This window comes from Streptomyces sp. NPDC047880 (assembly GCF_040706515.1).
In the GTDB taxonomy this organism is placed as follows: Bacteria; Actinomycetota; Actinomycetes; order Streptomycetales; family Streptomycetaceae; genus Streptomyces.
On record NZ_JBEZOK010000042.1, the window covers coordinates 1 to 44,547 of the forward strand.

The window sequence follows — 44,547 nt, forward strand, 5'->3', positions numbered from 1 at the left end:
GTCCGTGAGTTCGTGTCGCCGCACCATACGGGCATCCTGCCCGGCCCACCACGAGATCCACCCAGCCCACCAAGAGCCATCAGAAACGGCCTAGCGCCGCACCAGACGACAGAGTCCTGGCGTCGAGGTCAGCCCAGGGCAGTGACACCGTCCTCGCCTCGGCCGACCTGGGCTCTCAGACGTAGCCGCGACGTCGGTTCCGAAGTGATCTATCCGACCAAAGCGTAGTAGGCCCCGGCCCTGCGGGATGCGGCAGCACGGCCCGTTCCCCTCCCGCAAGTCGCTGGAGGACTTCGACTTCGACGACTGACCGCCGGTGAGATGCGAGCTCATCGCCTATCTGGGGGACGCTGGACTTCGTCGTCGGGAAGGAGAACGTGATCTTCCTGGGACCGTCCGCCGGTGGCGAGGGGGACTTGCCGGTGCCTCTGCTGCTGGTACACAGCCTGATCCGCTCCTCGGCTGAGTGGCGCGGCACCGGAGGCCCGGACCGTGTGCCCCGTGCTAACGTTCCGCTTTTGCTGTGTCGCTGTGTCGGTGCTCCGTTGGGCGTCTCTGGTCGGCGGCCGCGTCTCTGCCGCGCCTTCCTCGGTACGGTCCCTTCGGAGGAAGGCTCTCTGTGAGCGAATCAACACGTGCCGATGCCCGGCAGCAGGGCGATGTGTCCGAGGCGTCGGGCGCCACTTCGGCAGTGCCCACGGCGGCGTCCTTCGCCCAGCTGGGGTTGCCGGCCGAGGCTCTGCGGGCGCTCGATGAGCAGGGTGTGACTGTGCCCTTCCCCATCCAGGCGGCGGCGCTGCCGAATGCGCTCGCGGGACGGGACGTCCTGGGCCGGGGCCGCACGGGATCCGGCAAGACGCTCGCCTTCGGCCTGGGGATGCTCGCCCGGACAGCCGGGCAGCGCGCGCAGCCGAAAGAGCCGCTGGCGCTCGTTCTGGTGCCCACCAGGGAGCTGGCGCAGCAGATCGCTGAGGAGCTCACCCCGTACGCCGAGGCGCTGCGACTGCGGCTCGCGACCGTGGTGGGCGGCACGTCCATCGGACGGCAGGCCGCCGTGCTGAGGGATGGCGCCGAGATCGTCGTCGCCACGCCCGGTCGGCTGCACGACCTCATCGAGCGCAAGGGCTGCCGACTGGGACGGGTGCGCATCGCGGTCCTGGACGAGGCCGACCAGATGTGTGACATGGGGTTCCTGCCACAGGTCACCGGGATCCTGGACCAGGTGCGTCCCGACGGGCAGCGGATGCTGTTCTCCGCCACCCTCGACAGCGACGTCGACCAGCTGGTGCAGCGCTACCTGCGCGACCCCGCCGTCCACTCGGTGGACCCTTCGTCGAGCGCCGTCTCCGCGATCGAGCACCACGTCTTCGTCGTGCACGGCCCGGACCGTTACGCCGTGACCACGGAGATCGCCGCTCGGGACGGCCGCGTCCTGCTGTTCCTGGACACCAAGCACGGCGTCGACCAGCTCACGCGGCATCTGCGGGCCAGCGGCGTGGCCGCCGCCGCCCTGCACAGCGGGAAGTCCCAGCCGCAGCGCACCCGGACTCTGGCCCAGTTCAAGAACGGGCAGATCACCGCGCTGGTAGCGACGAACGTCGCCGCACGCGGCCTGCACGTCGACGACCTCGACCTCGTGGTCAACGTCGACCCGGCCACCGACCCGAAGGACTATCTGCACCGCGCGGGCCGCACGGCCCGGGCTGGCCGCTCCGGCACCGTCGTGACACTCGTCCTGCCGGGACAGCGCCGCGAGACGAGCCAGGTCATGGCGGACGCCGACGTCGCCCCCAAGGTCACCAAGGTGCGGTCCGGCGAGGCGGAGCTAAGCCGGATCACCGGTGCCAAGGCTCCCTCCGGAAAGCCTCTCGACGGCGGGCCGGCCGTACCGCGCCCCAAGAACCACAACGTCCCGTTCGGCGGCCTGGGCAGCACCAAGGACGCGAAGAGCGGTTCCTCCGGTGGCAGGTCGTCGTCCCGCAAGAGCAGCGAGGCCCGCAAGCTCGCGGAGGCCCGCAAGGCGGCCCGAGTGCGGCGCGGCGGCTGAGAGCGGCTTCCCGGACTGCCGGGCGGTGTCCTCGTCCACGCTGCTGGACCGATACGCGGGACCGGAGATCGGCGGGGGTGCACCGGACGGCGTCACGCCCGGGTGACCGTGCGCCTGGCGCGGCGGGGAGGCGGTCAGCCCGGGAATCCGACCGGAGAAATCCATACGGTAGGGCGGGCGACATCGGTCTGGATCGTCAACCGAACGACTCGGGCCCGGATCTTGGCCTGGGGAGCGGTTTCCGGAAGCGGTGCAGGAACGCCTGTCCGAGCAGCCGACCCGCCGTACAGAGGCACTCCCGGTGCGAAATACTCGCCCGATGAGTTCACGCCCGTTTCCGATCAGCCAGCCGATCACGATACGGAGGGCCCTTGCGCGGGATGCCAAACGGCTCACGCGGCTCGTGCGTGGCTCAGGCGCCTACGAGGGGAAGTACGCAGCCGCAGTCGCGGGCTACCGGGTCGGTCCTGATTACATCGAGGCGCACCGCGTCTTTGTGGCCGTCGGCGCCGACGAGCATGGCGGCCGGGTTCTCGGGTTCTATTCGCTCGTCCTCGCTCCTCCGGAGCTCGACCTGCTGTTCGTCGCCGACGAAGCGCAAGGGCGGGGTATCGGACGGCTGCTCGTGGCCCACATGCAGTCCGAGGCCCGTGCCGCCGGGCTCGACCGTGTCAAGGTCGTGTCGCATCTTCCCGCCGAGGACTTCTACCACCGCGTTGGTGCGGTGCGGACCGGGACCGCGCTCGCGAACCCGCCCGCCGTGCCGTGGGACCGTCCCGAATTCGAGTTTCGCATTCCTTTGGAATGACGCGGTGGGCCGGTTGGCGGGGCACCGGCTTGGCCCGCATGGTGGCCGACATGCAGGATCCGCTGGACGCCGCGCGCTCCGTGTGCCGTCGCCGGCGAAGCCGCGGCTGCGCCGCAGGGGGTTGCCTGGAGCGCAACGACGCCTCCAGGCAACCGACTTCAGGCTCTAGAAGAAGCCAAGCTTCCGAGGGCTGTAGGAGCAAAGAATGTTCTTCGTCTGCTGATAGTGGTCGAGCATCATCTTGTGTGTCTCGCGCCCGATCCCCGACTTCTTGTAGCCGCCGAACGCCGCGTGGGCCGGGTACGCGTGGTAGCAGTTGGTCCAGACGCGGCCCGCCTTGATCTCGCGGCCCAGGCGGTAGGCCGCGTTGCCGTCGCGGGTCCAGACGCCGGCTCCGAGGCCGTACAACGTGTCGTTGGCGATCTTCAGGGCCTCGTCGACCGAGTCGTACGTCGTGACCGAGACGACCGGACCGAAGATCTCCTCCTGGAAGATCCGCATGTCGTTGGTGCCGCGGAAGATGGTCGGCTCGATGTAGTAGCCGCCCTCCAAGCCCGGCACCGCGCGGGTGCTGCCGCCCGTGACGACCTCGGCGCCCTCCTTCCTGCCGATGTCGAGGTAGGAAAGGATCTTCTCGTACTGGTCGTTGCTCGCCTGCGCGCCGATCATGGTCGCCGGGTCCAGCGGGTCGCCTCCGACGATCGCCCGGGTGCGTTCGACGCAGCGGGCCATGAACTCGTCGTAGATGGAGGAGGGGATCAGCGCGCGGGAGGGACAGGTGCAGACCTCGCCCTGGTTGAGGGCGAACATGACGAAGCCCTCGATCGCCTTGTCCAGGAAGTCGTCGTCGGCGGCCATGACGTCGGGCAGGAAAATGTTCGGGCTCTTGCCGCCCAGTTCCAGGGTGACCGGGATGATGTTCTCGCTCGCGTACTGCATGATCAGGCGGCCCGTGGACGTCTCCCCGGTGAAGGCCACCTTCGCCACCCGCGGGCTGGACGCCAGCGGCTTGCCGGCCTCCACCCCGAAGCCGTTGACGACGTTGACCACGCCCGGCGGGAGCAGGTCGGCGATCAGGTCGATGACGTAGAGCAGGCTGACCGGAGTCTGCTCGGCCGGCTTGATGACGACGCAGTTGCCGGCGGCCAGCGCGGGTGCGAGCTTCCACGTGGCCATGAGGATGGGGAAGTTCCACGGGATGATCTGCCCGACCACACCCAGCGGCTCGTGGAAGTGGTACGCGACCGTGTCGGCGTCGATCTCCGCGATGCTGCCCTCCTGCGCGCGGACGACTCCCGCGAAGTACCGGAAGTGGTCCACGGCCAGCGGAATGTCGGCGGCCAGGGTCTCGCGGACCGGCTTGCCGTTCTCCCACGTCTCGGCGACCGCGATCTTCTCCAGGTTCTCCTCGATGCGGTCCGCGATCCTGTTGAGGACGTTCGCGCGTTCCGCCGTGGACGTGCGGCCCCACCGGTCGGCCGCCCGGTGCGCGGCGTCCAGGGCGAGCTCGACGTCGGCCGCGGTCGAACGGGCGACCTCGCAGAAGGCCTTGCCGGTCACCGGTGTCGGGTTCTCGAAGTAGCGGCCCTCGACCGGCGCCGTCCAGTTGCCGTCGATGAAGTTGTCGTAGCGACGGGCGAAGGAGACGATGCTTCCTTCGGTTCCTGGCTGCGCGTACACCATGGCGGCTCTCCTCGGTGAAGGGCGGGGCGGGTTGCGATGTCCCTCACTGTGCTCCCGGGAGGTTGGCGCAAGGTTGGCGCCGCGGGACGCGGATGTCAGTCGCGCAGGGAGGCCGTCAGCCGGCCTCTCGCGATCGCGCGGCGCGTGTCGTCGGGGCCGAGCAGCCGCAGCGCGTGCTCGTGGATCTGCGCGTCGTACGGGGCCCGTTCGCCGTAGCGCAGGGCGTGCTCCGGGCGGGTGCTCGCCAGCACGGCCTCGCGTACCGCCACGTCGAGGCGGGTGCGCCACTCCTCGATGCCGGGGGCCTCGGAGTGCGGCAGGAGCGGGCCGCCGTAGTGGCCCAGGGCGGTGTCCGTGTCGCCCTGCTCCAGCGCGCGCAGGACGTCGGCGGCGTCGCAGGACACCGGTGTGGTGAGGGCGTAGTGGCGGGCCGATATCGCCCCGCCCAGTGCCCGGCGCAGGTGGGAGATCTCCGCTTTGAAGGTGGACGGCGTCACCGGCCGGTCGCCGTACAGGGCTGCGCGCAGCCGTTGCGGTGAGAAGCCCCCGGGTTCGAGGGCGAGGAGGGTGAGGATCTCCAACTGCCGGGGGCGCAGGGGAAGTGGCCGGGTCTCGTGCAGGACCTGCTCGGAGCCCAGGCACGTGATCCGCAGCCGGGCCGGAGGAGACACCTCGGTGGTCAGACGGGCCTCGATCGTCGACACCAGGGAGCGGACGGTGGACATGGCCAGGGGGTGCGAGCGGTCCCAGGTCGTCGACAGGTCCAGTACGCCGAGGACCCGTCCGTCCCCGCCGCGCACGGGTGCGCAGTAGCAGACCCAGCCGTGCAGGGCCGACACCAGGTGCTCGGCCGAGAAGACGGAGCTGGGGCGCCCGGTCCGCAGGGCGAGGGACAGGGCGTTGGTGCCCATGGCCTGCTCGTCCCAGCGGCCGCCCGGCGCGAAGTTGACCCGCTCGGCCCTGCGGCGCATGGTCGCGCCGCCGCAGGTCCACAGGATGGTGCCCGACTCGTCGGTGACGGCCGTGACGAACCCGGCGTCCTCGGCGATGCTGTGCAGCTCCCCGGCGAGCCCGGAGACCGGCCCGTACAGCGGTGAGGACGTCCAGCGCTGGTGGACCCGGCCGCCGTCGGTGACGGGGGCGCTGTCCCGGGCGGGGTCCACGCTGCCCAGTGAACGGGCCCAGGACTCGGTCACCTCGTGGCGCAGCGTCGCGGTGCCGCCGGGCCGCGTGCCCGGCACGCTCAGCCGCGGCACCCAGCGGGACCACTCGTGCTCCAGCACGGCCCTGCGCCGCGTGAGGTCAGGGCGCTGTGACATGGCCTCTCCCTGCCGTCGTACCGGATTCTCGGCGTCAGGTCAGTGTTACCGGAGGTGCCGGTCCCGGTCGAGAATTCCGCCGGACCCGGGTGAGACGTTCTGAACGGGCGAATCCCGACTGGATGTTTGTCCGGTGCGCGGGTTCCGCCGTCCGGGTGACGGGTTCACTCGACCCGACGGACGGGGCCCGGCCCGCGTACCGGCGCCGCGCGGCGCCGCGTTCCCCTGGCATGGACAGCACGGAGACGGCGCGGCGCCTTCCGGGGAACGACGCCGCACCCCGCTCGTACGCCGAACTCACCAGCGGATACGCGGGACATCCGCCGATCTACGCGGCTCTGGTCGCAGAGTGGGAGGCACGGGGCCACACAATCCCGGAACACCGCGACGGCCAGTGGGTTTCCTTCGCCGCGCCGGCCGAGAGCGAGACCTGGACCGCCGTCACCGCATGGACCTCCGGCCGGCACATGGCCCCGGTGACCCCCGCCGCCCCGCATCCGGGCACCGCTTCGCATTCGGCCAGCGGCCCTCACTCCGCCGCCGGCCGCCATCCGGTCACCGGCCCTCACCCGGCCGCCGCCCCGCACCCGCCCGCCGGCCGGCATCCGGGTCCCGCCGCTCCGGCCGGATCCCGCCCGGGCTCCGGCCGCCACCCGGGGACGGCCGCGCCCTCGTCCGCCGCCCGACCCGCCTCCGGCCGGCACTCCGGGGTGGCGGGGTCGTCGTCCGGCGCCCGTCTCACCAGCCGTCCGTCACCACCGGCTCCGCGCTGACCGGCGCCAGCACCGCGAGGGTTCCGCTGGCCTCCCGCAGGGCCGACTCGAGCGTGACGGCCGTGTGCAGGGCACCGGTGCCGTCCGGCGGGACGAGCCACTCCAGCCGTCCGGCGGGCCGGTACGGCGGCGGCACGGCGATCCAGGAGCCCCGGCCCACGTGCCGTACGCCGAAACCGACCCACTCGCTGACCGGGTCGGGCGGCAGGAAGAACCCCACTCTGCGTGCGGCACAGTCCACCAGGGTGGGGCCGGGCACCTTCAGCGGATCACGCCACAGTATGTCCAGCGCGAGCAGGCCGAGCCGGTCGGGGACGCTGAGCACGTCCCAGTAGCGTCCGGCCTCCACGAGCATGGTCCCCGCGCCGTAGTCCCACTCCCGCTTGCACTCCTGGGGGTCCGTGGCGGCCGCTGCCAGCCACTCGACGGCTTGCTTCCACATGACGCTCTGCATGGCCACCCCAGGCACAGTCGGTGGCGCCGCGGTCGGGCGCGCTGGACACGGCCGGTGGCCCGCGGGGGTCCGCGTGCCGCCCGGCCGTAGCCATGCTGGTAGATATTTCTACGGGCCGGAAGGGGTGGCGCGGCGTGGCGTTTGGGGCATGCCGGTCCCGGTCGGAAGAAGGCAACCGACGGCACGTCCCGGACAACCGCGATCGACTTCGTACGCGTCCCGCACGACTGTCACCGGCGGGGGAGCTTCAGCTCGTAATCCGGCCGCAACCGCCGCCTGTAGCCGGTGTCGTCCCGGACGCGCGTCCCCGAGTCGACGTATCTCCGGTGCAGTCGCTCCAGCCGGTCGTGGTCGAGCTCGACTCCCAGTCCCGGCCCGGTGGGCACCTCGACCGCGCCGTCGCGCAGGTCCAGCACACCGGGGACGATCACGTCGTCCGCGGAGTTCCACGGGTAGTGCGTGTCGCAGGAGTGGTCGAGGTTGAGGATGGCGGCGGCGACATGGGTCATCGCGGCGAGGCTGATGCCCAGGTGCGAGTTGGAGCGCATCGACAGGGCGAGCCCGAACGCCTCGCACACGGCGGCCAGTTCACGGGTGCGCCGCAGCCCGCCCCAGTAGTGGTGATCGGTGAGCAGCACCTGGACCGCGTCCTGCTCGACGGCCGGCTTCAGGTGCTCCCAGGCGATCACGCACATGTTGGTGGCGAGCGGCATGGGGGAGTCCTTCGCCACCTCCGCCATGCCGGGGACGCCCTTGGCCGGGTCCTCCACGTACTCCAGCACACCGTCGAGTTCACGGGCGAAGTACTTCGACGTCTCCACCGTCCAGGCCACGTTCGGGTCCAGCCGCAGCGGCAGGCCGGGAAACGCGTCCGCAAGGGCCCGCATCGCGGCGATCTCCTCGTCGGGCGGGAAGACACCGCCCTTGAGCTTGAACGACCGGAAGCCGTGGCGCTCCTGCATCAGCCGGGCCTGTTCGACGATCCCGACCGGGTCGAGGGCCTGCCTCCTCGCCATGTCAAGACATGGCCGAGAGGTTTCACCGATGCCACACGACGCCCGGGAACACCGAGGAAGCAGCGACGGCCCCCACCGGTTCATCGACACTGTTGGCGAATCCAGGGGGCTGAACGTGACGTCGGCCTTCATGACCCGTTGTGGTTGTGAAGGCCGACGTTGTGTTTGGGGAGGGTGTCGGTGTCGTTGCACGCCAGGCAGGTCGATGGGGTTCCTGAGGAAACGGCCCGGGTGGCGCGGGCGGCGTTCCCGAAGGGCAGCCTGGCGATGCGGATCCGTGATGAGCTGGGCGAGCTGTTCCAGGACGCAGACTTCGCCGGGCTGTACCCGAGCAGGGGAAAGCCGGCCTGGTCGCCGGGCAGGCTGGCGCTGGTGTCGGTCATGCAGTTCGCCGAGGGGCTCTCGGACCGGCAGGCCGCGGACGCGGTTCGCGGGCGGCTGGACTGGAAGTACCTCCTCGGACTGGAGCTAGCCGATCCGGGGTTCGACCACTCGGTGCTCACCGAGTTCAGGGACCGGCTGATCACGGGAGAGGCCGGGATCCAGCTCCTCGACAGGGTCCTTGAGGCCGCCGCGGAGCACGGCCTGCTCAAGGCCGGCGGCCGTGCCCGCACGGACTCCACGATCGTGCTGTCCGCCGCGCGGCAGATCAACGGGCTGGTGCGGCTCGGTGAGACCCTGCGGGCCGCGTTGAACAGCGTGGCCGCACGGGAGCCGGAGTGGCTGGCCGAGTGGGTTCCGTCCGACTGGTTCGACCGGTATGCGATCCGGTTCGAAGACGCCCGCCTGCCCAAGGGGAAGGCCAAACAGGCTGAGCTGATCGAGCAGATCGGCGCCGACGGACTAGGGCTGTTGGCGGCCCTGCATGGGCCGGGCGCTCCCGCGTCCCTACGGCTGCTCGACCGGGTCCAGAGCCTGCGGCAGATGTGGATCCAGCAGTATTTCGTCGACGAGGGGCAGGTACGCCGCCGGGACCTGAAAGACCGCCCGCCAGGCGCGGACCGGCTGGTCACGCCCTACGACACCGACGCACGCGGAAGCGTGAAGCGCGGCACCTTCTGGGACGGCTACAAGGTCCACCTCACCGAAACCTGCGCGCCGGACAGCCCGAATCTGATCACGTATGTCGCCACGACCGACTCCACCGTCCAAGACGTGCGCCTGGTCGCCCCGATCCACGCTCACCTCGCCGAGCGCGACCTCCTGCCAGACGAGCACTTGGTCGACGCCGGCTACGCGACAGCCCGGGAAGTGGTCACCGCCCGCCGGGCCCACAAGGTCAACCTGGTGGGCCCGATCCTCGCAGCCACCAGCTGGCAGACCAAGGACGGCGGCGGCTTCTCGCAGGCCGACTTCACCATCGACTGGGAGAATCGCCAAGTGACCTGCCCCAACGGTGCGACCAGCAGCCGATGGGTCGAAGATCGCTCTCAGGAAGGTACCGCCGTGGTCCGGGCACGGTTCCCGACGGCTGCCTGCCGTCCCTGCAAAGCCCGAGAGCAGTGCACCCGTTCCAACAGCAAGTCGGATATGGGGCGCCGGATCACTCTCCGCCCGCGGGCCGAGTATGAGGTGATCCAGCAGGCGCGGGCTCAGGAAGGCACCCAGGAGTGGAAGGAGCAGTACGCGCACAGGGCCGGTGTCGAAGGCACGATCTCCCAGGGAGTTCGAGCTCTCGGCCTGCGGCGATGCCGGTATCACGGCTTGGCAAAGGCCCAGCTGCAGCACCAGCTCACCGCTACTGCGATGAACTTTCACCGCCTCAACGCCTGGTGGACCGGCGTCCCGCGAGCCTGCACTCGCACATCACGCCTGGCAGCCCTCCGGCCCGCCGATTAGAAGTCAGCGGGCCGGATTTGTCGAAAATGTCGACAGCGCTAGTTTCGCACCGTACCGGTGGAATCCGGTGTCTTACGTTTAGCGTCCACGTGAAACCACTCAATCAAGTGTGTCTCGAACAGCATGGCCGCAAAATCTGGATCCCACTCCGAACTCAAGTCGGGCATCACGCGCTGGCTGCGAATGAATCTAACACCCTGAACCGAACGCATGGCAAAAGTTGCGATCGCCCAAACGCCGTCCTCGCGGTTTTCAAGCGCTAGGCTGTACAGAGAGCCAGCGTCCTCTTCTGAGGCAAACTGGCCACGAAGCCTCGCCTCCGCGGAATCCTGAAACCCGGCGAGCCATTCCTGCGGATCAAGTCCACCGTGCGGCTCACGCTCTACCAAGATTCCGCCTCCTTTCGAAGATCACTCCATGAAAGCAGTGATGATGCCTACGGGGCGACCGTCGCCGGATCGATCGTCCTCTCGTTCTGTGAAGACTACCCTGAACCATCCGGACGGGGTGAGGTACCTGACGGTCACCTTGCCGTCCTGGGGCCGCCCGTACCTGCCATTGTCCAGCGTTCGATCTATGAATCCGTTCAAGGACGTCTCATTCATGGGGTGCCTGTCTTGGATGTGCACCCATCCGAAGTTCGCGTCCCCCTGCCGCAGAGGGAGGTCCTCGCCCGCTCGCCCAAAGAATGAGACCCGGATCCTCCACTTTCCTGTGGCGGCCGGCTCTGCAACTTGCCCGGCATCGATCGCTTGAGAAACCGCAGGCATCGGCGCCGCCTGTGCTGGCGAGCTAATCACCCCTACCGCAGTCATGGACACTGCAGCAATACCGATGAAGAACTTTCGCAGAATATGCACAATTCCTCCTGCCTCGGCGGTCCGTTCAAGATCTATTCCAATGGGCCACGCGGGCGGGGGAAAGGGAGGATTAAGACGCTCCGGGTTTCGGTGCCGTCGCTCATGTATTGCTTTGCGTCATTTGTGAAGGCTTCGATTCGGTCACCGCAGTCGACATGACGCCAATTTCTCCTCGTCACCAGTAAGGGCGGGCGGCAGTATGCCGATCTCTCTGCGATGCCGACTCCCGCAGATGACGGTGGCCTTTGTTGTGGTCTTGCGGTGGATCCAGTCTCTATGCCTTCAGGCAGACCGAGCCCCAGCGCCAGCGGTTGCCTGTGCTGCACGTGCGCGCCGCCGCCGAACTCCGCAGCCACGCGGCTGACATCGTTCTTCCTGGGCCTGTAACGACACCGGCACCTCCCCAAACACAAGGTCGGCCTTCACGACCACAACGGGTCATGAAGGCCGACGTCACGTTCAGCTCCCTGGATTTCGCCAACAGTGTCGTTCATCCGGTGGGGGCCGTCAGGGAACGAGGGGGTGCGGCGGTCAGGCCTGACGTTCGGCGTTCTTCTTCTTGATCCGGGCCGCTTCCTTGCGGACCTCAGCCTGGGTGGCGCGTTCCCGCTCCAGCCACTCGGGGCCCTCTTGCTTCAGCGCCTCGATCTGCTCGGTGGTGAGGGGCTCGGTGACACCGGCGCGGGCGAGACCGGCGATGGAGACGCCGAGCTTCGCGGCGACCACCGGGCGGGGATGCGGGCCGTTCTCCCGCAGCTCCCGCAGCCACTGCGGCGGGTTCGCCTGGAGCTCGTTCAGCTCGGCACGCGTGACGACACCCTCCCGGAACTCGGCGGGTGTGGCCTCAAGGTACACACCCAGTTTCTTCGCCGCGGTCGCGGGCTTCATCGTCTGGGTGCTCTGGTGCGACGTCATGGCTCCCAGGGTATCGAGCGTGTGCACGACCCCTGACCACGCCCGGTAACCTGGCGAGGTGACAGGCTCGGATGAAACCCCCTCGTTCCGGCTCGCCTACGTCCCCGGGGTGATGCCCGACAAGTGGGTGCGCATCTGGAACGAGCGGCAGGCCGGCGTCCCGCTGATCCTCACGCAGGTGCCCGCAGGGTCGGCGGCCGGGCGGCTGCTGGCCGGCGAGGCCGACGCGGGCCTCGTCCGTACGCCCGTGGACCGCGAGGTCTTCAGCGCGATCCCCCTCTACACCGAGCAGACGGTTGTCGTGGTGCCCAAGGACCACCTGGTCACGGCCGTCGACGAGGTGACGCCGGAAGACCTGGCCGACGACATCGTGCTGCACCCCCTCGACGACGTCCTCGCATGGGAGAACCTCCCCGGGCGCCCCGCCCTGGAACGGCCGGCCACCACCGCCGACGCCGTCGAACTCGTCGCGGCCGGCATCGGCGTCCTCGTCGTCCCGCTGTCACTCGCCCGCCTGCACCACCGCAAGGACCTCACCCACCGGCCCCTCACGGACGCCCCCGAGTCGAGCGTGGCTCTCGCCTGGCCCGAGGACGCGAAGACGGACCAGGTGGAAGACTTCATCGGCATCGTCCGCGGCCGTACGGTCAACAGCACCCGGGGCCGTCAGCAGCCCCCGGCGCAGGGCAAGTCCACTGACGCGGGCCGGGGCGGCACCCGGCGCAAGCAGGTGCCCGGCAAGTCGGCCGGGGCGAAGCGCACCGGGAAGAGCGGCCGCGGCGGCCCCCAGGGCGACAGACGCGGCAGGCCCGGCCGCCGCTCGTAGCGCGGGGGGCGGGGCGCGGTTCGTGATACCCGCGCCGGCCGTCGTTCGTGCCGGCCGGCGCAGGGACGACGGTGGTTCGTGACAGGTACGGGCCGTCGGACGGACCGCAGCCCTGCCCCGTACCCGGATCCGGACCGCTCAGCCGCCGGCCGACGGAGACGGTGCCGGCGCTCCGTAGGACGGATTCGGGGCGACCGTCTGGAAGTCCTTCAGGTCCTCGGGGATCGGCAGGACCCGGACCGGCGCGCCCGCCTGCGGAGGCGGCGGGGTCGTCTGGTCCTGGGGCAGCTTCGGCGGGGCGGTGATCTGGAAGCTGACCTGTTCCTGGTTGATCAGCCCCGTCTTCTCCAGGACCGTGATGTGGTCGAGCACGGTGTCGTTGGTCGTGTCGGCGAGCTCCCGCACGAGGCTGTTACGGGTGGTCGCCCGGATCTTGGCGATCGTCGGGAAGATGCCCCCGTGCGCGACGCGCATGATGGTGACGGCCGTGGACTCGAACTCCTTGCCGGTGCTGCCCTCGGCCGTCGCCACGAACTGCTGCTGCTGCGGCGACGGCTCGTTGGGCAGGGTGATGCCCAGGTCCGTGGAGATCTTGCGGCAGCCCGCGTCGAGCCGGCCGTGCCCCACGAGCAGATGCTTGGAGACTTCCTTCATCTCCGGCGACGTGCTCCGCTCCTTGATCAGCTGACCCAGCGGGTACTCCCACAGTCCGGCCGCGCGCACGCGCACCACGAAGTCGCGGTCCGCCTCGGTCAGTGGACCCCACTGCGTGTTGGCGATGATGCGGTCCTGGCCGGAAGCCGCGTTCTGCACGCCCAGCATGCTGGGGTAGGCGAGCGCGGTGAGCGTAAGGATCAACGCACCGCCCACGAACGCGGTTCCTGCCGTGCTGCGCGAGATGCGCATCGTGCCTCCTGGGATATGAACGGCCCAACACCCAGAGGTACGGACGCCGGGGGCGAAACAATCACCCCTGCCGAAAAAAAGTTCGCACGCCCCGTCCGAAGGAGTCCACGGGCCGGGCGGGTCGGACGAGATCAGGACGGATCGGCCGAATTCACCAGCCAGTCGTACGCGGACCGCGCCGTGAACTGCGCCTGGCCGCCCGGCAGGAGCAGCCTCGCGGTCGCGAACTCCGGTGCGCCCGCCTGGTCCGGGACGTACGGGATCGCGATGCAGCGCATGCCGGCGGCGTGGGCGGCGGCGGCACCCGGAGCTGCGTCCTCCAGAACGACGCAGTCGGACGGGGCCGAGCCGAGCCTGCGGGTTGCCTCCGGGAAGACGTCCGGAGCCGGCTTGCCGTGTGCGACCTCGTCGGCACAGACCACGGTGTGCAGGTGCGCGTCCAGGCCGGTGCCGTTCAGCACCGCCACGACGGCCTCCTGCGACGAGCCCGAGGCCACAGCCATGGATACGCCCTCGGCCGCCGGCAGCTCGACGAACGCGCGCATCTGCGGGTAGGCGCGTGTGGTGCTGCGGGCCAGCCCCAGGTATTGGCGGTTCTTCACGTCCGCAGCTCCCCGACCGGGGCGCGCAGACCGTAGCGGTCCCTCCAGTCAGCGACCGTCTCCTGTGTGCTGATGCCGATGTACCGATCGTGATCGGCCCAGGTGAAGTCCGCGATTCCGTACTGGGCGAGCGTCCGGCGGCCCGCCTCGTAGTAGTTCGGATCGCTGTCCACGAGTGTTTCGTCGAGGTCGAAGATGACTGACATGCCGCGGAGTCCGCTCATACGGCCGTGCTCTCAAAGATCATCCGCGGGCCGACCGCCCGATCGACTCCACCAGCGGCAGCAGCCGGTGGGAGACACGCTCGCGCAGGGCGACCTCGGTGCGGGTGCGCACCACACCGGGCATGCTGATCAGCTTCTGGACGACGTCCTCCAGATGAGCGTTGTCCCGCGCCACCACCCGGGCCAGCAGGTCTCCGCCGCCCGTGATCGAGAACGCCTCCACGATCTCCGGCACCGCCGCCAGCGCGTCACCCACCTCGTCGAGATGACCCTGGGTGACTTCGATGTGCACGAAGGCCAGCACGGGGTGCCCGAGCGCGGCGGGGGAGAGGGCCGGCGCCGTACCGGTGATCACGCCGTCACGCTCCAGCCGGTCGAGCCGGGCCTGGAGCGTGCCGCGGGCGACGCCCAGGATCCGGGCGTACTCGCGCACGCTCGTGCGCGGCTGCTCCAGCAGCAGCCGCAGGATGCGGGTGTCGAGCTCGTCCACGGGCATGGCGCCTTCTCCTCGTCCGTTGGCCCTGTCGCGGCCGTTCGGCGACAGCTCCGACTGTACCAATGGCACAATTCCCAACGCACGAGTTGAGCCACTGGCCTCCGGGATGCTGATATGGGTACGTCGATGGCGCTGCGGACCCCGCGGCGCCTTTTTCATGCGCGCTGATGGCAAGTGTCTCGAAGGGGGCGGTAAGCGGTGCTGAAGAGGGTGTTCATGGCTCCGGATCCGGGGCGGACGCGACTGCGGTTCGCCACACGTGCCGTGCTCGGCATCGCGCTCGCGGTCGCCGTGTGCGGCCTCGCCGGGCACTCCCTCGCGGGCGCCGTCACCGGAGGTCTCGCCGCCCTGCTCGCCCTGTTCACCGTCACCGACGCCACGGTCCGCGGCCAGGCCGTCACGACCGCGCTGCTGCCCGCCGTCGGCCTGCCCGTGCTCACCGCCGCAGCCGAACTGCACGACCACCCGGTGGCCCGGGACCTCACCTTCCTCGCCGTCGTCGGGGCCGGGGTGTACGCGCGGCGCTGGGGGCCGCGCGGGCACAGCCTCGGCGTCTTCGCGTTCATGACCTTCTTCGTGGCGCAGTTCCTGCACGCCACCAGCGACCAGCTGCCCCAGCTGTACGCCTCGGTCCTGCTGTCCGTCCTCGCCGCCGCCGTGGTGCGCTTCGGCCTGTGGTGCTATGAGCGCCGCCTGCCCCCGCCCGTCGTGCCCGTGCCGCCGGGCGGCACGGGTCTGGCCCGGGTGACCACCCGCCAGGCGGTCCAGGCCACCGCCGGGGCCGGCTTCGCCCTCGTCGTGGGTCAGCTGGTGTCCGGACAGCGCTGGTACTGGGCCGTCGGCGCCACCTGGTGGATCTTCGTCAACACCACCTCGCGCGGCGAGACCCTGGTCCGTGGGTTCCGGCGGGTCCTCGGCACGGTCATCGGCATCGGCCTGGGCCTGATCGTTGCCGTGCCCGTGCACGGCGATCCGGCCGTCACCGCCGCACTCGCCGCCGTCTGCGTCTTCGGCATTTTCTACACGGCCGCCGTGTCCTACACCTGGATGATGCTCTGGGTCACCCTGCTCGCCGGACTGCTGTACGGCCTCCTCGGCGTGCTCGGCCCGGACCTGCTCGCTCTGCGGCTCGCCGAGACCGGCGTCGGGGCGCTGGGTGCAGCCCTGGCCGTGATCCTCGTCCTGCCCGTCACCACGCACAGCATCACCGACGCCTGGATCCGGCGGGCCCTGCGCTGCGTGCACGCCTGTGCCGTCGAGACCGCGCGGCGCCTGGCGGGGGCGGCGGACGCCGACCCGGCCCCGCGGGTTGCGGAGCTGGAGCAGCTCCTCGCCCGGGTACGGCTCTCGGTCGCCCCGCTCGTGCACCCGCTGAACCCGATGCTCGGCCGCAAGCGGCGGGCCCGGCACGTGCTCACCCTCCTCGACGACTGCGCCCGCGAGATCCGCGGTCTGGTCGCCGTCGCGGCCGACCCGGAGGCCTCCCACGACGCCCGTCTCGCCACCGCCTGCCGGCGGGTCGAGGCCGCCGTCGAGGCCCTCACCGAGGGCCGGGACATCGCGGTCCACGCGGACGGCCTGCCCCACGCGGAACCCGCCCTGGCGCATCTGCACGGCCTGGAACGAGCGCTGGCCGATCTGGCCCGCCCCCTGCGCACACCGTCGGGCTCACCCCTGGTGGGCGCCTGACGGTGCCGCCCCGAGGGGGGAGGCTTCGGGCCCGGCACGGTGCGGTGGGCGCGCGGCCGGGCCCTGGGGCGTGTGACGGGCACGTCGCCGGCTCCCGGCCCTGCGAGGCTGAACGGCGTCGCCGGGCCCCGGGTCCGGCACGATGCGGCAGTCACCTCCCCGGGATTCGGGCTCGTCGGGATGCGGGAGCGGGCCCGCAGTGCGGCACGCGGGGCCGGAACCGGCCGTCCACGTCGAACTGGACGAACGGCAGGGCGCCCTGCACCTGTCGGTCCGCGACGACGGCACCGGCCCGGCCCCGGGCGGCGCCGGACCCCGTGCCCGGCAAGCGCGATGCGACGGGCGCGCCGCCGCCCCTGGGGCCTGTGACGGGCACCTCGCCGGCCATCGGTCCTGCGAGGCTGAAAGGTGCCCCCCGGGGGCCCCGGGTCCGACCGGGCGATGCACCCTTGACCGTTTGGTCTAGACCGCGCATGATCGGCTGCGCGGTCCTTCCGGGCTGCGCGGGCGAAAGGGGACAGCGGTGGCGGCGGACGGCAGGTGGCGGGCGTTCATCGGGTCGTTCACGGCGGCCGGCGGCCCCGGGATCGTGACGGCGGAGGTCGACCCCCGCACCGGCGCGCTGACCCCGCTGAGCAGCGTGAACGCGGTCCCGGACCCCTCCTGCCTGGCGCTCGCGCCCGACGGGGGGACGCTGTACGCGGTCAGCGAGACCGCCGAGGGCGCGGTGGCCGCGTACCGGGTGGACGGCGACAAGCCCGAGCCGGCCGGGCGACCCGTACCGGTCGACGGCAGCGGCCCGACCCACCTCAGCCTCTTCGCGGGGCACGTCCTGACCGCCAACTACGGCTCCGGCAGCGTCACCGCGCTTCCTCTCCGCCCCGACGGCACCCTCGTGCGGTCCGCCGCGCGCGTGCTCCGGCACAGCGGCGCAGGCCCGCACGCACCCCGTCAGCAGGGACCGCACGCCCACCAGGTGCAGCCCGACCCGAGCGGCCGCTGGGCCGTCAGCGTGGACCTCGGCACGGACTCGGTGCGGGTGTGCACCCTGACGGACGGAGTCCTCGCCCTGCACCGGGAGACCGCGCTGCGCCCCGGCTCGGGGCCGCGCCACCTGGCCTTCCACCCGGACGGCTCGTACGCGTACGTCGTCAACGAACTGAGCCCCTCCGTCACCGTCTGCCGCTGGGACGCGGCGGAAGGCGCTCTGACGCCGCTGTCCGAAGCCCCGGTCCTGCCCGGCGCACCGGCGCGCGACGCCTACCCGTCGGGCATCGCCGCCTCACCCGACGGCCGTTTCGTGTGGACCGCCACCCGCGGCGAGGACGTCCTGTCCGTGCTCGCCGTCGAAGGTGAGGGGCTGCGGCTCGTCACCACGGTGCACTGCGGTGGTCACTGGCCGCGCGCCCTCACCGCGGGCGACGGCTTCCTGGACGGCTTCCTGTACGTCGCCAACGAGCGCTCCGGCGACGTGACCTGGTTCGCGGTCGATCCGCTCACGGGCGTCCCGCGACGGGGCGGCTCGATCGGGGTGACCGCCGCCTCGTGCGTCACCCTCGGCTGAGGACGGGCCCCGCGACCGCCCCGGCCGGGCAACCCATCCCGACGGGGCTCCGACGAACGAAGGCCCGCTCCCGACCGGAGCGGGCCTTCACGGCGTCCTGTGACAGCGTCTCGTGTCAGCGCACGGGCGTGCTCTGCGCCTGCTGCGGCGCGATGCCCAGTGCCGTCGTGTACTTGGCCAGGGCGAGCTTGCCGATCGCCGGGTACGGGCCGAGCGACTCGGCGGCGGAGCAGCCGGCCTCCTTCGCGGCCTCCTCGACCAGACCCTGCTCGATCTCCGGTCCGATCAGATACGGCGCGAGCGCCAGCTGCTGCGAACCCGAGGAGCGCAGCTGCTCGGCGACGGAGGCGATGGAGCCCTCCTGGTCCAGGGCCGCCGCCATCACCGGCACGGCGAGACGCGCGGCGAGCAGCATGCCGGTGATGCCCGCCGCCTGCACGGCCTCGTCGCCGCCCACCGAAGCGAGGATGATGCCGTCCGCGGCGGTCGCCACGGTGAACAGCCGGGCACGGTCCGCACGGGCCAGACCGGCCTCGGACAGCCGCACGTGCAGTGCCTCGGCGAGCAACGGGTGCGGGCCGAGGACGTCGGTCAGCTCGGCGGCGACACGGCTCTCCATGAGGGCCTGGCGGACCTGGCGCAGCAGCGAGCCGTCCGGACCGGCGAGCAGCGGCACGACGACGGCGACGGGCCCGTCGGGCGTCTTCACGTCCATGCCGGCGGCGCGGGCCTGCTCGAAACGGGCCGTGCGCTCCTCGGCGGCGTGCACCAGCACGGCCTGCAGCGAGGGGAACTCCGCGTTGTCACCGTCGAGGTACCCGATGCGGGCGTCGAGGCCGGGCAGCTCGGAGCGGGCGATGCTCACAACCTCCTCGGCGAGGCTGCGCGTGGTGCTACTGGGCGTCCCCGGCACGGCGAGGACGAGCGCGGGCGCGCCCTCGGGAGCGACCAGCGGCTCGGGACGGCGGTGCCGTCCGGGCTGGCGGGGGCGCGGCATTCGTACAGGCAGGCCATCCGCGGGCCCAGTGGGGGAACTCATGGCGCCGCATGTTACTGGCTTCTGGGGTCCTCCTGTTCGGGGAGGGTGCAGGTGAGCGGTATCCGTCCCGTTTTGTCTGATGAGTTACGTACGGAAGGGACGCGATCGGATCAATCACCCGAACGGGTGGTCACGGACAGCGTCCTGCCGTCCACCGGCAGGGTGAGGGAACCGGCGCTCAGTTCGGCCGCGATACGCACGGAGCCGTGCAGCGGATCGCCCTCGGCCGGTACCCGCCGCGCCTGCGGGAGCCGCCGGGCCAACTCCTCGTCCAGGGGCCCGAGCAGCGGGTCGCCCAGCTTGAACAGGCCACCGGTGACGGCGACACGCGGCTCACCGCCGGAGGGACACACGGCCGCCGCGGAGTCCGCCATGTGCCGGGCGGCGGCACGCAGGATGCCCGCGGCGACGGGATCCCCGTCCGCGCAGGCGGCCACTCGGGGTGCGAAGGAGGCCAGGACGGCGGGCCGGTCGAGGCGGGGGTACAGCGCGCCGGGCAGCCCCGCGACGGGCCCGAACTCCTCTTCCGCGCAGGCCAGCAGCCGGGCCGAGCCGTCCTCGCGCCCGTCGTGGGCGCGCAGCGCGGCCTCGAGACCGGCCCTGCCGATCCAGGCGCCGCCCCCGCAGTCGCCGAGCAGATGCCCCCAGCCGTCCGCACGCCGCCAGCCGGTGAGGTCGGTGCCCACCGCGATCAGCCCTGTACCGCCGGCGATCACGGCACCCCGGCGCGGTCCGAGCGCCCCCACGTACGCGGTCACGGCATCGGCGGCCAGGGCGACCCTGCGCACGCCCCACTCCCGGGCCAGGGCCGCCGGCAGTTCGGCGCGCAGCCCCTCACCCAGGGAGGCCAGTCCGGCCGCGCCGATGACGACGGTGGTCAGCGGCACCGCTCCCGCCTCGGCGGTCAACGCGCCGGCCAGCGGCACGAGTCGCGCCATGAAGTCCTCGGGGTCGATGCCCCGCTCGCCCGTGCGCACCGGCTCACCGGAAGCCCGCCGGGCCAGCGGTCCGCGCTCGGTCGTCCCGATCACGGCCCGCAGGCCGGAGCCGCCGGAGTCCACGGCGAGAAACCCGGACTGCTCCGACGCGCCGGTCACGGCAGGCGCCAGTCCACCGGTTGGCCGCCCTGGCGGATCAGCAGGTCGTTGGCCCGGCTGAACGGACGGGAGCCGAAGAAGCCCCGGTCGGCCGACATGGGGGAGGGGTGCGCGGATTCGACGGAGGGCAGGTCGCCCAGGAGCGGGCGCAGATTGCGGGCGTCGCGGCCCCACAGGATGGACACCAGCGGCTTGCCGCGTCCCGCCAGGGCGCGGATGGCCTGCTCCGTGACCTCCTCCCAGCCCTTGCCCCGGTGGGCGGCTGGCTTGCGCGGGGCCGTGGTCAGCGCCCTGTTGAGCAGCAGCACACCCTGCCGGGTCCACGGGGTGAGGTCGCCGTTGGACGGCTGGGGCAGTCCCAGGTCGGCGCCCAGCTCGCGGTAGATGTTGATGAGGCTGCCGGGCAGCGGCCGCACCTCCGGCGCCACCGAGAACGACAGCCCCACCGCGTGCCCCGGGGTGGGGTAGGGGTCCTGACCGACGATCAGGACGCGGACATCGTCGAAAGGCTGCTGGAAGGCCCGCAGCACGTTCGGCCCGGCCGGGAGGTAGGTGCGTCCCGCGGCGATCTCCGCGCGGAGGAAGTCCCCCATCGCGGCGACGCGTTCGGCCACCGGTTCCAGGGCCTTCGCCCAGCCCGCTTCGACGATTTCATGCAAGGGTCGTGGTGCCACGGGCGTCACCCTACTGCCGTACGGACAGCGGCGATCAACCGGTGGCCAACGCCTGTGGGCAACCCCGCCCCCGCCTCACGCCCGCCCCGCTCGCGCCTCGGCCCTGCCTCAGCCGACGAGCGCGGCCCGGACGCACAGCACGTCCGGCAGATGGGAGGCGAGCTGTTGCCAGCTGTCACCGTCGTCGGCCGACGCGAACACCTCGCCGTTGCGATTGCCGAAGTAGATGCCCGCCGGGTCGGCGTCGTCCGTGCACATCGCGTCCCGCAGCACCGTGCCGTAGTGGTCCTCCTGCGGCAGCCCCGCCGAGAGCGGCTCCCAGCTCTTGCCCGCGTCCGCCGTCCGGTAGACGCGGCACCGGTGGTCGGCCGGGACCCGGTCGGCGTCGGCGTTGATCGGGAACACGTACGCCGTGTCGCCGCGGTGCGGATGTGCCGCCGCTGCGAAGCCGAACGTGGACGGCAGGCCCTCGCCGATGTCCGTCCAGTGCTCGCCCGCGTCGTCGCTGCGGTACACCCCCCAGTGGTTCTGCAGATACAGCCGGTCCGGGGTGGCCGCGTCCCGTGTGACCTTGTGCACGCACTGGCCGAACTCCGGGTTCGGATCGGGCAGGAACACCGCGGAGACACCCGAGTTGGAAGGCGCCCAGCTCGCTCCGCCGTCCAGCGTGCGGAACACGCCGGCGGTCGAGACGGCGACCGTCACCGCCTTCGGGTCGCGCGCGTCGGTGAGCACGGTGTGCAGGCCCTCGCCGCCGCCGCCCGGTACCCACTTCGACCGCGTGGGGTGCTCCCACAGGGGCCGGACCAGCTCGAACGTCTCCCCGCGGTCCTGAGAGCGATAGAGCGCGGCCGGTTCGGTGCCCGCGTACACCACGTCCGGTTCGGCGGCGGCCGGGTGCAGCTGCCACACCCGTTCCAGGGACGCCCCCGTGTCCTTGGGGAACTTGACCGCCGGGCGGGCCGGTTCGGTCCAGGTCCGGCCGAGGTCGTCGGAGTGGAACACGGACGGGCCCCAGTGCGCGCTGTCGCCGCCGGCCAGCAGCCGCGGGGTCCTGGCCCGGGTGTCGATGGCGACCGAGTACACGGCCTGTGCGTTGAAGTAGGGGCTCTCGTCGAACTCCCAGGCGTCACCACCTCGCCGCCGCCCGATGAACAGGCCTTTGCGTGTCCCCACGGCGAGCAGTACCTCGGTCATGCCGATCACCTCCGCGGCGTCGTCGTCGACGCCCTCGTCCCGGACACCGGCCAGTCTGCACCCGACCACTGACAGTCACCTCCGGAACGGCTGCGGCGCAGGTCAGCGGGGGGTCGGCGGCGAGGGCGCCGGGTGCCGCGGGCCGCCCCGGCGGGGCCCTCACCGGGAGCGGCGGCCGCGGCGATCGTCACATCGGGTAGGTGCAGTGAGCATCCAGGCGCCGCCGTCCGTATGGGGAGAGCGGCATGGTCGCCGGCTCGTGATGAGGAGGCCTTCGATGGCGTTACGTGGTCCGAGGGTGTGGCTGTGGCGCTGGCGGCGCAATCCGCTCAAGCGCCGCGCCGACCGGGTGGAAGCCTGGGTGGTGCTGGGCGTGTGGACGCTCACCGTGCTCCTCGGGCTGTTCGCCGGCACGACCGTGGCCCGGTCCGTCGAGGACGGACTGGCCCGGGAACGCATCGAGTGGCGCCCCCTCGTGGCACGGCTCGCCGAGCGTGCCCCCGGGACGGCCCCCGAGAACGCCCGCGCCCGCGCCGAGCAGGTGTGGGCGAAGGCACGGTGGACCGCCGCGGACGGCTCCGAACACTCCGGCCAGCTGAGGGTCCCCGCGGGCAGCGCCGCCGGCGCACCGGTCACCGTGTGGACGGACCCCGAGGGCCGCCAGGTCACCCGGCCCGTCACCGAGTCCCAGGCCCGCGTACGGGCCACACTGACCGGTGGCGTGGCGGGCCTGTGCGCGGCGGCCGTGTCCTTGGTCGCCGGGCGGGCCCTGCGCGGCCGCCTGGAGCGCCGCCGCATCGACCAGTGGGCCGTGGAGTGGTCCCGCTTCGGCCCGATGTGGGGCCGCACGGCGGGGTGAGCCCTAACGGTGCCCCGGACCGGCCACCGCCTCCCGGCACACCCGCAGCAGTGCCAGGTCCTCGCGTATGCCGGAGCCGCCGGAGCCGGGGCGGTGCCGCCGCGGAGAGGCGAGCTCCGCTCGGAGCACGTCGTGCAGGGGCGCTCCCGCCGGTCCCAGTGCCGACACGCACTCCGCGATGGTCGCGCGGGTACACGGGTCCTCCGTCCACGCCGAGCGGAGGACCGGGAGGAACCGCTCCGGGTCTCCCGTGGCCCGCCACACCGCGCAGGCCGCCGTGGTCCGCGCCCGCGCGTCCCCCCGATCCGCCACCGCGCGCAGCCCGGACAGGGCAGGGCGAGCCGCCGGCCCCAGCCGCCCCAGTACGGCCGCCGCACGGTGCCGCCTGCCGCTTCCCGCGTCCGTCAACTCGCGTAGCAGCACCGGAAGTACGGCTTCCGCGTCACCGGTGACCGACCACAGTGCGTCCGCCGCCGCTGCCGCGCAGTCGGTCCCCAGCAGCGCGCGAAGATCAGGCACCGCCTCGTACGCGGCGCCGCCGAACGCGCCGAGCGCACGGACCGCCGCGTCCGTGACGGCGGCACGCCGCCGCAGCCCGTCCGGCATGCCGCGCAGCAGACGCACCACAGCCGGTATGGACGCGACGTCGTCCAGCGCGGCCAGCGCCGACAGCAGGGGAACGGCCTGTGCGGGGGTGTCGGGCGCGTCGAGCGGCAGGCGGGCGAGTCGTCGCCGCAACGCGGGGGCGAGCGGCAGGGCCGCGCGGCCCAGCTGGGGTACGGCCAGCCCCAGGTCGTGCGGTACGACCGGACCGGCCAGCACCTCGGCCAGCACCGGCGTGGCCCGCGCGTCCCCGGTCCCGGCCAGCGCCTTGAGCGGGCCGCCCAGGACCGGGGCACCCCGCTCCCCGTGCCGGATCCGAAGCTCGGGACGGCAAGTGACCAACGCGTGGAGCTGGTCAGCGGCGGGCGCGGCCAGTTCGGAGAGCTCCAGCAGGACCGCGACCGCCGCGTCGTGCAACCAATCCTCCTGCGCGCCCAGCTGGTTGCCGATGAGGGGGACCGTTTCCGTGTGTCCGGTGCGCCACGCACGGAACAGCGCGGCCGACATCCACACGCCGTTGCACCGGTCGAGGGGGGCCGGGCTGGTCAACTGCCCGCAGAGCAGGGCGACTCGGTCGGCCACCCGGCCGTCGAGCCCGGAGTGCAGGGTCCGCAGCAGCCGGGAGCCCTCCTCGTCCGAGGGGCGCAACCGCCGCAGCCGGCCTGCGAGCGTGTCCGGACCGGGGCCGTCGTACGGGCGCTGCGCCCGGGCCCGCTGCCGCGATCTGTCCCTGAGCAGCCGGACGACGGTCGGTACGAGATCGGTGGGGAGTGCGTCCGGGGCGCACCCGGCGAGCTGGCCGAGTGCGGCGAGCCGGAGCCCTGGGCCGTGAGGTGGCCCGCTCAGCCCGGCCAGCAGCCGCACCGCGGCGGCCGCGTGGGCCTCTTCGTCCGGGCGACAGCGCTCGGCGAACAGGCCCAGGCCCTCCGCGAGGGCGAGCAGGACACGGTCGTCCCGCTCCACGGTGATCCGCTCCCGCAGCAGGGCGAGCACCCGCGCCGGCCGGTCCACGTACCGCACGAGCGCGCCCGGAGCGGCCCTGCGCACAGCGGCGTCCGGGTCCCCCGCGAGACGGACGAAGACGTCGGCACGCGCGCACAGGGCGTCCCGCACCGCCGCCCCGAGGCCACCGCGGGCACCGGCGATGTCGCCGATGCTGACGAGGAGCTCCACCACCTCCGCCCGGTCCCGCACGCCCTGGTCGACGGCGAGCGCCAGGAGAAACGGAACACAGGCGAGCGTCGAGTCGTAGACGTCGCCCCGGTGGTGCACGGCGCCGTACATCCCGTCGAGCGCGGTCTGCCGCTCGGCGGGGTCGGCGGAGGCCAGTTTCCGCAGTAATCCCGGCACGTCCTCCGCGCTGCCGTGCGCGTGGCGCAGCGAGGCCCAGTCGACCTCGTCGATCCCCCTGAACACGTTGTCCTCCCCCAGGCGAAATGCCAACTGACGGGGAGTCTGCACCACACCACTGACAACGAAGCGGAGCCGGGCGATGACTGTGCGCGAACTGTACGCACGATGGCTTGAGTTCGAGTCGGCCCGCCCGCGCACAGCGGTTCACGCGGATGGACGGGCCCGGCCCGGTCGGTGCCGTCCGAGGCCCACTCGGCCGGCCGGGCCCCGCGTCTCAGCCCCCGCCTCCGGGCAGCGCCCGCTCCACGATCGTGTCCAGGTCCGCCGTCCGCGGCAGCGTCCCGAACGCGTGCCCCCAGTCGCCCCCGAGCCGCGTCGCGCAGAACGCGTCGGCGACGGCCGCCGGTGCGTGCCGGACGAGGAGGGAGGCCTGGAGGGCCAGCGCCATCTGCTCCACGAGACGGCGTGCCGTCACCGGTGACGCCTCCGCCAGGCCCGCCTTGAGCCGCGTCACGGCCGAGTCCAGGCGGACGTCCGCGCCCCGGGCGAGGGCGAGCTCGCCGAACAGGGCCTCCGCGGTGCCCGGTTCGCGGCTCAGCGCCCGCAGCACGTCGAGGGCGTTGACGTTCCCGGAGCCCTCCCAGATCGACAGCAGCGGGGCCTCGCGGTAGTGCCGGGGCATGCCCGAGTCCTCGACGTAGCCGTTGCCGCCGAGGCACTCCAGCGCCTCCGCGGTGAAGGCGGGGCCGCGCTTGGTCACCCAGTACTTGCCGACGGCGGTGGCGATCCGGCGGAACGCGGCCTCGGATCCGTCCACGTCGTCCCCGCGGATCGCCCGGTCGGCCGCTCCCGCCAGCCGCAGGGTGAGCGTCGTGGCGGCCTCGGACTCCAGCGCGAGATCGGCGAGGACGTTGCGCATCAGCGGCTGGTCCACGAGCCGTGCGCCGAACGCGCTGCGGTGGCGTGCGTGGTGCCCGGCCTCGACGAGGGACTTGCGCATCAGCGCGGCCGACATCATCACGCAGTCCAGCCGCGTGCAGTTGACCATCTCGATGATGGTCTTGACGCCCTGACCCTCGGCGCCGACCAGCCAGGCCACCGTCCCGTCGAACTCGGGCTCGGAGGAGGCGTTGGACCGGTTGCCCAGCTTGTCCTTCAGCCGCTGGATGCGGAAGGTGTTGCGCGTCCCGTCGGGCAGCACGCGCGGTACCAGGAAGCACGACAGCCCGCCCGGGGCCTGACCCAGGACGAGGAACACGTCGCACATCGGCGCCGAGGTGAACCACTTGTGCCCGCGCAGGGTGTACACCCCGGGCTCGGCCGTGGGCGTGGCCGCCGTGGTGTTCGTCCGGACGTCGGAGCCGCCCTGCTTCTCGGTCATCCCCATGCCCGCCAGCAGCCCGCGCTTCTCGGTGGGCTCCCGCAGGACGGGGTCGTACTCCCGGCTCGTCAGCAGTGGTTCGTACAGCTTCGCCAGCTCCGGCTGCCTGCGCAGCGCGGGGACGGCCGCGTAGGTCATCGACGTGGGGCAGCCGTGCCCGGCCTCGGTGTGGCCCCACACCAGTCCGCCGGCCGTCCTGACGACATGGGCCCCGGGCCGGTCGTCCGCCCAGGGCGACGCTGCCAGTCCCTCCCCGATCGCCGCGCGCATCAGGTGGTGCCAGCTGGGGTGGAACGCGACCTCGTCGACGCGGTTGCCGTACCGGTCGTGGGTGCGCAGCTCCGGCTCGTGCCGGTTGGCCAGGTCTGCCCACTCCTGCACCTGGGCGCTGCCGGCCTGCCTGCCGAGCCGCCGCAGGTCCTCCTCGGCCCACCCGGCGCCCTCCCGCCGCACCCCCTCCAGCAGGGCCGTGTCGTCGGAGGCGTCGTACGGGGCGAGGGGCGGGGCCTGATTGGTGACGTCGTGCGTGGCGGGTCCGTCGTACCCCCGCTGTCCGTCCAGTGTCGAGACCATGCGGCGAGTGTTGCACTCTGTCTACGGTCGCAGCAATCCTGCAACACGGAAATCCGCCGCGTACAGTACGTGACCATGCCGATGAACGTCCCGGCGCGGTCCGGCGCGCTCGACCTGCGCCCGCTGTCCGCGCGGTCGGTCGTACTGAGCCTGCTCCTCGGTACGCACCCGCCGGAACTGCCGGTCAGGGAGCTGCTGAGACTCGTGGAGGGCTTCGGCGTCGGCGGCTCCACGCTGCGGGCGGCGCTCAGCCGGATGGTGGCCGCCGGAGACCTGCGGCGCGCGGACGGGGGCTACCGTCTCAGCGACCGGCTGCTGGAGCGTCAGCGCCGCCAGGACGACGCCGTGCGTCCGCGCACCCGCGCGTGGGACGGCGACTGGGAGATGGTCGTGATCACCGCGACCGGACGCGGCCCCGCCGAACGGGCCGACCTGCGTACGCGCCTGACCGCCCTCCGGCTCGCCGAACTCCGCGAGGGCGTCTGGCTCCGGCCCGCCAACCTCACCCGGGTCCTCCCCGGTGACCTGGACCGGGTCGTCCAGCGCTACTCGGCCCGCCCCGACCGGCCCCCGGGTGAACTGGCCGCGGACCTGTGGCCGTTGGACGCCTGGTCCGTCACCGCCCGGGCCCTGCTCGCGCACATCGCCGGCTCGCCCCGCCCGGCCGACCGCCTGGCCGCCTTCGCCGCCGTCGTACGGCACCTGCTCGCCGACCCCGTGCTGCCGCCCGGGCTCCTGCCCGCCGACTGGCCCGGAACCGAACTGCGCGCCGCCTACACCGACTACCAGCGCGAGCAGATCGGGGCGGTACGCGCACGCGTGCGCGGTACATGACACGGGCGGCCGTGCGTGGCGCCCCCAGGGACGCTCCGCACGGCCGCCCTCACCGTGGGGGGACTGTCTGCCCCGGAACTACCGGTAGGTGATGTCCGAGGTGGAGTAGAGGCAGTTCTTGCTGTCGGGTCCGGATCCGACGGCGGTGTTGTTGTTGTACTTCTGGCAGGGGACGACCTTGCGGGCGGAGTCGTTGCGGATCGTGATGTTCCGCAGCGTCGCCACGTCGTTGCGGTTGACGTTGATGCCGACGAGCCGCGCGGTGGAGCCGGTGCCGGTCACGTCGACGGTGTTGAGGTTGACCTTGCGGGTGTACTGCGTGGAGCAGTCACCGCAGGAGCGGTACAGCGTCTTGAACTCCTGCACCGCGAAGTTCGAGATGGTCAGCGTGCCGCCGCCGTTGTGCTGGAAGACCTTGTCCGCCGCCTTCTTCGCCCCGCCACCGATCACCTGGTAGGTGGCACCGTCGCCACCGCGGAAGGTGGCGGCGTCCTCGCCGACGTCCTCCCACCAGACGTTCTGCAGCGTGCAGCTGCCCTCGCAGTGGACGCCGTCGGCCGCGGGCGCGCCGAGGATGACGTTCTTCAGCACCGCGCCGTCGGCGAGCTTGAAGATCGGGTCCTGGCCCTCCTCCTGGCCGTCACCGGCCAGGCTCCCGGTGCCGTAGTACCGCTTCATGCCGTAGTCCTTGGTGCCGGACACGGAGATGGTGGAGGAGGTCCCCTGGCTGCCGTTGGGGGTCGGCCAGGTCGCGGCGCTCGCAGGGGGCGCATGGACGGTCATGATCATGCCAACCGAGAGGCCGAGTGCGGCCAGCGTGCCGGTCGTCGTGCGCCTGGGGGTGCGCCGGCGTGTCGCAGAAGTCATGTCCCGATTCCTTCTTGGTGGGGGTGGCGGGGTCAGGGCCTTCCGTGATCGTGGATCCCGTGGGGTCTCGATAAGGCTTGGATGGACACATGTATGAACGTTGTTCACTGTGCTGCCCATCTCTTGTGCTTCAACTGGCCCGTTTGCGTCAACGGGTCACACTGCTGAACGGAACGTAGGGGGCAAGCGCTTTCTAGTCAACGCCTCGCGCAGAACGAATCCGGTCGGCCCTGGTCAGGGCGGCGGTGCTGTGGGAGCGCTTCCATGGGAGCCATGTCCATGCCACCATGCCGGTTCGGACGCCTCCCTCGACGGAAGGAACCCGAACGTGCCTGCCACCCCCCACCCCGCGCCGAGGAGCCACCTGCGGCCGCTTCTCCTGGCGCTGGTTGCCGCACTGCTGCCCTTGCTCGCGGCCACCGCGATCACCGCCCCCGCGGCCGCCGCCGGCGAGCCCGCCCGTGCCGCCGGCCGCGAGGGCGCGGTGCCCGCCGCGGCCCTCGCCGAGGTCACGAACTTCGGCGCGAACCCCAGCAACCTGCGGATGTACCTGTACGTACCGGAGAGCGTCACCGCGAAGCCGGCGCTCGTGGTGGCCGTGCACTGGTGCACCGGCTCGGGTCCGGACATGTACAACGGCACCGAGTACGACACGCTCGCCGACCGGTACGGATTCATCGTGCTCTACCCGTCCGTCACCCGCAGCAGCAAGTGCTTCGACGTCTCCTCGCCCCAGGCCCTGCGGCGCGGTGGTGGCAGCGACCCGGTCGGCATCAAGTCGATGATCGACTGGACCACCCGCACCTACGGCGCCGACCCGGGCCGGATCTTCGCCACCGGCATCTCCTCCGGCGCGATGATGACGAACGTCCTGCTCGGGGACTACCCGGACGTGTTCGCGGCGGGCGCCGCCTTCTCGGGCGTCCCGTTCGGCTGCTTCGCCACGACCGACGGCTCCGAGTGGAACAGCGCCTGCTCGGGCGGCACGCTCACCCGCACCCCCAAGGAGTGGGGCGACCTGGTGCGGGGCGCGTACCCCGGCTACACCGGGCCCCGCCCCCGGATGCAGATCTGGCACGGCACCCAGGACGACGTCCTGCGGTACCCCAACTTCGGGGAGCAGATCAAGCAGTGGACGAACGTCCAGGGTGTGAGCCAGACGCCTGCCGCGACGGACACGCCCCAGTCCGGCTGGACCCGCACCCGCTACGGCGGCACGGGCGACCGGGCCGCCGTGGAGGCCGTCAGCCTCCAGGGCGTCGGCCACAACCTGTACGCCCAGGGCATGGCGTCCCGCGTGCTCACCTTCTTCGGTCTCGACGCCTCCGGCCCGGCTCCCCAGCCCCAGCCCGGCGCCTGCAGGGTGACGGCCTCGGTGAACGCCTGGAGCACCGGCCTGACCGTCTCCGTGAGCCTCACCAACACCGGCACGACGACCATCGACGGCTGGAAGCTGGTCTTCGCGCTGCCCGCCGGGCAGACGGTCACGGGCGGCTGGGGCGCCACGTACACGCCGTCGTCCGGGTCGGTCACCGCCACCAATGTCGCCTACAACGGCACCATCGCGCCGGGCGCGAGCGTGAGCATCGGCTACCAGGCCTCGCACTCCGGCAACAACGCCGCCCCGGCCGCGTTCACCCTCAACGGAACGGCGTGCGCGACCGGTTGACGCAACTCTCCGGGTGCCGCACCGGACGGCCGTTCAGGCCGACCGGTGGTACTGGTCCGGCACCCGCACCTCGCCGCCGAGCTCCCGCGCCGCGTGCCGAGCCCACGAGGGGTTGCGCAGCAGCTCGCGGCCCAGCAGGACCGCGTCCGCTGCCCGTCACCAAGTCGACCACCACGCACCATTTCCGGGTGTTGCGGGAGAGCGGGGTGATCCGGCAGGTCTACCGGGGGACCGCCAAGATGAACGGGCTGCGGCGGGACGAGCTCGACGCGTTGTACCCGGGACTCATGGGCGCGCTGCTGGACGCGGCCAACCGCGAGGCCGCCCGTCCGGGCGGCTGACGCGCCCCTCTAGGGGGTCTCGGTGCGCGCGGCCGTCAAGAGGGAATCCCAGTCCGGGAGTTTGACCACTCCGCGGCCCAGCGAGGCGCCCAGTTCCGCCTCCGCCTGCTCGATCGACTGCCAGCCCTGCCATGCGACCGGGTCGGTTCCCGCCGCACGCAGAGCCGGGAGGGGGTCGCCGGCCACCGCTCGCCGGGCCAGCACCGGTGCATCCGCGAGGAGTGACGCCGCCGTCTCCTTCGCGCAGGGTCGGTTCGTGCCGATGACGCCGGTGGGGCCGCGCTTGATCCAGCCCGCTACGTATTCGCCGGGGGCGACGACGCCCTCGCGCAGGACGCGGCCGGACAGATTAGGGACGGTGCCGGTGGCCGGGTCGAACGGCAGGCCCTCCAGGGGGACCCCCCGGTAGCCCACCGAGCGCAGGACCAACTGGCCCTCGAGGACCTCGAAGCGGCCCGTGCCGGTCACGCCGCCCCGGCCGTCCGGGGCCGTGCGCTCGAATCGCGCGGCGCCCACGTGGCCCCGGTCGGGGAGCAGTTCGGCCGGGCGGAGGAAGAACCTCAGGCGGATACGGCGCGGGGCGCCCGTCGGGGGAGTCTCCGCCCAGCCGCGCAGCACCTCCACATTGCGGCGCTGTGGCGCGGGCAACGCGGACGGGTCGGTGTACCCCGGGTCCAGGGCCAGCTCCGCCGGGTCCACGACGACGTCGGTCTCCGGCAGGGTGCCCAGTTCGCGCAGCTCCTTGGTGGTGAAGCGGGCCTGGGACGGGCCGCGCCGGCCCACCATGTGGATCTCGGTCACCTTGCTGTCCGCCAGGGTGGTCAGGGCCGCCTGTGGCATGTCGGTCACGGTGAGCTCGGCCAGGCCGCGGGCCAGCATCCGTGTGACGTCCACGGCGACGTTGCCCACGCCGATGACGACGGCCGACCGGGCGTCCCGCAGGAATCCGGTGTCCACGGCGTCCGGGTGGGCGCTGTACCAGGACACGAACCGCGTCGCCGACCAGCTCCCCGGCAGGTCCTCGCCGGGGATGCCGAGATGCCGGTCGGTGGCGGCGCCCAGGCAGTACACCACCGCGTGGTAGAGCTCCCGCAACCGCGCGACCGTGACGCCGCCGGGGCCGATCTGCACGCCGCCGAGGAAGCGCACCCGGTCGTGCTCGAGGATCGCGCGGAGGTTGTTCTGCAGCGACTTGATCTTCTCGTGGTCGGGTGCCACGCCGTAGCGGACGAGGCCGTACGGGCACGGCAGGCGGTCCAGGACGTCGACGCGCACGTCCGGGTCGAGCTGCACGAGGCTCTGGGCGGTGTAGCACCCGCTCGGCCCGGAGCCTACGACGGCGACTCGCAGCACGGCGGAACTCCTAACCCGGGGGATCCGGAGGATCACGGGAGAGCGCTGACGCCTCCAGCATCGCACCGGCCGGGCTCCGCTGACAGGGTGCTGTGCTCCGCCCGTGACGCGTGTCCTATCTGTAGGGAATGTGATCATGCGGTTACGTTCAGTGTGTGCTGGACGCATCCTTTCTGAATCTTTCTGATCGCTCTCCGGCGGACGGTGCGGTATCCGTGCGCCCCGCGTGGGAAGTGCGGGAGAGCGAGGGCTCCACGCGGTGGTTCGAGTTCCGGCTGGTCTTCCCGGACGGCGCCCGGGTCGACGCGCTGGCGGTCGTGGGCGGCGGATACGTCCGTGTCGAGGAGGTGCGCGCTCAGCCCGCGCTCTCCCTCGACGACCTGGGCGTGCTCGCCGACTGGATCGAGGAAGCGGTGGCCGGGGCGTGCGGTGCCGGGCCCGAGGGCGGCGCGGGCCCGGGACGCCGCGCCAGACCGGCCTGGCCGCGCGGGTCGGAGGGGCGGCGGCTGGTCGCTCGGGAGTACCGGGCGGCCCAGCGGGACGGCGCCGACCCGGTCCTCGCCGTGATGAGCGCGACGGGGCACAGCCGACGCACGACCCTCAGGCTGATCGGCCAGGCCCGCGACGCGGGCCTGCTGACACCACGCCGCGCCAGACGCTGAACCGGCACCACTGCCTGTTCGTCGTGCAGCGCCGAGGTCAGGACCCCTCGGGGGTGATCAGCCAGAAGGGGTGGCCGCGGGGTCCTGGCACACCCGGTATCCGGTCTGGGCGCACCCGGTATCCGATCGGCTTGTCCGAACCGTCGAGCAGTGTCGCACCGAGGGCGAGCACCTGCTCCTCGGCCACGTCGAGGTCCGCGACCATCACGTCGCTGTGCATCTGCTGGGGGCGCGCGGGCTCCGTCCACCGCGGTGCGCGGAAGCCGTCCACTCGCCGGAAGGTGACGACCGGGGTGCCCTCGGCGTTCTGGAGCAAGCCGAAGTCACCGGAGTCCGCCTGCCGCGAGAGTGACAGCAGCTTCTTGCAGAAGCCGGCGAACTCCCCGGGTCGGGTCAGTCGATGACAACGGTGTACAGGCGTGCGATCACGCGGCTCACTGTGCCACTGGCCTGCGGGCGGGCCGAACGGCGCTTGTCCGGGCCGGCTTGAAGAACAGGCTCAGAGCATGTTCCGCATCCGGGTGATCTCGCTCGTCTGCTGGGCGATCACCTCGTCGGCCATCTCCTCGACGCGGATGTTGTTGCCTTGTCCCTTCACCTCCGTGGCCATGGTGATCGCGCCCTGGTGATGGGTCGTCATCAGGGTCAGGAAGAGGTGGTCGAAGGACTGCCCGCCGGCGGTGCGGAGCTTCTTCAGTTGGGCTTCCGTCGCCATGCCGGGCATCGCGGCGTGCTCGTGCCGCTCGGCCTTCAGCGGTTTGCCGTACGACTTCAGCCAGCCCTTCATCGCCTCGATCTCCGGCTTCTGTCCGGCGGCGATGCGCTGGGCGATCCGCTTCACGTCCTTCGACTCGGCCCGTTTCGGGACGAGTTCGGTCATCACCAGGGCCTGGGCGTGATGCGCGATCATCATGCGGACGTAGGAGACGTCGGCCGAGTTCGGGGAGTCGTTCTCCGAGCGCCGGTCGGTGGCCTCCTCGGCCGACAGGGTGCGGTTCGCCTCGCCGGGCTGACCCGGCGCGATCACGGCGGGCCCGTCCGCCGCGGCCGGCTTCCGGTCCGGACCGGAGTCACAGCCCCCGGCGGCGAGCGCGGCCAGCGCGACCAGCCCCGTCGTGACGGCGGACACCCGGGACGCACGGCGGAACAGCACAACGACCTCCAGTGACAAGCGGGTTGGGAAGCACCTCGTGTTGCGGACGACGTACTGGCACGCTTCCGCGGGTCATTGATCGGAAAACTTCATTGCGATTCTGTTGCCCCCTGTTGGTATGAGCATGGCGAAGACGATACTGCGTGGTGCGTGAACCGTTCCGCAGCGAACGGAACCAGGGAGGAATACAGTGATCCTGTTGAACGACCGCAGAACACGCCGCAGACGCCTCGGAGTTGCCGCTGCCGCCGGTGGGCTGCTGGCCGCGCTCCTCACGGCGGCACCGGCAGGGGCCACCCCCGACCCGGGAGACGCGCCGCCCGCGCCGAAGAAGGTCTCCAAGAGCACCCAGGCCGAGGTCCGGGAGGCCATCGAGAACGGCGACATACCGGGCCAGGACGAGATCGTCCACTCCGACAACATCAAGCACCTGGCCCACGTCCCCAAAGACGTCCTGCAGGGCACGAACTCGGACCTCGCCTTCCAGGGCAGGTACGCGTTCGCGGGCAACTACGACGGCTTCCGCATCTTCGACATCAGCAACCCCAAGGCGCCCAGGACCGTCACCCAGGTGCTGTGCCCCGGCTCGCAGAACGACATCTCCGTCTCCGGCGACCTGCTGTTCCTGTCCACCGACTCCTCGCGCAGCGACAGCAGTTGCTCCAGCACCACCCAGCCGGCGACCGAGAAGTCCTCCTGGGAGGGCATGAAGGTCTTCGACATCAGCGACAAGCGCAACCCGAGGTACGTCGCGGCCGTCGAGACCGCCTGCGGCTCGCACACCCACACGCTGGTGCCCGAGCGCCGCAACGTCTACGTGTACGTCTCCTCGTACTCGCCGAACGCCGCCTACCCCGACTGCCAGCCGCCGCACGACGGCATCTCCGTCATCAAGGTGCCGCGCAACGCCCCCGAGAAGGCGAAGGTCGTGGGCTTCCCCGTGCTGTTCCCCGGTGAGGGGCCGGACGGCGGCGGCAACCCGGGCGGGCCCACCAACCCGGGCGTGAGCAAGACCACCGGCTGCCACGACATCACCGTGCTGCCCTCGAGGGACCTGGCCGCGGGCGCCTGCATGGGTGACGGCATCCTGTTCTCCATCAGGGATCCGGAACGCCCGAAGGTCATCGACCGCGTGCAGGACAACGTGAACTTCGCGTTCTGGCACTCGGCGACCTTCAACCAGAAGGCGAACAAGGTCGTCTTCACCGATGAGCTGGGCGGCGGTGGCGCGGCCACCTGCAACGCGGAGACCGGCCCGGACCGTGGTGCCGACGGCATCTACGACATCACCGGCAAGGGCGACCAGCGCAGGCTCGCCTTCCGCAGCTACTTCAAGATCCCCCGCCACCAGGCCGACACCGAGAACTGCGTCGCCCACAACGGCTCGCTCGTCCCGGTCGAGGGCAGGGACATCATGGTCCAGGCCTGGTACCAGGGCGGCGTGTCCGTCTGGGAGTTCACCGACTCGGACGAGCCCGAGGAGATCGCCTACTTCGACCGCGGCCCGCTGACCACCGACGCGATCAAGTCGGGCGGCTCGTGGTCGGCGTACTACTACAACGGCTACATCTACTCCAACGAGTACGCCCGGGGCTTCGACGTCCTGAAGATCGACGACCGCCGCACCGACCCGGCCCGCCGGGTCCACGTGCGTGAGCTCAACGTCCAGACGCAGCCGGACTACTTCGACTGACCCTGCCGGTCGCACTCCGGTGCGGCTCCGGTCGCGAAGAAACGCGACAGATCCTCGTCGCCCCTCCCGCCGCAGGCTCCGGTCTCCGGCGGGAGGCCCAGCTCCCGGTCGAGCCGGTAGCGCTTGAACAGCTCGGCCCGCAACAGCGACACCGGCATCGGCACCCCCGGCACCAGGGCCGCGTACACGGCACCCATCAGCAGGGCGCGCATCATCGGGTAGTCGCTGTCGACGTCCCGCGACCCGTGCCGGGCCACGGTGTCCCGCAGCAGCTCGGCCAGCCGCCGCTGCTCCGGGCACTGCATGAAGCCCTCGGCCTGGAGGATCCCCGCCATGTGCTGGCGCATCAGCACGGGCCGGTCCCTCGCCAGGCCCAGGATCGCGTCGATGGCCCGGGCCATCCGCTCCCGGCCGTCCTCGGTGCGCGGCTCGCGCTCCAGCGCCTCCTCCAGTGTCCGGTGCATCAGCCGGTGCACGGCGGACTGCACCAGCTGGCGCTTGCCGGGAAAGTAGTACGACACCAGGCCGCGGGCCGAACCCGCCCGGTCGGCGATGTCGCCGAGCGTCGTCGCGTCGAAACCGCGCTCACTCACCAACTCGACCGCCGCCTGCAGGAGCCGCTCCCGGGAACGCCGCCGCAACTCTTCGTTCACCGAGGCGCTACGCGGAGACATGCGGCAACTCCTGTGTTGACTGGCTGCCAGCCAACTATACTCAGAGGGTCCCGGCCAAGACCTGTCAGGTCCCGGCCGGTGATGCCGTCTGCCTCGGGCGACGCGGGGGATCGTCCGAGGCGGGCGGACAGTCCGACCCGGTGGTGGCCTCGGGCTACTTTCATCGGCGGGGCGAGCGGCCGTCAGGGAAGCGGCACGTACGCCTCAGCTCCAGGTTCCCGGCCGGCTCCCTCAAGCACCCGCGTCGCCGCGGTCGACCCGGCGTTCCCCGGCTCGGGGCTGCCAGCGCCGGTGCACCCACACCGCGAGGGTCACCACCGTCGCGCCGAGCAGCCAGCCGCCCACCACGTCCGACGGCCAGTGGACACCGAGCCAGATCCGCGTCAGCCCCACCCCCACCACGGACACGACGGCCACGGCCACGGCGGTGCGCCACGCGACCCGGCCGACGCCGTGCCGGTGCAGCAGCCAGAGCAGCAGGCCGCAGACCACCGTGGCGGTCATGGCGTGGCCCGACGGGAACGCCGAGTAGTGGGCCGAGTCGACGGGGTCGGGCCAGACCGGGCGCGGACGGTCCACCGCGGCCTTGATGCCCTGCTGCAGCAGGGTGCCCAGGGCGACGGCCAGCGCCAGCCACACCGCCGTCCAGCGCGCCGCCCACCGCACCACCAGCCACACGACGACGGCCGCGCACAGCACACGCATCGTCCAGGGGTCCCACACCCAGTCCGTGAGGATGCGGCACGTCTGCGTGAGGACCGGTTCGTCGACCGCCCAGCGGTGGGTGGTGCCGGAGATGTCGCCGTCCGCGCCGATCAACGGACTCCATCTGGCCGCCACGAGGACCAGCAGCAGCGCCGAGCACAGGGCCAGGACGCCGGCGAGACCGGCCGTGGTGCGGTGTTCCGGACGGGGCGGGGAGTCGACGGACGAGGTGTGCATACAGCGATCCTCGCCGAACCGGGGGGTCCGGATCCAGTACGCGGACGATCTTGCGTCTCCGGGGCGGCATCCTTCGGCCACCGCCGCGCACCGGAGGGCCCCGCGCGGCCCTCGCTACCCCAGCGCCCGCAACCCCGGCACGAACGCCAGCAGCACCGGCACCACGGGCACCAGCGCGGCCGCCGCCGTCAGCCGCAGGCGCCGGGCGGCGGTCAAACGGTCCGGGGGAGTGAGCAACCGGTTCACCCGCGCCGGGACATGGGCCTGCGGGGTCGGGCAGGGGCCGAACACGCCGCGGTGCTCGTTCAGTTCGACCAGGGCCAGGGCCGTGGTCAGGCGGCCGAAGCGGCGCGAGGCCGTGTCGTCGGCGGCAAGTTCGACCAGGCGGTGCATCTCGTCACGGAACGCGGCGAACACCGGCACCTGCGGAAAGCCGCCGGCCAGGGCCGAGGAGCAGTTCAGCAGCCAGTCGTGCCGGGCCCGGGCATGGCCCTGCTCGTGGGCGAGCACGGCGTCCAGCTGCCGGCCCTTCAGCCGGCGCAACGCGGCCGTGGTGACGACCAGTTGTGGGGGAGTGCCCGGCTGCCACCAGGCATCGGGCTGCTCGCTCTCCAGGACGACCAGCCGGCCGGAGACGGCCACCTCGCCGGGCAGCAGCGGAGCCCGGACCAGCAGATCGGCGCGCCGGCGGCGGCGCCGGGCGCGGGCCCGGCCGATCTCGCGCACCAGCATCGCCGCGCTCCACAGCCCACCGCCGGCCAGCGCGACCGCGGTGGTGGCCGCCCAAGGGCCCGCCGTGCCGAGGGCGTAGGCCTCGACGACCGCGCGCGGGGCCGTGGCGAAGAGGTGCCCGCCGACCGCGTGCCAGGCCGCGGCCGCACTGAGCGTCATCGACAGCGTGCAGCACACGAGTACGGCCGCCACCACGCACTGCCACACCCACAGCGCCACCACCGGCTCACGGTCCGGCCAGTCCGCCCGGGCGAGCAACCGGGGGGCGACCACGGCGGTCAGGGCGCCGAGCAGCAACAGCGCGGCGGGGAGCATCATGGGGGCAGCCTATGAGCGCGGCCCCGCCCGGGGGTACGACTTGCGGCGTCAAAGTGACGCAGGCAACGGAGCCGTTGGGGCACCGGCACGGCGGACGAGGTTGCCGGGCCGGGGGGGGGGGGGGCCGCCGGGGCGCCGCCCGCCGGTCCGGCTCACAGTGTCAGCAGCATCGCCACCATCGCGATCCCCATGGACAGCCGGCAGGCCCGAGCCAGTTCCGGCCGGTCGCCCCACCCGGAGGCGCCGCCGCCCCCGGCCACGGCGGCGACCGGCACCAGACGGACGCCGGCCAGGAGCACGTACCCGGCGAAGTAGAGCAGCAGCGCCCCGGTCAGCAGCGGCACCCCCGATCCGCCCCGGCCGTGCCCGTGGGCGGGGGAGCCTGCCATGACGAGTGACATGTAGACCATCGCCGCGGCGCCCACCAGGTGGTGGAGGTGGTGCGCGCCGGCTCGCGCCGCCCACAGCGCGTGGACGGCCGCCGCCCCGAACACCGCGGCGTAGACGGGCCACGCCCACGCGGGCGGTGTGAAAACCGTCGTCGGCACGGCCATCGCGGCCATCCCGAAGCCCATCAGCGCCTCACCGCCCGCTGCGCCGCGCTGCCCCTCGGCGCCGCCGCGCATCCGCGCCAGGCAGTAGGCGCCGGTCGCCGCGCAGAGCGCCACCAGCAGCCAGCCGGATGAAGCCGGTCCGTGCACGCGCACCTCCCCGTTCGCGAGTCGGTCGATCGATGCCCGGGCCGTGCGGCGCGCACGCGAGCGCAAGGATGTATACGGGGAGCATTCGACGGAGCACGGCAGGTGAAGGTGTTTATTTTACGAGTAAAACACCTGTTAATCTCGTGGTCATGCGTGCTGCGACCCACACCCCCACCACCCCGCCCGCCCGGCGTCTCCCGCTGGCGGGGGTGCTGCGCCTCGGCAGGCCCTCGGAGATCTGGTTCAAGCCCGCGCTGAGCGTCGTCGCCGCGATCGCACCGCCCGCCCTCACGCTGCAGGTCCTCGGCCGGCGCGACCTCGTCATGTACGCGATGGCCGGGTCGCTGTGCGCGCTGTACACCCACCATCGCCCGTACGCCGCCCGGGCCGGGGTCCTGCTCCGGGTGGTGCTGGGCATGCTCGGTGGGCTCGCCGTGGCCCTGGTCGCGGCTTCGCTCAGGGACAGCGCCGTCGTCCTGGTCACGGTAGGGGCGCTGCTGGCCGCCGTGCAGAAGGCGCTGTGCGACGCCACCCGGATCGGCCCGCCGGGCAACGTCGTCCTCACCTTCGTCAGCTCCGCCGCCCTGTTCGCGCCGCAGATGATCGGCCAGGTGCCCGGCCATCTGGCCCTGGCCGCCGGGACCGGTGCCTGGGCCTGGCTGGTCTGCATGGCGCCCGCGCTCGTCCGCCCCCACGGACCGGAGCGCCGCGCCACCGCCGCCGCCCTGAGGGCCGCCGCCCGGTACGCCGACACCGGCGGAGCGGGGGAGGGGCACACCGGCGTCCGCGCCGCCGGTTACGCCGCGGTGCAGGCCGCATGGCACTCGCTGCTGTCCACCCGGGCCCCCTCCCGGACCCGGTGGGCTCTGGAACGGCTCGTCGTCCGTGCCGAGGTCGCCCTGGCGGCGCCGACGGAGGCGGACACGGTCCGGCTGCGTGCCTGGGCGGGCTCGCTGCGCGGCACAGGGCCCGTCCCGGAGGCAGGACTGCCGCACGCGGCCGCCGACGAAGTGCCCGGCCTGGCCGCGGCCCGGCCCTTCCGGGCACGACTGGCCCCGCTGACGCCGCTCGCGGTGCGTACCGCACTCGGCTGCGCGCTCGCCGGCTACGTCTCCCTCGGCGTCGGCATCGGCCGCCCCTACTGGGCCCTGGTCACCGCCGCCTCGCTCTACCAGGCCACCATCGCGCTGACGTGGAGCCGTGCCGTGCAGCGGGTCGTCGGCAACGTCGTCGGCGTGCTCGTGTTCCTGGCTGTCGTGCCGGTCGCCCACCGCGGGCCGGTGGCGCTCGTGCTGTGCTGCCTCGCGTTCAGCTTCGGTGCGGAGGTGCTGATCAGCCGGAACTACTGGCTCGGCAGCGTCTGTGTGACGCCCATGGCCCTGCTCATCACGGAGTTCGCCGGACATCAGGAGCCCGGCGCACTGATGACGGAGCGGGTCGTGGACACCGTCGTCGGTGCGCTGGTGGGGTTCGTCGCCGCCGTGGCCGTCACCAACCGGCGCGCGGGTGACCGTGTCGAACGCGCACTGGCCGCCGCCGACAGGGCCCGCGAGCACGCCGCCCGCCTGCTGGCCGAGCCGGACCCGGGCACGGCGGCCCTGGAATCCGCCCGCCGCGGTCTGGCCGGCGCCCTGGCCGACCTGCGCGCCGCCGCCGACGCGGCCGCCGGTGAATGGTGGCAGCGGGCCCTGCCCCAGGAGCGGGTCGTGCTCGTCGAACAGTCCGGACACCGTACGCTCGCCGCTACGGCCCGACGCCAGGGACTGCTCCCGGACCGGGACCCGGCCACCACCGAAACGGAGGACGCACGGCCATGACGCCGACCGAAGGACCATCGCCCATGGGGAGCGCCGGGGGACGGGCCCCGCAGCCGGGGGACGAGGCGGAACCGGTGGCGCGGGGACGGGCGGCCGACGCGGGGGCGGCGGCCGGCGGGGAGCCCGTCGGCGGCGCTCGGGCCGCCGCGGGTGATGTTCCCGACGGGCGTCCGGTCGAGGAACGGGCAACCGCCTCCGGGGGTCCGGCTCGCGACCTGGCCGGCGAAGCCGACCCGGACGCCGGGCTCCACGACGGAGCCGGCCCCGCTGATGGTCGTCGGGGCGACACCGTGGCCGCCGTCGTGCGGCAGTGGCGTTCCGTGCGACCCGGGCTCGACACCGGGCCGATGGAGATCATCGGGCGGATCAATCGCTGTGCCGCCCTGCTCCAGCAGGCCGAGGACGCTCCGCTGCGTCGCGCGGGGCTCAGCCGGCCCGAGTTCGACCTGCTGGGTGCCCTGCGTCGTACCGGGCACGAGCTGACGCCCGGTGAACTGGCCCGGGAGACCTTCTCGTCCGGGGCCGCCGTCACCAAACGCCTGAAGCAGCTGACCGAGCGCGGTCTGGTGGAACGGCGCGGGGACACCCGTGACCGCCGGGTCGTCCACCTCCGCCTCACCGACGCCGGACGCGACCTCGTCGACGAGGTCCTGCCCGTCCAGCTCGCCTACGAGACCGCCGTACTGTCCGGCCTCGACGGTCCCGAGCAGGACGAACTCGCTGACCTCCTCGGGGAGTTGCTCAGCCGGCTGGAAGGACGGGCCGGGATGCCACGGCCCTGAGCCGTCCACCGGCCGGGGCGGCGTACCGGCCGGAACACGCCGTGCACCGTGCGGCGGTACCGGGAGCGGCCGTCCTCGACGGCCGCCCAGCGGTCGCCGTGGACGTTCCGGGTGATGGCCGGCTCGCGCAGGAAGCCGTGCGGGAACCCGGGCGGCACCGCGCTCATCCCGTCGAGCCGCGCGAGCGCGTCCTCGTCGAGCTGGAGCGCACTGCGGCGCATGTCACGGCCGGTCTCCGCCGTCGCACACCGCGGCTCAGCCCTCGTGGCCCGCCCGGTACACGCCGAACATCGCTCCCTGGGGGTCCCGCAGCACCGCGATGCGCGGCCCGTCGGGCACGGAGGTGGGCACCATCAGGACCGTGCCGTGCCGCTGCACGACGGCGGTCGTGTCGTCCACGTCGGCCACGGCGAAGTACGGCAGCCAGTGCGCCGGCACCTCGGGCGGGAACTTGTCGTCCATCGTCACCATGCCGCCGAATTCGGCGCCCCCGACGCCCCACTGGGTGTAGCGGTCCGACGGGGCGACGGTCCAGCCGAACACCCGCGTGTAGAAGGACACGGCCCCCTCGGGATCCCGCGTCATCAGCTCCACCCAGCCCAGCGAGCCGGGCGCGTTGAACAGCCCCGCACCCGGGAAGGTCCCCGCCTGCCACAGCTGGAGCACGGCACCGCCGGGGTCGGCGGCCACCGCGAGACGGCCCACGTCGAACACGTGCGTCGGGCCGAACAGCAGTGCCCCGCCCGCCTCGGTCACCGCGCGGACGGTGGCGTCCGCGTCGGTCACCGCGAACGACACGTTCCAGGCGACCGGCTGGGACGGCTGGTACAGCGGGGCGAGCGCGGCCACCGCCAGGTCACCGAGATGCGCGACGGTGTAGCCGCCGGCTTCCTGACGCGCGTCCCTCTCGTGCCGCCAGCCGAACAGCCGCGTGTAGAACCGCCGGGCCGCCTCCAGGTCGCTGGTCGCCAGCTCGGTCCAGCAGGGGCCGCCGGTCACCGGTGCGTCGAGCTTCATGGCGTTCCTTCCGCGAGCGGCGAGGACGAGCCCCCCGGAGCTTCTCCAGCAAGCTAAGCCGCGTCGCGGGGGCCCTGCCATCCGGGGAAACCCACTGGTGTGCCGTCGCGGCCCCGGCGTACCCTCACCCGGTACCGCACCACGTGGCGGCCGCCGGCTCCTTCACCCTGCCCGGAGGTACCCCATGTCCGCGCCCGAGGTGCGCCCCTTCCGCCGTACCGACCGCGACCAGCTGACCGACCTGGTCAACCTGCACGTGGCGGCCGTCGTCCCCGGCGTCTCCGTCTCCGTGAACACCGTGCTCGGCGACCTGGAGCGCCAGCCGGGAGAGTTCATCACCGACCCGTGGGTGGCCGAGCGGACGACACTCGTCGCCGAGCAGCGCGCGCACGTCGTCGCCGCGGCCCACCTGCTGCGCTACCGCGCGGACGCCGACGTCGCCGACGCCTACCGGGACGCCGCGGAGATCAACTGGTTCGTCCATCGCCCGGCGGCGCCCCTCTGGCCGGACGCCGACCGTGCCGCCGACCTGCTGATGCGAGCGTGCCTGGCACTCTTCGCCCGCTGGAACGCCCGAGTCGGGTACGGGGACGGGTCCCTGCCCGCCCCGCTCGTCTACGGGCTGCCCCGCAACTGGCCGCACATCAGGGCCCTCTACGAACGCGCGGGGTTCCGGCACACCGGTGGCACCGAGGTCATCCTGATCGCCCGGGTCGCTGACCTGCCGGTCCCCGAGCCCCGGCCGGACGTCAGGGTCGAGCGGACCCCGGGGGAGTGCGGTACCCGCTTCACCGCCCGGGCCGAGGGGAAGAGCCTCGGCTTCATCGAGATCGACACCGCCCTGGCCCGTCCGGAGCGCCACGCCCGTGCCGCGGGTCTCGCCGAGATCGGCAACCTGCACATCGACCCCGCGCGGTACGGCACCGGCCTGGAGCACTGGCTGCTGGGCCTGGCCGCCGACTGGCTCCGGCTGTGCGGCGTCGACCGGCTCGTCACCTGTGAATCCGCCGGCGACAGCGCGATGCTCGCCCTGCTGACCGCTGCGGGGTTCGGCGAGCTCACCCGCACCGACCGGGGGTGGGAACACCACCCTGGCAGGGCTCAGATGCCCGGGCGGTAGCGCATCGGGTGGTCCGCCGGTACCTCCACCAGCACGATCGGCGTCCCGTCCGGGTCCGCGATCCACATCTCGACCAGACCCCAGGGTTCCCGCACCGGCGGCCGCACGATCTCCACGCCCTTCGCCCGTAGCTCCTCCTGCGCCGCGGCCACGTCGTCGACCTGGAGCCACAGCCGTACGGAGGGCGCCTGGGGCGTCTCGGACCTGCCCGAGACCTCCAGGTGGCCGCCGCCCGTGAAGAAGACCGTGCCGCGCTCCGGACCCGTGCCGAACTCCCGGTACACGGCGAGGCCCAGCTGCTCGCCGTAGAAGACCCGGGAGCGCTCGGGGTCGGTCGGGCGGAGCAGGAGGCGGCTGCTGAGTACATGCACCATGCAGCGGAGCTTAGTGGTGGCGTTACGCTCATCCCTGCCCGAGCCGCGCCCAGGACGGAGACGTACACCGATGGAGACCGCCGCCACCGCACTGACCTTCCGCGACGCCACCGACGCCGACGTGGACGAACTGGTCGCCCTGATCGAGTCGGCGTACCGGGGGGACGACAGCCGGGCCGGGTGGACCACCGAGGCGGACATCCTCGAAGGGCAGCGGACCGACCCGGAGGGGGTGCTGGCGGTCATCAAGTCGCCTGACAGCCGGCTCGTGACGGTGGAGCGGGACGGCAGGATCGTCGCCTGCTGCCAGCTGGAGCACCGGGGCGAGAACGCCTACTTCGGGATGTTCGCCGTCAGTCCCCTGCTCCAGGGCGCGGGCCTCGGCAAGCTGATCATCGCGGAGGCGGAGCGCCGGGCCGTCGAGGACTGGGGCGTGAAGGAGATGCAGATGACGGTGATCTCCGTGCGCGACGACCTCATCGCCTGGTACGAGCGGCGCGGCTACCGCCGTACGGGACGGATGACCCCGTTCCCGTACGGCGACGAGCGCTTCGGCGTCCCGCAGCGCGACGACCTGCAGTTCGAGCTGCTGGTCAAGGAGCTCGACTAGTGCCGCGGCAGGCAACGTTCGCCCCGTCGCGACGCCCGGCACGCCCTCTCGCCGCACCGGCCGAAAGCCCGAGTACGCCCAGTACGAGGGC

The 44,547-nt window shown here is 72.3% G+C and carries 38 protein-coding genes and 4 pseudogenes; 16 read left to right on the forward strand and 26 right to left on the reverse strand.

Going from position 1 to position 44,547, the window contains the following annotated elements:
• Window positions 1–661 precede the first annotated feature (661 nt).
• The gene (locus AB0937_RS37300) at window positions 662–2,047 is read left to right on the forward strand and encodes a DEAD/DEAH box helicase (protein WP_366718525.1); all 1,386 of its coding nucleotides are present in this window, start codon (window positions 662–664) and stop codon (window positions 2,045–2,047) included.
• A 319-nt stretch (window positions 2,048–2,366) separates the two neighbouring features.
• The gene (locus AB0937_RS37305; RefSeq protein WP_366718460.1) at window positions 2,367–2,855 is read left to right on the forward strand and encodes a GNAT family N-acetyltransferase; all 489 of its coding nucleotides are present in this window, start codon (window positions 2,367–2,369) and stop codon (window positions 2,853–2,855) included.
• 165 nt (window positions 2,856–3,020) lie between these two features.
• Here the strand turns inward: AB0937_RS37305 and adh are convergent, their stop codons facing one another.
• The 4 genes and pseudogenes from adh to AB0937_RS37325 all read right to left on the reverse strand — a co-directional run.
• Window positions 3,021–4,538 (reverse strand): aldehyde dehydrogenase, encoded by a 1,518-nt coding sequence (gene adh / locus AB0937_RS37310; protein ID WP_366718462.1) that lies wholly within the window; start codon window positions 4,536–4,538, stop codon window positions 3,021–3,023.
• Between the two features lie 95 nt (window positions 4,539–4,633).
• On the reverse strand, window positions 4,634–5,857 hold the full coding sequence (locus AB0937_RS37315; protein ID WP_366718464.1) for a transcriptional regulator: 1,224 nt from the start codon (window positions 5,855–5,857) through the stop codon (window positions 4,634–4,636).
• A gap of 738 nt (window positions 5,858–6,595) precedes the next feature.
• The gene (locus AB0937_RS37320; RefSeq protein WP_366718527.1) at window positions 6,596–7,084 is read right to left on the reverse strand and encodes a hypothetical protein; all 489 of its coding nucleotides are present in this window, start codon (window positions 7,082–7,084) and stop codon (window positions 6,596–6,598) included.
• A gap of 230 nt (window positions 7,085–7,314) precedes the next feature.
• A pseudogene (locus AB0937_RS37325) lies at window positions 7,315–8,088 on the reverse strand (enolase C-terminal domain-like protein); the annotation flags it as partial.
• Window positions 8,089–8,280: 192 nt separating this feature from the next.
• On the opposite strand from AB0937_RS37325, the gene AB0937_RS37330 reads away from it, so the two are divergent.
• On the forward strand, window positions 8,281–9,939 hold the full coding sequence (locus tag AB0937_RS37330) for an IS1182 family transposase (RefSeq protein WP_366718466.1): 1,659 nt from the start codon (window positions 8,281–8,283) through the stop codon (window positions 9,937–9,939).
• A 38-nt stretch (window positions 9,940–9,977) separates the two neighbouring features.
• Here AB0937_RS37330 and AB0937_RS37335 read toward each other — a convergent pair whose 3' ends face one another.
• Both AB0937_RS37335 and AB0937_RS37340 read right to left on the reverse strand, forming a co-directional pair.
• Window positions 9,978–10,328, reverse strand: coding sequence for a hypothetical protein (locus AB0937_RS37335; protein ID WP_366718468.1), 351 nt, complete (start codon window positions 10,326–10,328; stop codon window positions 9,978–9,980).
• Window positions 10,329–11,330: 1,002 nt separating this feature from the next.
• Window positions 11,331–11,714: a DUF5997 family protein gene (locus AB0937_RS37340; protein WP_366718470.1), complete on the reverse strand. Its 384-nt coding sequence runs from the start codon at window positions 11,712–11,714 to the stop codon at window positions 11,331–11,333.
• A gap of 58 nt (window positions 11,715–11,772) precedes the next feature.
• Between AB0937_RS37340 and AB0937_RS37345 the strand changes: the two genes are divergently transcribed.
• On the forward strand, window positions 11,773–12,540 hold the full coding sequence (locus AB0937_RS37345) for a LysR family transcriptional regulator substrate-binding protein (protein ID WP_366718472.1): 768 nt from the start codon (window positions 11,773–11,775) through the stop codon (window positions 12,538–12,540).
• A 138-nt stretch (window positions 12,541–12,678) separates the two neighbouring features.
• On the opposite strand, the gene AB0937_RS37350 is transcribed toward AB0937_RS37345, so the two are convergent.
• From AB0937_RS37350 to AB0937_RS37360, 3 genes and pseudogenes are all read right to left on the reverse strand, one after another.
• Window positions 12,679–13,446: a DUF4142 domain-containing protein gene (locus tag AB0937_RS37350; RefSeq protein ID WP_366718474.1), complete on the reverse strand. Its 768-nt coding sequence runs from the start codon at window positions 13,444–13,446 to the stop codon at window positions 12,679–12,681.
• 131 nt (window positions 13,447–13,577) lie between these two features.
• Window positions 13,578–14,272 (reverse strand): annotated as a pseudogene (locus AB0937_RS37355) (HAD family phosphatase).
• 19 nt (window positions 14,273–14,291) lie between these two features.
• The gene (locus AB0937_RS37360) at window positions 14,292–14,768 is read right to left on the reverse strand and encodes an Lrp/AsnC family transcriptional regulator (protein ID WP_366718476.1); all 477 of its coding nucleotides are present in this window, start codon (window positions 14,766–14,768) and stop codon (window positions 14,292–14,294) included.
• 198 nt (window positions 14,769–14,966) lie between these two features.
• On the opposite strand from AB0937_RS37360, the gene AB0937_RS37365 reads away from it, so the two are divergent.
• Window positions 14,967–16,457, forward strand: a complete 1,491-nt coding sequence (locus AB0937_RS37365; RefSeq protein ID WP_366718478.1) for an FUSC family protein — start codon at window positions 14,967–14,969, stop codon at window positions 16,455–16,457.
• Between the two features lie 523 nt (window positions 16,458–16,980).
• Window positions 16,981–18,021: a lactonase family protein gene (locus AB0937_RS37370; protein ID WP_366718479.1), complete on the forward strand. Its 1,041-nt coding sequence runs from the start codon at window positions 16,981–16,983 to the stop codon at window positions 18,019–18,021.
• Window positions 18,022–18,136: 115 nt separating this feature from the next.
• Here the strand turns inward: AB0937_RS37370 and AB0937_RS37375 are convergent, their stop codons facing one another.
• The 4 genes from AB0937_RS37375 to AB0937_RS37390 all read right to left on the reverse strand — a co-directional run bounded on the left by AB0937_RS37375 (window position 18,137) and on the right by AB0937_RS37390 (window position 22,097).
• Window positions 18,137–19,060 carry a hypothetical protein gene (locus AB0937_RS37375; RefSeq protein WP_366718481.1) on the reverse strand — a complete coding sequence of 308 codons (924 nt, stop codon included), beginning with the start codon at window positions 19,058–19,060 and terminating at the stop codon, window positions 18,137–18,139.
• A 110-nt stretch (window positions 19,061–19,170) separates the two neighbouring features.
• On the reverse strand, window positions 19,171–20,157 hold the full coding sequence (locus AB0937_RS37380) for a BadF/BadG/BcrA/BcrD ATPase family protein (protein ID WP_366718483.1): 987 nt from the start codon (window positions 20,155–20,157) through the stop codon (window positions 19,171–19,173).
• Entirely contained in the window at window positions 20,154–20,831 is a 678-nt protein-coding gene (locus AB0937_RS37385) for a uracil-DNA glycosylase (RefSeq protein ID WP_366718485.1), read from the reverse strand. The genes AB0937_RS37380 and AB0937_RS37385 overlap by 4 nt, the downstream gene beginning before the upstream one ends.
• A 108-nt stretch (window positions 20,832–20,939) precedes the next feature.
• The gene (locus AB0937_RS37390; protein WP_366718487.1) at window positions 20,940–22,097 is read right to left on the reverse strand and encodes an exo-alpha-sialidase; all 1,158 of its coding nucleotides are present in this window, start codon (window positions 22,095–22,097) and stop codon (window positions 20,940–20,942) included.
• Window positions 22,098–22,305: 208 nt separating this feature from the next.
• Here AB0937_RS37390 and AB0937_RS37395 point away from each other — a divergent pair, with 208 nt between their 5' ends.
• On the forward strand, window positions 22,306–22,887 hold the full coding sequence (locus AB0937_RS37395) for a hypothetical protein (RefSeq protein ID WP_366718489.1): 582 nt from the start codon (window positions 22,306–22,308) through the stop codon (window positions 22,885–22,887).
• A gap of 3 nt (window positions 22,888–22,890) precedes the next feature.
• Here AB0937_RS37395 and AB0937_RS37400 read toward each other — a convergent pair whose 3' ends face one another.
• Window positions 22,891–24,906 carry a HEAT repeat domain-containing protein gene (locus AB0937_RS37400; RefSeq protein ID WP_366718491.1) on the reverse strand — a complete coding sequence of 672 codons (2,016 nt, stop codon included), beginning with the start codon at window positions 24,904–24,906 and terminating at the stop codon, window positions 22,891–22,893.
• Between the two features lie 211 nt (window positions 24,907–25,117).
• Window positions 25,118–26,797 (reverse strand): acyl-CoA dehydrogenase family protein, encoded by a 1,680-nt coding sequence (locus tag AB0937_RS37405; RefSeq protein WP_366718493.1) that lies wholly within the window; start codon window positions 26,795–26,797, stop codon window positions 25,118–25,120.
• A gap of 75 nt (window positions 26,798–26,872) precedes the next feature.
• On the opposite strand from AB0937_RS37405, the gene AB0937_RS37410 reads away from it, so the two are divergent.
• Entirely contained in the window at window positions 26,873–27,631 is a 759-nt protein-coding gene (locus AB0937_RS37410) for a PaaX family transcriptional regulator C-terminal domain-containing protein (RefSeq protein ID WP_366718495.1), read from the forward strand.
• Window positions 27,632–27,709: 78 nt separating this feature from the next.
• Here the strand turns inward: AB0937_RS37410 and AB0937_RS37415 are convergent, their stop codons facing one another.
• Window positions 27,710–28,498, reverse strand: a complete 789-nt coding sequence (locus AB0937_RS37415) for a pectate lyase (protein WP_366718497.1) — start codon at window positions 28,496–28,498, stop codon at window positions 27,710–27,712.
• Window positions 28,499–28,826: 328 nt separating this feature from the next.
• On the opposite strand from AB0937_RS37415, the gene AB0937_RS37420 reads away from it, so the two are divergent.
• Window positions 28,827–30,167 carry a PHB depolymerase family esterase gene (locus AB0937_RS37420; RefSeq protein ID WP_366718499.1) on the forward strand — a complete coding sequence of 447 codons (1,341 nt, stop codon included), beginning with the start codon at window positions 28,827–28,829 and terminating at the stop codon, window positions 30,165–30,167.
• A gap of 33 nt (window positions 30,168–30,200) precedes the next feature.
• Here AB0937_RS37420 and AB0937_RS37425 read toward each other — a convergent pair.
• Window positions 30,201–30,317: pseudogene (locus AB0937_RS37425) on the reverse strand (NADH:flavin oxidoreductase/NADH oxidase); the annotation flags it as partial.
• Between AB0937_RS37425 and AB0937_RS37430 the strand changes: the two are divergent.
• Window positions 30,317–30,508: pseudogene (locus AB0937_RS37430) on the forward strand (helix-turn-helix domain-containing protein); the annotation flags it as partial. The pseudogenes AB0937_RS37425 and AB0937_RS37430 overlap by 1 nt on opposite strands.
• Window positions 30,509–30,517: 9 nt before the next feature.
• Here the strand turns inward: AB0937_RS37430 and AB0937_RS37435 are convergent.
• The gene (locus tag AB0937_RS37435) at window positions 30,518–31,861 is read right to left on the reverse strand and encodes an FAD-dependent oxidoreductase (protein WP_366718501.1); all 1,344 of its coding nucleotides are present in this window, start codon (window positions 31,859–31,861) and stop codon (window positions 30,518–30,520) included.
• A gap of 215 nt (window positions 31,862–32,076) precedes the next feature.
• Here AB0937_RS37435 and AB0937_RS37440 point away from each other — a divergent pair, with 215 nt between their 5' ends.
• Window positions 32,077–32,523 (forward strand): DUF6214 family protein, encoded by a 447-nt coding sequence (locus AB0937_RS37440; protein WP_366718503.1) that lies wholly within the window; start codon window positions 32,077–32,079, stop codon window positions 32,521–32,523.
• A 37-nt stretch (window positions 32,524–32,560) separates the two neighbouring features.
• Here the strand turns inward: AB0937_RS37440 and AB0937_RS37445 are convergent, their stop codons facing one another.
• Window positions 32,561–32,920, reverse strand: coding sequence for a VOC family protein (locus tag AB0937_RS37445; protein WP_366718528.1), 360 nt, complete (start codon window positions 32,918–32,920; stop codon window positions 32,561–32,563).
• A 102-nt stretch (window positions 32,921–33,022) separates the two neighbouring features.
• Window positions 33,023–33,676 (reverse strand): DUF305 domain-containing protein, encoded by a 654-nt coding sequence (locus tag AB0937_RS37450; protein ID WP_366718530.1) that lies wholly within the window; start codon window positions 33,674–33,676, stop codon window positions 33,023–33,025.
• Between the two features lie 190 nt (window positions 33,677–33,866).
• On the opposite strand from AB0937_RS37450, the gene AB0937_RS37455 reads away from it, so the two are divergent.
• Window positions 33,867–35,369: a hypothetical protein gene (locus AB0937_RS37455; protein WP_366718505.1), complete on the forward strand. Its 1,503-nt coding sequence runs from the start codon at window positions 33,867–33,869 to the stop codon at window positions 35,367–35,369.
• Here the strand turns inward: AB0937_RS37455 and AB0937_RS37460 are convergent.
• From AB0937_RS37460 to AB0937_RS37475, 4 genes are all read right to left on the reverse strand, one after another.
• Complete coding sequence (locus tag AB0937_RS37460) at window positions 35,357–36,043, reverse strand: helix-turn-helix domain-containing protein (protein ID WP_366718507.1); 687 nt, start codon at window positions 36,041–36,043, stop codon at window positions 35,357–35,359. The two genes, AB0937_RS37455 and AB0937_RS37460, sit on opposite strands and share 13 nt — an antisense overlap.
• Before the next feature lie 231 nt (window positions 36,044–36,274).
• Window positions 36,275–36,985, reverse strand: a complete 711-nt coding sequence (locus AB0937_RS37465; RefSeq protein ID WP_366718509.1) for a phosphatase PAP2 family protein — start codon at window positions 36,983–36,985, stop codon at window positions 36,275–36,277.
• Between the two features lie 114 nt (window positions 36,986–37,099).
• Window positions 37,100–38,035, reverse strand: coding sequence for a M56 family metallopeptidase (locus tag AB0937_RS37470; RefSeq protein ID WP_366718511.1), 936 nt, complete (start codon window positions 38,033–38,035; stop codon window positions 37,100–37,102).
• Between the two features lie 152 nt (window positions 38,036–38,187).
• Window positions 38,188–38,736, reverse strand: a complete 549-nt coding sequence (locus tag AB0937_RS37475; protein WP_366718513.1) for a DUF5134 domain-containing protein — start codon at window positions 38,734–38,736, stop codon at window positions 38,188–38,190.
• 149 nt (window positions 38,737–38,885) lie between these two features.
• On the opposite strand from AB0937_RS37475, the gene AB0937_RS37480 reads away from it, so the two are divergent.
• Together AB0937_RS37480 and AB0937_RS37485 are read left to right on the forward strand one after the other, a co-directional pair.
• Entirely contained in the window at window positions 38,886–40,553 is a 1,668-nt protein-coding gene (locus tag AB0937_RS37480; protein WP_366718515.1) for an FUSC family protein, read from the forward strand.
• A 290-nt stretch (window positions 40,554–40,843) separates the two neighbouring features.
• Window positions 40,844–41,335, forward strand: coding sequence for a MarR family transcriptional regulator (locus AB0937_RS37485; protein ID WP_366718532.1), 492 nt, complete (start codon window positions 40,844–40,846; stop codon window positions 41,333–41,335).
• Window positions 41,336–41,590: 255 nt separating this feature from the next.
• On the opposite strand, the gene AB0937_RS37490 is transcribed toward AB0937_RS37485, so the two are convergent.
• Complete coding sequence (locus AB0937_RS37490; RefSeq protein ID WP_366718517.1) at window positions 41,591–42,352, reverse strand: VOC family protein; 762 nt, start codon at window positions 42,350–42,352, stop codon at window positions 41,591–41,593.
• A gap of 184 nt (window positions 42,353–42,536) precedes the next feature.
• On the opposite strand from AB0937_RS37490, the gene AB0937_RS37495 reads away from it, so the two are divergent.
• Window positions 42,537–43,472: an N-acetyltransferase gene (locus tag AB0937_RS37495; protein WP_366718519.1), complete on the forward strand. Its 936-nt coding sequence runs from the start codon at window positions 42,537–42,539 to the stop codon at window positions 43,470–43,472.
• Here AB0937_RS37495 and AB0937_RS37500 read toward each other — a convergent pair.
• Window positions 43,454–43,846 (reverse strand): VOC family protein, encoded by a 393-nt coding sequence (locus tag AB0937_RS37500; RefSeq protein ID WP_366718521.1) that lies wholly within the window; start codon window positions 43,844–43,846, stop codon window positions 43,454–43,456. The genes AB0937_RS37495 and AB0937_RS37500 overlap by 19 nt on opposite strands.
• A 70-nt stretch (window positions 43,847–43,916) precedes the next feature.
• Here AB0937_RS37500 and AB0937_RS37505 point away from each other — a divergent pair, with 70 nt between their 5' ends.
• Window positions 43,917–44,456 carry an N-acetyltransferase gene (locus tag AB0937_RS37505; RefSeq protein ID WP_366718523.1) on the forward strand — a complete coding sequence of 180 codons (540 nt, stop codon included), beginning with the start codon at window positions 43,917–43,919 and terminating at the stop codon, window positions 44,454–44,456.
• Window positions 44,457–44,547: the final 91 nt, after the last annotated feature.

What these genes read in the sequence shown, in the direction of transcription:
- AB0937_RS37305 (WP_366718460.1), top strand. Translation starts at nt 2,367, where the DNA reads ATGAGTTCACGCCCGTTTCCGATCAGCCAGCCGATCACGATACGGAGG.
- adh (WP_366718462.1), bottom strand. Translation starts at nt 4,538, where the DNA reads ATGGTGTACGCGCAGCCAGGAACCGAAGGAAGCATCGTCTCCTTCGCC.
- AB0937_RS37315 (WP_366718464.1), bottom strand. Translation starts at nt 5,857, where the DNA reads ATGTCACAGCGCCCTGACCTCACGCGGCGCAGGGCCGTGCTGGAGCAC.
- AB0937_RS37320 (WP_366718527.1), bottom strand. Translation starts at nt 7,084, where the DNA reads ATGCAGAGCGTCATGTGGAAGCAAGCCGTCGAGTGGCTGGCAGCGGCC.
- AB0937_RS37340 (WP_366718470.1), bottom strand. Translation starts at nt 11,714, where the DNA reads ATGACGTCGCACCAGAGCACCCAGACGATGAAGCCCGCGACCGCGGCG.
- AB0937_RS37350 (WP_366718474.1), bottom strand. Translation starts at nt 13,446, where the DNA reads ATGCGCATCTCGCGCAGCACGGCAGGAACCGCGTTCGTGGGCGGTGCG.
- AB0937_RS37360 (WP_366718476.1), bottom strand. Translation starts at nt 14,768, where the DNA reads ATGCCCGTGGACGAGCTCGACACCCGCATCCTGCGGCTGCTGCTGGAG.
- AB0937_RS37375 (WP_366718481.1), bottom strand. Translation starts at nt 19,060, where the DNA reads ATGAGTTCCCCCACTGGGCCCGCGGATGGCCTGCCTGTACGAATGCCG.
- AB0937_RS37395 (WP_366718489.1), top strand. Translation starts at nt 22,306, where the DNA reads ATGGCGTTACGTGGTCCGAGGGTGTGGCTGTGGCGCTGGCGGCGCAAT.
- AB0937_RS37405 (WP_366718493.1), bottom strand. Translation starts at nt 26,797, where the DNA reads ATGGTCTCGACACTGGACGGACAGCGGGGGTACGACGGACCCGCCACG.
- AB0937_RS37410 (WP_366718495.1), top strand. Translation starts at nt 26,873, where the DNA reads ATGCCGATGAACGTCCCGGCGCGGTCCGGCGCGCTCGACCTGCGCCCG.
- AB0937_RS37415 (WP_366718497.1), bottom strand. Translation starts at nt 28,498, where the DNA reads ATGACTTCTGCGACACGCCGGCGCACCCCCAGGCGCACGACGACCGGC.
- AB0937_RS37460 (WP_366718507.1), bottom strand. Translation starts at nt 36,043, where the DNA reads ATGTCTCCGCGTAGCGCCTCGGTGAACGAAGAGTTGCGGCGGCGTTCC.
- AB0937_RS37465 (WP_366718509.1), bottom strand. Translation starts at nt 36,985, where the DNA reads ATGCACACCTCGTCCGTCGACTCCCCGCCCCGTCCGGAACACCGCACC.
- AB0937_RS37470 (WP_366718511.1), bottom strand. Translation starts at nt 38,035, where the DNA reads ATGATGCTCCCCGCCGCGCTGTTGCTGCTCGGCGCCCTGACCGCCGTG.
- AB0937_RS37480 (WP_366718515.1), top strand. Translation starts at nt 38,886, where the DNA reads ATGCGTGCTGCGACCCACACCCCCACCACCCCGCCCGCCCGGCGTCTC.
- AB0937_RS37490 (WP_366718517.1), bottom strand. Translation starts at nt 42,352, where the DNA reads ATGAAGCTCGACGCACCGGTGACCGGCGGCCCCTGCTGGACCGAGCTG.
- AB0937_RS37495 (WP_366718519.1), top strand. Translation starts at nt 42,537, where the DNA reads ATGTCCGCGCCCGAGGTGCGCCCCTTCCGCCGTACCGACCGCGACCAG.
- AB0937_RS37500 (WP_366718521.1), bottom strand. Translation starts at nt 43,846, where the DNA reads ATGGTGCATGTACTCAGCAGCCGCCTCCTGCTCCGCCCGACCGACCCC.
- AB0937_RS37505 (WP_366718523.1), top strand. Translation starts at nt 43,917, where the DNA reads ATGGAGACCGCCGCCACCGCACTGACCTTCCGCGACGCCACCGACGCC.